General features: G+C 64.7%; 55 protein-coding genes and 2 tRNA genes (1 of these 57 only partly in view). 27 read left to right on the forward strand and 30 right to left on the reverse strand.

What is annotated here, in order from left to right; genetic code table 11:
• The first annotated feature begins 141 nt into the window (after window positions 1-141).
• A tRNA-Arg gene (locus tag HMPREF3014_RS22080) sits at window positions 142-218 on the forward strand.
• 97 nt (window positions 219-315) lie between these two features.
• On the opposite strand, the gene alpR is transcribed toward HMPREF3014_RS22080, so the two are convergent.
• Window positions 316-1,029, reverse strand: coding sequence for a transcriptional regulator AlpR (alpR, locus tag HMPREF3014_RS22085; protein ID WP_003085982.1), 714 nt, complete (start codon window positions 1,027-1,029; stop codon window positions 316-318).
• Between the two features lie 170 nt (window positions 1,030-1,199).
• Here alpR and HMPREF3014_RS22090 point away from each other — a divergent pair, with 170 nt between their 5' ends.
• From HMPREF3014_RS22090 to HMPREF3014_RS22110, 5 genes are all read left to right on the forward strand, one after another.
• On the forward strand, window positions 1,200-1,730 hold the full coding sequence (locus HMPREF3014_RS22090; RefSeq protein WP_003085984.1) for a hypothetical protein: 531 nt from the start codon (window positions 1,200-1,202) through the stop codon (window positions 1,728-1,730).
• 164 nt (window positions 1,731-1,894) lie between these two features.
• Window positions 1,895-2,269, forward strand: a complete 375-nt coding sequence (locus HMPREF3014_RS22095) for a phage holin family protein (RefSeq protein WP_003104765.1) — start codon at window positions 1,895-1,897, stop codon at window positions 2,267-2,269.
• Complete coding sequence (locus tag HMPREF3014_RS22100) at window positions 2,262-2,537, forward strand: phage holin family protein (protein WP_003085989.1); 276 nt, start codon at window positions 2,262-2,264, stop codon at window positions 2,535-2,537. The genes HMPREF3014_RS22095 and HMPREF3014_RS22100 overlap by 8 nt, the downstream gene beginning before the upstream one ends.
• Window positions 2,538-2,628: 91 nt before the next feature.
• Window positions 2,629-3,132, forward strand: coding sequence for a phage neck terminator protein (locus HMPREF3014_RS22105; RefSeq protein ID WP_003117116.1), 504 nt, complete (start codon window positions 2,629-2,631; stop codon window positions 3,130-3,132).
• A 52-nt stretch (window positions 3,133-3,184) separates the two neighbouring features.
• Window positions 3,185-3,637, forward strand: coding sequence for a hypothetical protein (locus HMPREF3014_RS22110; protein ID WP_023087739.1), 453 nt, complete (start codon window positions 3,185-3,187; stop codon window positions 3,635-3,637).
• 45 nt (window positions 3,638-3,682) lie between these two features.
• Here the strand turns inward: HMPREF3014_RS22110 and HMPREF3014_RS22115 are convergent, their stop codons facing one another.
• Window positions 3,683-4,198 carry a DUF4124 domain-containing protein gene (locus tag HMPREF3014_RS22115; RefSeq protein ID WP_003163163.1) on the reverse strand — a complete coding sequence of 172 codons (516 nt, stop codon included), beginning with the start codon at window positions 4,196-4,198 and terminating at the stop codon, window positions 3,683-3,685.
• Window positions 4,199-4,524: 326 nt separating this feature from the next.
• Here HMPREF3014_RS22115 and mgtE point away from each other — a divergent pair, with 326 nt between their 5' ends.
• A complete protein-coding gene (gene mgtE / locus HMPREF3014_RS22120) occupies window positions 4,525-5,973 on the forward strand; it encodes a magnesium transporter (protein WP_003085996.1) in 1,449 nt (482 codons plus the stop codon).
• 49 nt (window positions 5,974-6,022) lie between these two features.
• On the opposite strand, the gene HMPREF3014_RS22125 is transcribed toward mgtE, so the two are convergent.
• From HMPREF3014_RS22125 to rimO, 3 genes are all read right to left on the reverse strand, one after another.
• Window positions 6,023-6,415, reverse strand: a complete 393-nt coding sequence (locus tag HMPREF3014_RS22125) for a hypothetical protein (protein WP_003159669.1) — start codon at window positions 6,413-6,415, stop codon at window positions 6,023-6,025.
• Window positions 6,408-6,869, reverse strand: coding sequence for a YehS family protein (locus tag HMPREF3014_RS22130; RefSeq protein WP_003104756.1), 462 nt, complete (start codon window positions 6,867-6,869; stop codon window positions 6,408-6,410). Before HMPREF3014_RS22130 ends, HMPREF3014_RS22125 begins: the two co-directional genes overlap by 8 nt.
• A gap of 62 nt (window positions 6,870-6,931) precedes the next feature.
• Window positions 6,932-8,254 (reverse strand): 30S ribosomal protein S12 methylthiotransferase RimO, encoded by a 1,323-nt coding sequence (gene rimO / locus HMPREF3014_RS22135; protein WP_003086001.1) that lies wholly within the window; start codon window positions 8,252-8,254, stop codon window positions 6,932-6,934.
• Between the two features lie 246 nt (window positions 8,255-8,500).
• On the opposite strand from rimO, the gene HMPREF3014_RS22140 reads away from it, so the two are divergent.
• Window positions 8,501-10,405, forward strand: coding sequence for a potassium transporter Kup (locus HMPREF3014_RS22140; RefSeq protein ID WP_003104754.1), 1,905 nt, complete (start codon window positions 8,501-8,503; stop codon window positions 10,403-10,405).
• Window positions 10,406-10,460: 55 nt separating this feature from the next.
• Here HMPREF3014_RS22140 and HMPREF3014_RS22145 read toward each other — a convergent pair whose 3' ends face one another.
• The 3 genes from HMPREF3014_RS22145 to mprF all read right to left on the reverse strand — a co-directional run bounded on the left by HMPREF3014_RS22145 (window position 10,461) and on the right by mprF (window position 15,100).
• Window positions 10,461-11,009 carry a cytochrome b gene (locus tag HMPREF3014_RS22145; RefSeq protein ID WP_009315320.1) on the reverse strand — a complete coding sequence of 183 codons (549 nt, stop codon included), beginning with the start codon at window positions 11,007-11,009 and terminating at the stop codon, window positions 10,461-10,463.
• A gap of 160 nt (window positions 11,010-11,169) precedes the next feature.
• On the reverse strand, window positions 11,170-12,453 hold the full coding sequence (locus tag HMPREF3014_RS22150) for a virulence factor family protein (RefSeq protein ID WP_009876015.1): 1,284 nt from the start codon (window positions 12,451-12,453) through the stop codon (window positions 11,170-11,172).
• 1 nt (window position 12,454) lies between these two features.
• Entirely contained in the window at window positions 12,455-15,100 is a 2,646-nt protein-coding gene (gene mprF / locus HMPREF3014_RS22155; protein WP_009876016.1) for a bifunctional lysylphosphatidylglycerol flippase/synthetase MprF, read from the reverse strand.
• A gap of 248 nt (window positions 15,101-15,348) precedes the next feature.
• Here mprF and HMPREF3014_RS22160 point away from each other — a divergent pair, with 248 nt between their 5' ends.
• Window positions 15,349-15,708 (forward strand): PA0921 family PhoP regulated protein, encoded by a 360-nt coding sequence (locus tag HMPREF3014_RS22160; RefSeq protein ID WP_003104747.1) that lies wholly within the window; start codon window positions 15,349-15,351, stop codon window positions 15,706-15,708.
• Window positions 15,709-15,722: 14 nt separating this feature from the next.
• On the opposite strand, the gene HMPREF3014_RS22165 is transcribed toward HMPREF3014_RS22160, so the two are convergent.
• Together HMPREF3014_RS22165 and HMPREF3014_RS22170 are read right to left on the reverse strand one after the other, a co-directional pair.
• On the reverse strand, window positions 15,723-16,037 hold the full coding sequence (locus HMPREF3014_RS22165) for a hypothetical protein (protein WP_003086015.1): 315 nt from the start codon (window positions 16,035-16,037) through the stop codon (window positions 15,723-15,725).
• Between the two features lie 178 nt (window positions 16,038-16,215).
• Window positions 16,216-16,292: transfer RNA gene (locus tag HMPREF3014_RS22170), tRNA-Met, on the reverse strand.
• Window positions 16,293-16,438: 146 nt separating this feature from the next.
• Here HMPREF3014_RS22170 and dinB point away from each other — a divergent pair.
• Complete coding sequence (dinB, locus tag HMPREF3014_RS22175) at window positions 16,439-17,488, forward strand: DNA polymerase IV (protein WP_003086018.1); 1,050 nt, start codon at window positions 16,439-16,441, stop codon at window positions 17,486-17,488.
• 6 nt (window positions 17,489-17,494) lie between these two features.
• Here the strand turns inward: dinB and HMPREF3014_RS22180 are convergent, their stop codons facing one another.
• The 5 genes from HMPREF3014_RS22180 to gacS form a co-directional block, all read right to left on the reverse strand.
• Window positions 17,495-19,423 carry a sulfatase-like hydrolase/transferase gene (locus tag HMPREF3014_RS22180; RefSeq protein WP_070734475.1) on the reverse strand — a complete coding sequence of 643 codons (1,929 nt, stop codon included), beginning with the start codon at window positions 19,421-19,423 and terminating at the stop codon, window positions 17,495-17,497.
• Between the two features lie 112 nt (window positions 19,424-19,535).
• Window positions 19,536-19,943 carry an META domain-containing protein gene (locus tag HMPREF3014_RS22185; protein ID WP_003086021.1) on the reverse strand — a complete coding sequence of 136 codons (408 nt, stop codon included), beginning with the start codon at window positions 19,941-19,943 and terminating at the stop codon, window positions 19,536-19,538.
• A 67-nt stretch (window positions 19,944-20,010) separates the two neighbouring features.
• Entirely contained in the window at window positions 20,011-20,436 is a 426-nt protein-coding gene (locus HMPREF3014_RS22190; protein WP_003086023.1) for a hypothetical protein, read from the reverse strand.
• A 35-nt stretch (window positions 20,437-20,471) separates the two neighbouring features.
• Window positions 20,472-21,461 (reverse strand): 2-hydroxyacid dehydrogenase, encoded by a 990-nt coding sequence (locus tag HMPREF3014_RS22195; protein ID WP_003112591.1) that lies wholly within the window; start codon window positions 21,459-21,461, stop codon window positions 20,472-20,474.
• A gap of 2 nt (window positions 21,462-21,463) precedes the next feature.
• Complete coding sequence (gene gacS, locus HMPREF3014_RS22200) at window positions 21,464-24,241, reverse strand: two-component system sensor histidine kinase GacS (RefSeq protein ID WP_003102426.1); 2,778 nt, start codon at window positions 24,239-24,241, stop codon at window positions 21,464-21,466.
• Between the two features lie 185 nt (window positions 24,242-24,426).
• On the opposite strand from gacS, the gene pirR reads away from it, so the two are divergent.
• The 7 genes from pirR to mazG all read left to right on the forward strand — a co-directional run bounded on the left by pirR (window position 24,427) and on the right by mazG (window position 34,720).
• A complete protein-coding gene (gene pirR / locus HMPREF3014_RS22205; RefSeq protein ID WP_003102425.1) occupies window positions 24,427-25,146 on the forward strand; it encodes a response regulator transcription factor PirR in 720 nt (239 codons plus the stop codon).
• The gene (gene pirS / locus HMPREF3014_RS22210; RefSeq protein WP_010895528.1) at window positions 25,146-26,483 is read left to right on the forward strand and encodes a sensor histidine kinase PirS; all 1,338 of its coding nucleotides are present in this window, start codon (window positions 25,146-25,148) and stop codon (window positions 26,481-26,483) included. The genes pirR and pirS overlap by 1 nt, the downstream gene beginning before the upstream one ends.
• Window positions 26,484-26,718: 235 nt before the next feature.
• Entirely contained in the window at window positions 26,719-28,947 is a 2,229-nt protein-coding gene (pirA, locus tag HMPREF3014_RS22215; RefSeq protein WP_003117107.1) for a TonB-dependent siderophore receptor PirA, read from the forward strand.
• A 249-nt stretch (window positions 28,948-29,196) separates the two neighbouring features.
• Window positions 29,197-30,096, forward strand: coding sequence for a cysteine synthase B (gene cysM, locus HMPREF3014_RS22220; RefSeq protein WP_003123224.1), 900 nt, complete (start codon window positions 29,197-29,199; stop codon window positions 30,094-30,096).
• A gap of 8 nt (window positions 30,097-30,104) precedes the next feature.
• Complete coding sequence (gene rlmD / locus HMPREF3014_RS22225) at window positions 30,105-31,457, forward strand: 23S rRNA (uracil(1939)-C(5))-methyltransferase RlmD (RefSeq protein ID WP_003102417.1); 1,353 nt, start codon at window positions 30,105-30,107, stop codon at window positions 31,455-31,457.
• A gap of 84 nt (window positions 31,458-31,541) precedes the next feature.
• Complete coding sequence (gene relA, locus HMPREF3014_RS22230) at window positions 31,542-33,785, forward strand: GTP diphosphokinase (protein WP_003086042.1); 2,244 nt, start codon at window positions 31,542-31,544, stop codon at window positions 33,783-33,785.
• A 104-nt stretch (window positions 33,786-33,889) separates the two neighbouring features.
• Window positions 33,890-34,720 (forward strand): nucleoside triphosphate pyrophosphohydrolase, encoded by an 831-nt coding sequence (gene mazG, locus HMPREF3014_RS22235; protein ID WP_009876021.1) that lies wholly within the window; start codon window positions 33,890-33,892, stop codon window positions 34,718-34,720.
• Window positions 34,721-34,763: 43 nt separating this feature from the next.
• Here mazG and lpxO2 read toward each other — a convergent pair whose 3' ends face one another.
• The gene (gene lpxO2, locus HMPREF3014_RS22240; protein WP_003086047.1) at window positions 34,764-35,702 is read right to left on the reverse strand and encodes a lipid A hydroxylase LpxO2; all 939 of its coding nucleotides are present in this window, start codon (window positions 35,700-35,702) and stop codon (window positions 34,764-34,766) included.
• Window positions 35,703-35,934: 232 nt separating this feature from the next.
• On the opposite strand from lpxO2, the gene HMPREF3014_RS22245 reads away from it, so the two are divergent.
• Both HMPREF3014_RS22245 and HMPREF3014_RS22250 read left to right on the forward strand, forming a co-directional pair.
• Complete coding sequence (locus HMPREF3014_RS22245; protein ID WP_004364066.1) at window positions 35,935-36,474, forward strand: DUF2058 domain-containing protein; 540 nt, start codon at window positions 35,935-35,937, stop codon at window positions 36,472-36,474.
• A gap of 187 nt (window positions 36,475-36,661) precedes the next feature.
• Window positions 36,662-37,990: a Wzz/FepE/Etk N-terminal domain-containing protein gene (locus HMPREF3014_RS22250; RefSeq protein WP_023087700.1), complete on the forward strand. Its 1,329-nt coding sequence runs from the start codon at window positions 36,662-36,664 to the stop codon at window positions 37,988-37,990.
• A 40-nt stretch (window positions 37,991-38,030) separates the two neighbouring features.
• Here HMPREF3014_RS22250 and HMPREF3014_RS22255 read toward each other — a convergent pair whose 3' ends face one another.
• From HMPREF3014_RS22255 to HMPREF3014_RS22270, 4 genes are all read right to left on the reverse strand, one after another.
• Window positions 38,031-38,222 (reverse strand): hypothetical protein, encoded by a 192-nt coding sequence (locus HMPREF3014_RS22255; protein WP_003454532.1) that lies wholly within the window; start codon window positions 38,220-38,222, stop codon window positions 38,031-38,033.
• A gap of 93 nt (window positions 38,223-38,315) precedes the next feature.
• Window positions 38,316-38,642 (reverse strand): Rho-binding antiterminator, encoded by a 327-nt coding sequence (locus tag HMPREF3014_RS22260; RefSeq protein WP_003086055.1) that lies wholly within the window; start codon window positions 38,640-38,642, stop codon window positions 38,316-38,318.
• 5 nt (window positions 38,643-38,647) lie between these two features.
• Window positions 38,648-38,902 (reverse strand): DUF2024 family protein, encoded by a 255-nt coding sequence (locus HMPREF3014_RS22265; protein WP_003086057.1) that lies wholly within the window; start codon window positions 38,900-38,902, stop codon window positions 38,648-38,650.
• Window positions 38,903-38,913: 11 nt separating this feature from the next.
• Window positions 38,914-39,147, reverse strand: coding sequence for a glutaredoxin family protein (locus HMPREF3014_RS22270; RefSeq protein WP_009876024.1), 234 nt, complete (start codon window positions 39,145-39,147; stop codon window positions 38,914-38,916).
• A 115-nt stretch (window positions 39,148-39,262) separates the two neighbouring features.
• On the opposite strand from HMPREF3014_RS22270, the gene HMPREF3014_RS22275 reads away from it, so the two are divergent.
• A complete protein-coding gene (locus HMPREF3014_RS22275; protein WP_003086060.1) occupies window positions 39,263-39,823 on the forward strand; it encodes a MarR family winged helix-turn-helix transcriptional regulator in 561 nt (186 codons plus the stop codon).
• Window positions 39,824-39,876: 53 nt separating this feature from the next.
• On the opposite strand, the gene HMPREF3014_RS22280 is transcribed toward HMPREF3014_RS22275, so the two are convergent.
• From HMPREF3014_RS22280 to purM, 3 genes are read right to left on the reverse strand one after another with little or no spacing between them, the layout of a single operon-like run.
• Entirely contained in the window at window positions 39,877-40,593 is a 717-nt protein-coding gene (locus HMPREF3014_RS22280; protein ID WP_003086061.1) for a DUF3108 domain-containing protein, read from the reverse strand.
• Window positions 40,586-41,254, reverse strand: coding sequence for a phosphoribosylglycinamide formyltransferase (purN, locus tag HMPREF3014_RS22285; protein WP_003086063.1), 669 nt, complete (start codon window positions 41,252-41,254; stop codon window positions 40,586-40,588). The genes HMPREF3014_RS22280 and purN overlap by 8 nt, the downstream gene beginning before the upstream one ends.
• Window positions 41,254-42,315, reverse strand: a complete 1,062-nt coding sequence (gene purM / locus HMPREF3014_RS22290; RefSeq protein ID WP_003109942.1) for a phosphoribosylformylglycinamidine cyclo-ligase — start codon at window positions 42,313-42,315, stop codon at window positions 41,254-41,256. Before purM ends, purN begins: the two co-directional genes overlap by 1 nt.
• 213 nt (window positions 42,316-42,528) lie before the next feature.
• On the opposite strand from purM, the gene HMPREF3014_RS22295 reads away from it, so the two are divergent.
• Together HMPREF3014_RS22295 and hda are read left to right on the forward strand one after the other, a co-directional pair.
• Window positions 42,529-43,566, forward strand: coding sequence for a DUF2066 domain-containing protein (locus tag HMPREF3014_RS22295; RefSeq protein ID WP_003112582.1), 1,038 nt, complete (start codon window positions 42,529-42,531; stop codon window positions 43,564-43,566).
• Between the two features lie 201 nt (window positions 43,567-43,767).
• The gene (hda, locus tag HMPREF3014_RS22300) at window positions 43,768-44,472 is read left to right on the forward strand and encodes a DnaA regulatory inactivator Hda (protein WP_003102398.1); all 705 of its coding nucleotides are present in this window, start codon (window positions 43,768-43,770) and stop codon (window positions 44,470-44,472) included.
• A gap of 176 nt (window positions 44,473-44,648) precedes the next feature.
• On the opposite strand, the gene HMPREF3014_RS22305 is transcribed toward hda, so the two are convergent.
• From HMPREF3014_RS22305 to arsC, 3 genes are read right to left on the reverse strand one after another with little or no spacing between them, the layout of a single operon-like run.
• Entirely contained in the window at window positions 44,649-45,068 is a 420-nt protein-coding gene (locus HMPREF3014_RS22305; protein WP_003102396.1) for a DUF2069 domain-containing protein, read from the reverse strand.
• Between the two features lies 1 nt (window position 45,069).
• On the reverse strand, window positions 45,070-45,666 hold the full coding sequence (gene wrbA / locus HMPREF3014_RS22310) for an NAD(P)H:quinone oxidoreductase (RefSeq protein WP_003102394.1): 597 nt from the start codon (window positions 45,664-45,666) through the stop codon (window positions 45,070-45,072).
• Window positions 45,663-46,016 carry an arsenate reductase (glutaredoxin) gene (gene arsC / locus HMPREF3014_RS22315; protein ID WP_003112580.1) on the reverse strand — a complete coding sequence of 118 codons (354 nt, stop codon included), beginning with the start codon at window positions 46,014-46,016 and terminating at the stop codon, window positions 45,663-45,665. Before arsC ends, wrbA begins: the two co-directional genes overlap by 4 nt.
• A 124-nt stretch (window positions 46,017-46,140) precedes the next feature.
• Here arsC and HMPREF3014_RS22320 point away from each other — a divergent pair, with 124 nt between their 5' ends.
• Together HMPREF3014_RS22320 and HMPREF3014_RS22325 are read left to right on the forward strand one after the other, a co-directional pair.
• A complete protein-coding gene (locus HMPREF3014_RS22320; protein ID WP_003117099.1) occupies window positions 46,141-47,376 on the forward strand; it encodes a YihY family inner membrane protein in 1,236 nt (411 codons plus the stop codon).
• 158 nt (window positions 47,377-47,534) lie between these two features.
• Window positions 47,535-47,720 (forward strand): hypothetical protein, encoded by a 186-nt coding sequence (locus tag HMPREF3014_RS22325; RefSeq protein ID WP_003112577.1) that lies wholly within the window; start codon window positions 47,535-47,537, stop codon window positions 47,718-47,720.
• 10 nt (window positions 47,721-47,730) lie between these two features.
• Here HMPREF3014_RS22325 and HMPREF3014_RS22330 read toward each other — a convergent pair whose 3' ends face one another.
• Window positions 47,731-48,114, reverse strand: coding sequence for a hypothetical protein (locus HMPREF3014_RS22330; protein ID WP_003109947.1), 384 nt, complete (start codon window positions 48,112-48,114; stop codon window positions 47,731-47,733).
• 344 nt (window positions 48,115-48,458) lie between these two features.
• On the opposite strand from HMPREF3014_RS22330, the gene HMPREF3014_RS22335 reads away from it, so the two are divergent.
• Entirely contained in the window at window positions 48,459-48,923 is a 465-nt protein-coding gene (locus tag HMPREF3014_RS22335; RefSeq protein WP_003102387.1) for a TlpA disulfide reductase family protein, read from the forward strand.
• A complete protein-coding gene (locus HMPREF3014_RS22340; protein ID WP_003102385.1) occupies window positions 48,923-49,198 on the forward strand; it encodes an acylphosphatase in 276 nt (91 codons plus the stop codon). The genes HMPREF3014_RS22335 and HMPREF3014_RS22340 overlap by 1 nt, the downstream gene beginning before the upstream one ends.
• 16 nt (window positions 49,199-49,214) lie before the next feature.
• On the opposite strand, the gene HMPREF3014_RS22345 is transcribed toward HMPREF3014_RS22340, so the two are convergent.
• Both HMPREF3014_RS22345 and HMPREF3014_RS22350 read right to left on the reverse strand, forming a co-directional pair.
• Complete coding sequence (locus HMPREF3014_RS22345; RefSeq protein ID WP_003102379.1) at window positions 49,215-50,171, reverse strand: hypothetical protein; 957 nt, start codon at window positions 50,169-50,171, stop codon at window positions 49,215-49,217.
• Window positions 50,172-50,179: 8 nt separating this feature from the next.
• The gene (locus HMPREF3014_RS22350) at window positions 50,180-51,895 is read right to left on the reverse strand and encodes a proline--tRNA ligase (RefSeq protein ID WP_003102377.1); all 1,716 of its coding nucleotides are present in this window, start codon (window positions 51,893-51,895) and stop codon (window positions 50,180-50,182) included.
• Between the two features lie 107 nt (window positions 51,896-52,002).
• Between HMPREF3014_RS22350 and HMPREF3014_RS22355 the strand changes: the two genes are divergently transcribed.
• Window positions 52,003-52,410 carry a PaaI family thioesterase gene (locus HMPREF3014_RS22355; protein ID WP_003086091.1) on the forward strand — a complete coding sequence of 136 codons (408 nt, stop codon included), beginning with the start codon at window positions 52,003-52,005 and terminating at the stop codon, window positions 52,408-52,410.
• A gap of 63 nt (window positions 52,411-52,473) precedes the next feature.
• Here HMPREF3014_RS22355 and HMPREF3014_RS22360 read toward each other — a convergent pair whose 3' ends face one another.
• Window positions 52,474-53,211 carry the 3' portion of an OprD family porin gene (locus HMPREF3014_RS22360; RefSeq protein ID WP_003107743.1) on the reverse strand. Its footprint extends 588 nt past the window's final position, so only the last 738 of its 1,326 coding nucleotides appear in the window; its start codon lies beyond the right edge, outside the window — the gene reads right to left on this strand; the stop codon is at window positions 52,474-52,476.

Here is a 53,211-nt window from a genome sequence, read left to right on the forward strand (position 1 = left end):
TCGGAGGTTCGAATCCTCCTGAGTGCGCCATATTTCGAAGGGTTCCTCTCGTCAGGGGCTCGGCGAGCGAAGGATCGACAGTTGCGGTCTTTCACGGTAAAACAAGCGTTACCGGCAGGTGGCCGGAAAAAGCACCGACACGCACTCATAGCTCAGCTGGATAGAGTACTCGGCTACGAACCGAGCGGTCGGAGGTTCGAATCCTCCTGAGTGCGCCATACCGAAAGGGCCTGCAGCAATGCAGGCCCTTTTTCTTTGCCCGGGATTTTTCTTCCGCCGGAACGCGGCCCCGTCGTCAGGCGGGGCGGGAAGGGGTCAGACCAGCACCGAGTACCAGAACACCCGGCCGATCACGTTGATGTGCTCGGCGGCTTCCTGGGGCTCGTAGCGCTCGTCCGGATGCTCGTCACTGTTGAAGCTGCGAATGCGCAGGCCGCCGCCTGGAAGGCGGTAAAGCAGTTTCACGCGCAGTTGGCCGTCGTGGTCGAAGGCGTACATGTCGCCGTCCTTGATCGTCCGCGCGCTAGTGTCCACGCCTACCGTGCTGCCGTCCGGCAGCACCGGCTCCATGCTGTTGCCGCTGACCGTGACGCAGGCTGCACTGGCCGGATCGATGTTCTTCTTGCGCAGGGTGTACTTGCCGAAGCGCAGCTTGCGCCCGCCGGTCTGCAGGATCACCGTGCTGCCCTTGCCGCCGGACAGCTCGATCTCCTTGTAGAAGGGCAGTTCGATCTCGTCGGCATCCAGGGGCGTTTCGTCGTCCCATGACTCTACTGCGCCAAGCCAACTGGCATTGGGGCCTGCATTCGCCTGGCCGCGCTCGGCGAGCATCTCGCCACGACCTTCCGCCAGCCACAGGGGGTTGACGCCGCAGGCGCCGGCGATCTGCGCGACGAAGCTGGTGGCGCGGGACTTGCCGCGCTCCAGATCGGAAATGGAGGTCTGGGTCATGCCTACCGCCTGGGCAAGCTGGACCTGGCTGAGATGGGCGTGCTTGCGCGCCGCCTTGATGCGATCTTTGAGTTCCATAGGTGGAAAGACTAAGGGTGTGCCTGTGGCATTGCAAGCGTCCGTATATGGGTATTACCATAATTTCAGCGCTTTCCTACTCGCGTCGGGTAGGACGGCGGCCCAACACAGCCACTGCGGGTGGCTAATGCGAGCGGCCAGCCAGGTGGGCCGGCCAAGGAGGGAATACCATGTTTCAAAGTACCGAGCAGGCGCTGGCCGTGGCCTACTGGATGTTCGAGCACCAGCCGGGACCGAAGTCGTCGACGGCGATGGTGATCGATGGCCTGCGCGAGCGCTTCGATCGCAGCTTCATCGAACACCTGCCCAGCGGTTTGAGTCCGCACGAATGGCAGGCCCAGGCGGTGATGACCGTGCGTTTCGCCCAGCGCCAGCTGGCTGCGCACCCACTGGAGCTGGCGGTGGTGCGGGCCGAGTTCGCCCGCGGGCGGGATTTCGTCCTTGGCCTGGCGGCTTTGCGCGACTGGCTGAAGCCCGGGGCCGACCCGATCGAGCAGCGGGCAACCCTGGCCTTGCTGATGCGCATGTTCCGTCGTCCGCCGTCGAGCATCCGCGAGATCGAGCGACTCAGCGGGCTGTCGAAGAGCACCCTGCATCGCTGGGACAAGGAATGGCGCGAGCGGGTCGTCGCTTTGCTGCGCCAGGCCTTGCAGCGGCTGGAGGAGCCGATGGCGGAGGTGGGGATCGTGGGCGAGCGCTAAAAAAATTTCTGTATGAAAACGGGTTTTCCCATATTGACGCTATGGGACGATAAAGGTATAAATTCTCCACGATTGAAATTCCTCTGGCCGAAGCCCGCCGATGCGGGCTTCGGCCGTTCCGGGCCCGCCTTTTCGGCGGGCCTTTGCATTTCCGGGAGTCATCCATGTCCGAGCCAAGCTCTGCGGCCTCCGCCGCCAGCGCAATGGCTGGCGTCGGCCTGGCCATGTACCTGCCGGGCATCGATGGCAACGCCTTGCTGGGAGGCTTCGGCGGCGCCATCTTCTTTGTCGTGTTCGCCCGTGACTACAACGCCCTGACCCGCCTCGGCTACCTGCTGGTGTCCTGGGTCGGCGGCTATTACGCCGGAATCGAGGCGCTCGGCCGCGGGTTGACCCAGACCAGCGGCATGGCCGCCTTCGTCGCCGCGACCCTCTGCGTGACCGGCGGCATCGGCATGCTCGAGTGGATGCGTGGCGGCGAACTGCCCAGCTGGATGCGCGGGCTGTTGCGCCGCCGGGGAGGTAAGTCCGATGGTTGATCCGCTGTCCACCCTGACCGTTCTGGTCTGCTCGGCGATCTGCATGCGCCTGATCACCTATCGCCGCGCCGGCGCGCGTTTCCGCCCCGGCGTTTCCCTGTGCGCCTACCTGCTGGCGTTGTGCACCGGCTGCCAGGCGCTGGGAATAGTGGCCGGGTTGTATCGTGCCGAGCACCTCTCGCCGTGGATGCTCGGGGTACTGCTGGTGCTGCTGGTCCTGCTGTTGCAGGCGCGCGGCAACCTGGCGCGGGTCCTGCGCCTGCATTGAACGAACGTACTTCGCTCCGGCCTGGCCGGCGGTTGTATCCGCCGCGTCGGTGCCTGTCCGTCATCCATCCATCCTGAAAAAGGAGTTCGCCATGTCCAGTGCAACCGTGCGCCTGGATCACGCCGCCCTGCGCGAAACGTTGCGGCAGTTGTTCGGCCTGCCCGCCGGCAGCGTCATCGATGCCGATCAACTGCTGGCCCCGCCGGCCATCCCCTTCATGACCTTGCGCCTGGAGTCCTCGAGCCTGCTTGGCAAGGTGCGGCGGGAGTTTTCCGCCAGTGGCGAGCAGGAGTCCCTGCTGGCCAGTTGCGAGAGCATCTTTCGCCTGACCTGGCATGGTCCCGAGGCGCACCAGTACCTGCAGGATGCCCGCTGCCTGCTGCAGTCAGGCAATGCCGGCGAGCGCCTGCGCGTGCTGAAGGCCAGCCTGCTGCGCCTGACACCCATCGAAAACCTGTCCGTCGTGCAGGATGGCCAGGCGCTGGGGCAGGCTCGTTTCGACCTTGTTCTCGCTCACGAACACGTGCTGCTCGTCGACCTCGAGCGCACCGCTCCCGGGCAGGCCTCCGGGGGGACGGGTGGAACGGCTTCCTAGAGGTCGTTGCGATGCATCGTAGCGATGCCATCCATACATAGAGGAGAGATCCATGGTCATGTTGATCAGTCGTCGCGTCGGCATCGTTCGCCTGGATGCGGTGATTTCCGAAAACCTCGCGCAGGCTGCCGTCAGCGCGCGCGGCGACCAGCTCATCACCATCGTCGGCAGCATTGTCGACCATGCGCCCGCTGGCGAGCCGTTGCCCTCCTTGCTGCCGATGGAGGGAGGCCGCCGCGCGTTGAACGAGTGCCGTGTGCGCAAGGGCATCGCTGCCTTGACTTCACTGCAAGGCGCTTCCGAAACGGTGGACGTGCAAACGGGATTCCACCTGTATCGCGGTCTGTTCATCACGCGCGTTGTTGCCCGGCGAACCGCAGAAAGAGGATTGAGCCTGACCATAACTGCCAGCCAGAGGCGTGCGCGGCGGACAGGCGGTAGGTTGCTGAAGACTGTCGTCCGTCTTTTCCATGCAGGCAGGGCGACACCCTGCCCGGCACGCTAAGGGCGATGCCGGTCCTGCTTTCATCGGTATGAGGACGGCCCGGCCTTAGCTCCCGGGATCGACTCGCTCCACCCGGTACCTTCCCTTTCCCTTCACACATCCCTCCTGATCGAAGCTCACGCTTCTCGCTCCCCGTCGCTTGTCGGCCTTGTACTGATAACGCACCTCCGCATTGTTCCCGCTGACCCGGTCCGGCTTGCCCAGCGCCCGCTCCACATCGGAGCGGGTCATTCCCGCCATGATCCGCTGCTCCACGATCGCCTTGCGGCGTTCCTTCTCGTCCAGGCGTCTGCCGCAGCGATCTTCTCTTTCTCCGATCACCGCGAGCGGCACGCTTTTCCGGCCGATGGACGCCTTTTTCGTCTTCGTCTCGGCCCTCGGCGTGACGCTCCTGCCTCCCGGCGGCGGGTTGTCCGCCACGACGGTCTCGCCGGCCTGCCCGGCGGGGCAACCGAGTTGGGTGAAGCTGACATGGCCGCTGGCGTCTTCGCAGCGGAATACCGCAGCGGCCTCGCAGATGGACGCCAGCGAGAGGAGGAGAAGGAGGGACAGGGAACGCATGGGCGGCACTCCGGGTCGGATAAGGGTGAGTGCAGGCTAACGCGTTGCCTTTTTCCGCGGGGCCGAGTGTCCTGAGTGAAATTTCCGGCGTCGCAGTCAGGCGTCGAGTGACGATGAACTTTGTGCCGCAAGCGCTTGTTCTTGCCGCCATTTTGTAACGCGCAAAACGCAAGCGGAGTGTTATCATTATCCGTATCTGCCCCGAGAGGGCCCTTGGAACACACCCATGGACTTACCCAGTAGAAACTCGAACAGTTTCCCGTTTGACCAATCACGTTTCTGATTGACCCCTTTGGCGTGCTCCGCTACTGGGGGTGGAGCGCGCTATGACCGAAGTAGAAGCCAAGAAGCCGCAGGAAAGCCTGCAGGACCGCCTAGCGCAGGTGGTCGAGCTGCTGCATCGCCACAAGGTGGTGGAAGACCTGACCCATCGTCAGGAAGGCCAGCACCATGACCGGGTGGAAAACCTCGTCCACCGGCAGAATCTCGTAGAACTCCAGCGCAAGCTGGAGGAACTGCACCCCGCCGACATCGCCCACATCCTCGAATCGCTGCCGCTGGACGACCGCCTGACGGTCTGGCAACTGGTCAAGTCCGAGGACGACGGCGACATCCTTCTCGAAGTCTCCGACGCGGTCCGGGAAACCCTGATCGCGGACATGGACGACCACGAGATCATCGCCGCGACCAAGGACCTGGACGCCGACGAACTCGCCGACCTGGCGCCGGAACTGCCGCGCGACGTGGTCCATGAACTGATGGAAAGCCTCGACGCGCAGCAGCGCGAGCGAGTGCGTTCGGCGCTGTCCTACGAGGAGGACCAGGTCGGCGCGCTGATGGACTTCGAGATGGTCACCATCCGCGAGGACGTCAGCCTGGAAGTGGTGCTGCGCTACCTGCGCCGCCTGAAGGAACTGCCCGGGCATACCGACAAACTGTTCGTGGTCGACTACGACGGCGTGCTCAAGGGCGTGCTGCCGATCAAGCGCCTGCTGGTCAACGATCCGGACAAGCAAGTGCTGGAAGTCATGGCCACCGACCCGGTGACCTTCCACCCGGACGAGGACGGCTACGACGCCGCCCAGGCATTCGAGCGTTACGACCTGATTTCCGCGCCGGTGGTGGACAAGGGCGGCAAGCTGATCGGTCGTCTGACCATCGACGAGATGGTCGACCTGATCCGTGAGGAAAGCGAAAGCGAAGTCCTCAACATGGCCGGTCTGCGTGAAGAAGAAGATATCTTCGCCTCGGTCTGGAAGTCGGTGCGCAACCGCTGGGCCTGGCTGGCCACCAACCTGATCACCGCCTTCGTCGCCTCGCGGGTGATCGGCCTGTTCGAAGGCTCCATCGAGAAACTGGTGGCGCTGGCCGCGCTGATGCCGATCGTTGCCGGCATCGGTGGCAATTCCGGCAACCAGACCATCACCATGATCGTCCGCGCCATCGCGCTCGACCAGGTACAGCCGACCAGCAACAGTCGCAACCGCCTGCTGCGCAAGGAGCTTGGCGTCGCGCTGGTCAACGGCCTGGCGTGGGGCGGAGTGATCGGCGTGGTGGCCTTCTATCTTTACGGCAACTGGGAACTGGGCGTGGTGATGACCGCCGCGATGACCCTGAACCTGCTGCTGGCGGCGATGATGGGAGTGCTGATCCCGATGACCCTGCATCGTTTCGGACGCGATCCGGCGATGGGCTCCAGCGTGATGATCACTGCGATGACCGACAGCGGCGGTTTCTTCATCTTCCTCGGCCTGGCGACGATCTTCCTGATGTAGCCGGAGCGCCACGCGAGAAGCCGCCCACGGGCGGCTTTTTTCATGGCGGTCAGATCAGCGGGGAAACCTTCGGTGGCGACCAGGACAGCACGCTCAGGCAGCGATCGCCGCCATTGACGAAATACTCGTCGACGGCCTTGGTCTCGCGGGCGACGAAGCCCTCGCGACGGCATTCCTGGTCCAGCCAGCCGCCTTGCTCGACCCGGTACAGCCAACCCTCGGATGCCGCACAGGCTGGCCAGAATTCCAGCAGGTCGGCAGCGTCGAGCTGGCGCAGGCCTTCGACTTCGACGAACTCGACGCGCCAGGTGCGCTGGCTGGCGAGGTCGCGGACGAGGATGGTGAGGCCGGCGCGATCCTGGCGGCACTCCAGGAACCAGGGGTCGACGCAGGGCGGCGCCTGGAGCAGAACCGCCAGCAGCGGCTCCGCGCGTTCAGCCACGGACGCGCAGGGTCAGGCCCTTGAGGAAGTTGCGCAGCAACTGGTCGCCGCAGGTCCGGTAGTTGCTGTGGCCGGGCTTGCGAAACAGGGCGCTCAGCTCGGGTTTGGAGACCGGGAAGTCGACGCTGTCGAGGATGGCATGGAGGTCTTCCTCCTTGAGTTCGAAGGCGACCCGCAGCTTCTTCAGGATCATGTTGTTGCTCAACGGCAGCTCCAGCGGCGGTAGCGGACGCGACTCGTCGCGACCGCGGCGCTGGATGATCAGTCCGTCCAGGCAGCGCGCCAGGTAGCGGTCGGGGCAGGCCTGGAAGCCGTCTTCGTCTTCCTTCTTCAGGTAAGCCTCGAGCAGGTCCGCTTCGACTTGCTCGCCGAACGGGGCGGCCAGTTCGGCCAGATGTGCATCGGGAAGATCCAGCAGGTAGCGCAGGCTGCGTAGTACGTCGTTGTTGAGCATCGTGCTCTCCGGAACGGTTGGCGATGAAAAAGCCCCGCGGGGCGGGGCTCTTCAGGGGGGGCTCAGACCAGCTCGGCCCAGAGGTCGTACTCGTCGGCATCGGTGATGCGCACGCGGACCTTGTCGCCCGGCTTCAGCTCGTCGCTGTCGACGAACACGTTGCCGTCGATTTCCGGAGCGTCGGCCCAGGAGCGGCCGACCGCGCCCTGTTCGTCGACTTCGTCGATCAGCACTTCGATTTCCTTGCCCACCTTGAGCTGCAGGCGAGCGGCGGAAATCGCCTGCTGGTGGGCCATGAAGCGTTCCCAGCGGTCCTGCTTGACCTCGTCCGGCACCGGCTCCAGGCCCAGCTCGTTGGCCGGAGCGCCTTCGACGGGGGAGTACTGGAAGCAGCCGACGCGGTCGAGCTGGGCTTCCGTCAGCCAGTCGAGCAGGTACTGGAAGTCTTCTTCGGTTTCGCCCGGGAAGCCGACGATGAAGGTCGAGCGGATGGTCAGTTCCGGGCAGATCTCGCGCCACTGCTTGATCCGGGCCAGGGTCTTGTCCTCGAAGGCCGGGCGCTTCATGGCCTTGAGCACTTTCGGGCTGGCGTGCTGGAAGGGGATGTCGAGGTACGGCAGGAGTTTGCCGGCGGCCATCAGCGGGATCACGTCGTCGACGTTGGGGTACGGGTAGACGTAGTGCAGGCGAACCCACACGCCCATGCTGCTCAGCGCCTCGCAGAGTTCCTTCATGCGGGTCTTGACCGGCTGGCCGTTCCAGAAGTCGGTCTTGTACTTCAGGTCCACGCCGTAGGCGCTGGTGTCCTGGGAAATCACCAGGAGTTCCTTGACCCCGGCCTTGACCAGGCGCTCGGCCTCGCTCAGCACGTCGCCGACCGGCCGGCTGACCAGCTTGCCGCGCATGGACGGGATGATGCAGAAGCTGCAACTGTGGTTGCAGCCTTCGGAAATCTTCAGGTAGGCGTAGTGGCGCGGGGTCAGCTTGACGCCTTGCGGCGGGACCAGGTCGACCAGCGGGTTGTGTTCGGTCTTCGGCGGCACCACTTCGTGCACCGCGGTAACCACCTGCTCGTACTGTTGCGGGCCGGTGACCGCCAGCACGCTTGGATGCACGTCGCGGATCGCGTGCTCTTCCACGCCCATGCAGCCGGTGACGATGACCTTGCCGTTCTCGGCGATGGCTTCGCCGATCACTTCCAGGGACTCGGCCTTGGCGCTGTCGATGAAACCGCAGGTGTTGACCACCACGACGTCGGCGTCTTCGTAGGTCGGAACGACCTCATAGCCTTCCATGCGCAGCTGGGTGAGGATGCGCTCGGAGTCGACCAGCGCCTTGGGGCATCCAAGACTGACGAAGCCGACTTTGGGAGTGGGGGTGGACATGGCTAACCTCGGTAGGCGGGCGCGCTTGCTGGCGCCTCTGATCAAAAAGTGCGCAATTCTAGCGGCAGCGCCGCGGCTTTTCCAGTCTCCCGTGCAGCTCTTTTCCGGCCCTGGAAAAACTCACCGCGGGCGCTCGGCAATCGGCTCCCCGGCCTTCTATAGTCATAGCAGTCCGTGGCCTCGGCGCTTGCATCGCGGACGGCATGGGCGCAGCATTTGCCGAATTTTTCCGGGGGAAAGCGTTTCATGAGTGATGCAGCGACGCGTGCCGAGGAGACTTCGGAGGGGCATTCCAGCTCTGCCATCGGCCTGATGGTCGGGGCGGTTGGAGTCTGCTATGGGGATATTGGCACCAGTCCCTTGTATACCCTGAAAGAGGTCTTCATCGGCGGCTACGGGGTGCAGGCCAACCACGATGGCGTCCTTGGCGTGCTCTCGCTGATCTTCTGGTCGCTGGTCTGGGTCGTTTCCATCAAGTACGTGATCTTCGTCCTGCGTGCCGACAACCAGGGCGAGGGCGGGGTGATGGCGCTGTCGGCCCTGGCGCGCCGGGCGGCGGCGCCGTTCGGCAGGCTGCAGACTTTCGTGGTGGTTGCCGGCCTGATCGGCGCGGCGCTGTTCTACGGCGACAGCATGATCACCCCGGCGATCTCGGTACTGTCGGCGGTAGAAGGGCTGGAGATCGCCTTCGACGGCCTGGAGCACTGGACGGTACCGCTGGCGCTTATCGTGCTGATCGGCCTGTTCCTGATCCAGAAGCACGGCACCGCGCGGATCGGCATCCTGTTCGGCCCGGTCATGGTGCTCTGGTTCGGCGCCCTGGCGGCGCTGGGCGTCTACGGGGTGATCCAGCAGCCGGAAGTGCTGCAGGCGATGAACCCTGTATGGGCCGTGCGTTTCTTCAGCTCGCATCCCGGCATCGGTGTCGCCATCCTCGGCGCCACCGTACTGGCGCTGACCGGCGCCGAGGCGCTGTACGCCGACATGGGCCACTTCGGTCGCAAGCCGATCGCCCGTGCCTGGTTCCTGCTGGTGCTGCCGGCGCTGGTGCTGAACTACTTCGGCCAGGGCGCGACCATCCTTTCCAACGCCGAGGCGGCGCGCAACCCCTTCTACCTGCTGGCGCCGGGCTGGGCGCTGCTGCCGATGGTGGCGCTGTCCACCCTGGCCACAGTGATCGCCTCCCAGGCGGTGATCTCCGGCGCCTTCTCCCTGACCCGCCAGGCGATCCAGCTCGGCTACGTGCCGCGGATGACCATCCAGCACACTTCCAGCCACGAGCAGGGGCAGATCTACATCGGCGGGGTGAATTGGGCGCTGATGGTCGGCGTGGTCCTGCTGGTGCTCGGCTTCGAGTCCTCGGCGTCGCTGGCGGCTGCCTACGGCGTGGCGGTGACCGGAACCATGCTGATCACCACCCTGCTGATGGGCGTGGTGATCTGGCGCCTGTGGAAATGGCCGCTGTGGCTGGGCGTCCCGTTCTTCTGCGTGATGCTCGCGGTGGACAGCCTGTTCTTCGCCGCCAACCTGCCCAAGGTGATCCAGGGCGGCGCCTTCCCGGTCATCGCGGGTATCGTCATCTTCATCCTGATGTCCACCTGGAAGCGTGGCCGCCAACTGCTGGTGGAGCGTCTCGACGAGGGCTCGCTGCCGCTCTCGGTGTTCATTTCCAGCATGCGCGTGCAGCCGCCGCACCGGGTCCAGGGGACCGCGGTGTTCCTTACCGCGCGTACCGACGCGGTGCCTCACGCGCTGCTGCACAACCTGTTGCACAACCAGGTGCTGCACGAGCAGGTGGTGCTGCTCACCGTGGTCAACGAAGACAGCCCACGGGTTTCGCCGGATCGCCGTTTCGAGGTCGAGGCCTATGGCGACGGATTCTTCCGGGTGATCCTGCACTTCGGCTTCATGGAAGAGCCGGACATCCCGGCGGCCTTGCGCCTGTGCCATCTCAACGAACTGGACTTCAGCCCGATGCGCACCACCTACTTCCTCAGCCGGGAGACGGTGATTCCATCCAAGCGCATCGGCATGGCGCGCTGGCGCGAGGGGCTGTTCGCCTTCCTGCTGAAGAACGCCAACGGCAACCTGCGCTATTTCAACCTGCCGCTCAACCGGGTGATCGAGTTGGGAACCCAGGTCGAGATCTGATCCGTTCCGCTGCAAAAAAAGCGCGCCCGACTGGGCGCGTTTTTTTGCACGTTTCTCAGCGCCGTTGCGGCAGCATCCGTACCAGGGTGTTGTCGCGGCTGACGAAGTGATGGAAGAGCGCCGCGGCGGCGTGCAGGCCGATCAGGAAATAACCGGCGTTGCCGATGGTTTCGTGCCATTCCTTGATTTGCCCAGCGAGGTCGGGGTTCTTGTCGATCAGCGGCGGTAGCTCCAGGCCGAAGAACGGTATCGGCTTGCCGGCGGCGCTGAGGATCAGCCAGCCGGCGAAGGGCAGGCCGATCATCATCAGGTAGAGGGCGTAGTGCATCAGCCTGGCCAGCGTCGCCTGCCAGGCGGGGATGGCGGGCTCTATGCGCGGGGTAGGGGTGGCCAGGCGCACCAGCAGGCGCAACCAGACCAGCAGGAAAACGCTCAGGCCAAGCATGAAGTGCCATTGCTTGAGCAGTTCGCGGGTTTCGCTGCCCTTGGGGAAATTGCCCTTCAGTTCGATACAGGCGTAGACCCCGGCGATCAGCAGCAGGGTCAGCCAGTGCAGGGCAATGGTCAGGCTCCCATAACGGGATTCGGTGTTTTTCCAGCTCATCACGGTTCCTTCTCTTCGGCTCTCGGGAGCCCGCTCTGCGGCGGGGCGGCCGGTATTCTCGGCGGCTCCGCTGAAGCCAGCCTGAATGCCCCCGGCAGGCTCAGTCTAGCTGGCGCCGGCCGGGGACAAGAAGGGCGGAGCGGGGAGAGCTTGATCGCGATCAGGCGTCGGGAGCGTTCTCGCGGTCGCGGATGGCCTGGAGCATCTTCTTCGCTAGGGACAGGTAGTCCTCGTCGAAGTGGTGGCCGCCCGGCAGTTCGAGCTTCTCGCCGACGGCCTGGGGTTGGGTACAGCCGCTTTCGTCCTTTTCTTCGGCGCCATAGATGCAGAACACCTTGGCCGCCGGCAACCTGGCCATTTCCGGGCCGGTGGCGGCTTCCTCGCCGGCCTTGCCCAGCCAGCCTTCCACTTCGATCTCGAAGCTGCCGGTCCGCGCCAGCGCCAGCAGCAGCATGGCTTTCACTTGTTGCTGGTCCTTTCCGGGCAGGCGGTTGTAGATCGCCGGCAGGATGTCGGCGCCGAACGAGTAGCCGGCCAGGACGAAACGTTTCGCGCCCCACTTCTCGCGGTAGTGTTGCATCAGCTTGGAGAGGTCGGCGGCGCTCTGTTCCGGGCTCTTGTGTTGCCAGTAGTAGCGCAGGGTGTCGATGCCGACCACCGGGTAGCCCATGCTCGCCATATGCTCGGCAGAGTCCTTGTCCAGGTCGCGCCAGCCGCCGTCGCCGGAATAGAACAGGGTGACGATGTCCGAGGGTTTCGCCGCGGGGACCTCGAGTACCGGCAGGGCCTCGGCGTTGCCTTGCAGTTGCAGGCGCAACTGATGGGCGAGCACGTCGGACAGCGGGGTGTCGTAGTCGCTGATGCTGGTTTCCGCGCTCGACTGCTTGCGGACGAAGACCGCGGTGTCGTCGTCCGGGTTGTCGTTCCAGGCCAGCAGCCACTGGCCGTGCGACGCCTGGTGCGGCAGCGGGGCGTCGCAGTCGCGCTCGGCCAGGGCAATGTCGAAGCCGACCGAGAGCGCCTTGGCCTTGTCGTCGTCCTGGCTGGCGAGCCAGCGCCAGGCGGTGGTCGAGCCTGGGCCGATGCCGGCGACCAGGTTCGGCTTGCCGCCGAGGCGGGCAATGACCGCTTCGAGCCGGGACTGCTGCGCCCTGCAATCGCTGTTTTCCGGGGGGAAGTACTGGATCACCCGGGCGGCGCTGTCGTGAGCCAGGTTCAGCATCTGGGCGTCGTTCAGTTGCTGTTCGGGGGCGGCGATCACCACCACCCGCGAGCGCGGCTTCTCGCCGGGTTCGGCAAGGGTGGCGTGGCCGCCGTCGTCGAGGTCCAGGGCTTCCAGTTTCGCCTGGGCCGCCGGTCGGCTCCAGAGCAGCAGGGCGGCACCGACGATCAGCACCAGGGCGGCGACCAGAAAACGGCGCCAGTGACGTTTCACGACAGACATATCAGCGTTTCACCAATCCAGTCAGGCCGCCGGCGATCAGCGCGGCGGTATCGGCCAGGGCCACCAGCGGGTCGAGCCCGGCTGGCACGGCCAGGTAGCGGGGTTCCCAGTCGGGCTGGAACTTGTCCTTGAAGCGTCGCAGCCCCTGGAAATTGTAGAACTGTTCGCCCCGCCGGAAGACCAGCGCGCCCAGGCGCTGGGTCAACGGCGCGCCGCGCCTTGGCTGGAGCCCGGCCAGCGGCACCATGCCGAGGCTGAAGCGCGCGTGGCCCTGGGCCTTGTAGTGGAGGATGAGGCCGAGCATGAGGAACTCCATGGTCAGCTTCGGCGCCTCCGGGTGCACGCGCATCAGGTCGAGGCTCGCCAGTTCGCGGCTGTCGGTTTCCAGCAGGTTGGCGAAGGCCACCGGCTTGCCCTGGTGGCGGACGATGGCGATGCGGAAGAAGTTCAGGTACGCCGGGGTGAAGCGGCCCAGGGAGAAGCCTTTCTCGCGCACCTGCTTGCCGCCCAGCCAGGCGTCCGATATCGCCTTCAGCTCGTCCAGCGGAGCCTGGCCCGGTTCATGGAACTCCAGGGCCAGGCCGTCGCGCTGGCCGCGGTTCCAGGTGTAGCGCAGGTCTTTCATTTCCTTGCCCTTGTTCTCCAGGTCGAAGCGCAGCAGGTCGACTCGCGCTTCTTCGCCGAGCTTGAGGGCGGTCAGGCCGATGTCCATGTAGAACGGCAGGTTCTCGGCACGCACCTGGTAGAACACCGGGCGGGCATGGTGCAGGTCGCACAGGTCGCGGAACTGCCAGATCAGTTCGGCGCGCTGCATGGCCGGGCCGATCGGGTCGTACAGGGCGATCATGCTGCGACCGCGGCGGGCGTACATGAGGAAAGCGTCGTCGCTCTCATGGAAGAGCAGGGCCTTGTCGCCGGTCAGGGCCAGGCCGCCATCCGGCTGGTCCGAGTGGCGGATGATCCGCGCCGCGCGCTGCAGCTCTTCCGCGTTCGGCTCGCGGATCGCCGGCGGTGCCGCGCGCAGCAGCCAGCCAAGGGCCAGGGCCAGGAGCAGCAGGCAACTGCCGAGGGCGGCGCGCAGGGCGCGCGGGGCGTCGGCGTCCAGGGCGAACTGCCACCAGAGCTGGTTGCTGTAATGCACGTCCTGGTTGGCGAACAGCAGCAGCCAGACCGAGGCGCCGACCACGCAGATGCTGGCGCCTACGTAGAGCGGCGAGAAGGGTACTTCCATCAGCCGGCTGGGACGGTAGAAGGAGCGGCGGAACATGGCGAGCAGCGCGGCGGTCAGGCTCAGCAGGCTGGCTTCTTCCCAGTCGAAGCCTTTCAGCAGCGAAAGCAGGGCGCCCACCAGCAACAGCACCAGGGTCAGGGCCCAGGCGGCCGACAGCCGTCGGCGCAAACCCTGCGCGAGCAGGAGGCAGAGCACGCCGATCAGGCTGGCGACCAGGTGCGAAGCATCGATCAGGCGATGTGGAATGAGGAAACCGAGGTGCTCCAGGCGGGTGTCGATCGCCGGTGTGGCGCCGGAAAACAGCAGCACGACACCGGAGAGGAAGACCAGGATCGCCAGGATCGGTGCGGCGAAACCCGAGGCGACGCGGATCGCCTGGCGCGTCACCCACAACCGGCGCGCTTCGAGGAACAGCAACAAAAGGCAGGCCAGCAGCAGTGGCAGTACCACATAAATCAAGCGGTACAAGAGCAGGGCCGCGGCCAGCGGCGCGGCGCCCAGTTGGCCGGCGAACGCGGCCAGCAGCACCGCCTCGAACACCCCGACTCCGCCCGGTACGTGGCTGAGCACGCCGGCGGCCAGGGCGAGCAGGTAGACCAGCAGGAACGCCGCGAAGGGTGGGGTTTCCGGCAGCAACAGATAAAGGACGGTAGCGGCGGCGGCGACGTCGAGGGCGGTGATCAGCAGTTGCAGCAGCGATAGGCGCAGGCCTGGCAGGCGCAGGCTGCGGCGGCCGAGGCGGACCAGCAGGCTGTCGGGGGACGGCCGTTCTCCCGGCAGGCGGTGCCGGGCCAGGAACGCCACCAGGCCGACAGCCAGCGACAGGACGGCGATCGCGATGACGGCGACCAGGGCGCGGGGCAGGTGCAGCGCCGACGCCGCATCGTCGAGGTCGCAGAGTGCGGCGAGTGCCGCCAGCACCGGCAGTGCGCAGCCCAGGGAAAGGCTGGCAAATAGCGTCATCCGGGCTATTTCGGCAGCGCCGATGCCATGCCGGGAATACAGTCGGTAGCGTACGGAGCCGCCGGAAAGCAGCGACAGGCCTACCGCATTGCCGATGGCGAAGGCGCTGAAGCCGCCGGTGGCCAGGCTGCGCATGGGCAGCGTGACGCCAGCGAAGCGGCTGGCCGACCACTCGTAGCCGAGCAGGATGACGAAGCCGAGGGCGGTCGCGCTCAGGGCGCCGAGCAGCGCCGGCCTGGGCACGTCGGCGATGGCATCGTGGAGGGCGCCGGGATCGATCTCCCGTAGCAGGTGGTAGCAGGCCACCAGCGCCAGGCCGAACAGCAGCAAGGTGAAGACCAGGCCGATGGGCTGGCGGTAGGCGGTAATCCGATCGATCAGCCGGATGCGTTGTGGGGACGCGGGAGAGCTGGGTGGAGCGGGATGTTCTGGAACGGGAGCGTCGGTGCGCATCAGCCACCTCATGGGAATTTGCGCGACAGAGTATGGCCTCTCGGGCGAGTTCCCAAGTGGTCGCAGCAGATTTTTTCTGTGCGGGGCGGCGTCCTGTCACAGGGAGAAGACCGCCGGGTTTTGCAGGAGTTGCGTCGGCGAAGTGGCCGAAGGCCATTTGCTGGTATTCGTTCAGCGATGGTTCAGCTTGCCGTGGGCATAGTGGCGGCTTGCACTGTCCGACCATTTCCGAGGGGGGAAGGGTGACGATGATCCAGGCGGGCATTCATGTCGGCGCCGGAGTCGTGCTGGGCGTGGCCGCTGGATGGTGGCTGGGGGATTGGGAACAGTCGTTGCAGGTCAAGGACTCGGTGGCGCGGGTCGATTGCCTGTTGTACGGCGCCCTGCTGGTGGTATTGCTCCGCCACGACGGTTGGTTGCGCCGCCTGGGCCTGCTGGGCCTGGGGCTGTTCTGCGGTTCCCTGCTGGTCTATTCGGTGAATCCGGCAAGCCTGTTCGCTGCGAAAGAGTCCTGGAGCCTTGCGCGGATCTCCATGCGGGCCTTCGGTCCGCTGGTGATGCTGGTCGTGGGGATGGCCTGCGCGCGCCTGGCACACGAGTTGCGCTGACGCAGGCGTTGCGCTCACGCCGGAGTCAGGTGACGCGATTCCTCGCGGTATTCCTTCAACCAGCGCAGCACTTCCACGGCCTCCCAGCGAGAGGGGTCGTACAACGCATAGATCTCGCCCTGGTAGCCGACCACATCGAGCGGCCGGTGGAAGCCGGCGCGCTGGAACAGCGCCTCGATCTCGGCGAAGCAGGTGTTGAAGTGCACGCGGGTGAACGGCGTCTTGCCGTCGGTGACCAGGCCGTCCATCTGCAGTTCGTCCACTGCCTGGCGGATGTCGTCGAGTTCCATCCGGTTCACGCTGCGCTTCAATTGTTCGACGTTCAGCATCTGTCTGTCCTTTCCGTATCCGTTACCGAGCATTCATCGAAGGCTGAGCTGGCTGTACGAATATACAGTTAAATGTGCGATGATGCGAGCGAACGGAGGGCGAGGCGATGCAGTGGAACAGGAGGGGCGGAATGCAAAAAGCCCCGGCGCTATCGCTAGTGCCGGGGCTTTTCGAATGTGGTTGCGGGAGCTGGATTTGAACCAACGACCTTCGGGTTATGAGCCCGACGAGCTACCAGACTGCTCCATCCCGCGTCTGTGTGGGCGCATTCTACGGACTCTCGTCGGGCTGTCAATCGATTTTTCGAAAAAAGTGTTTTTTCTTCAAATGCTTAGCGCTTGCCCAATGTTAGAATTCAGCGCTCCGGGGCAGGCCCGGCGGGGCTTGTAGCGAGATTCCGGTGCGGAAAATCATCCATATAGACTGCGACTGTTTCTACGCCGCCCTCGAGATGCGCGACGACCCCAGCCTGCGCGGCAAGGCGCTGGCGGTTGGCGGTTCGCCGGACAAGCGCGGAGTGGTCGCCACTTGCAGCTACGAGGCGCGAGCCTATGGCGTGCGCTCGGCGATGGCCATGCGCACGGCGCTCAAGCTGTGTCCCGATCTGCTGGTGGTGCGCCCGCGTTTCGATGTCTACCGGGCGGTGTCGAAGCAGATCCATGCGATCTTCCGCGATTATACCGATCTGATCGAGCCGCTTTCGCTGGACGAGGCCTACCTGGACGTCAGCGCTTCGCCGCATTTCGCCGGTAGCGCCACGCGGATTGCCCAGGACATCCGCCGCCGGGTGGCCGAGGAGCTGCACATCACCGTTTCGGCGGGCGTCGCGCCGAACAAGTTCCTGGCCAAGATCGCCAGCGACTGGCGCAAGCCGGACGGGCTGTTCGTGATTACCCCGGAGCAGGTCGACGGGTTCGTCGCCGAGTTGCCGGTGGCCAAGTTGCATGGCGTTGGCAAGGTCACGGCGGAGCGCCTGGCGCGGATGGGCATCCGCACCTGCGCCGACCTGCGCCAGGGCAGCAAGCTGAGCCTGGTGCGCGAGTTCGGCAGCTTCGGCGAACGCCTGTGGGGACTGGCCCATGGTATCGACGAGCGACCGGTGGAAGTCGACAGCCGGCGCCAGTCGGTGAGCGTCGAATGTACCTTCGATCGCGACCTGCCGGACCTGGCGGCTTGCCTGGAGGAACTGCCGACCCTGCTCGAGGAGCTGGACGGACGCCTGCAACGCCTGGATGGCAGTTATCGGCCGGACAAGCCGTTCGTGAAACTGAAGTTTCACGATTTCACCCAGACCACAGTGGAACAGTCCGGCGCCGGGCGCGACCTGGAGAGCTACCGGCAATTGCTCGGCCAGGCCTTTGCCCGTGGCAATCGTCCGGTGCGCCTGATCGGCGTCGGCGTGCGCCTGCTCGACCTGCAGGGCGCCCACGAACAACTCAGGCTGTTCTGATGCTCCTCATGGCCTCAACGAAGTCGCGAGGCTCCGCGGCGACGGCTCTTCCCCTACCGGCAAGGCGCTGAAGCGGCCGAGATCCTGCAGCAGTTCCAGGCGTGCTGCACGGAGTGGGCCGCGTATGGCTTCCTGTTGTTCCACGTCGAGCGGGCGGTCGTCGCCATCGCTCACCGGACCGTGGTGACGGTCCGCGCCACGCAGTGGGAAGCTCACCTTGAAGCCTTCGCCCAGGTAGGCGATGCGCGTGGTATCGGCGCTCACCGCATAGTCGCGATGGTAGTCCGCTGCGAGCAGGTCCTGTCCCAGCGAGTAGTCGCGGGGCGGATTGCGTACGCCCAGCAGCGGCAGGAGCGTTGCGGGCAGGTCGATGTGGCTGGTGATGCTGCGGACGGCACGGGGCGCCTGTCCGGGAATGCTCAGCACGGCGACGGTGCCGGTCTGGTAGCGATTGAACTCGGTATTGTGGCCCCAGCGCGAGCGTTCCATGAACTCTTCCCCATGGTCGCCGAGCACCACTACCGCGGTGTTTTCCAGCAGGTGCTGGTTTTCCAGGTGCTGCAGCAGGCGGCCGATCTGTGTATCGACTTCGCGCACGGCATTCAGGTAGCGGTTCTTGATCAGCGGCATCTGCGCCTGGAAATCGGTGGTCAGGTAGTTGAAGTTGACCAGATAGGGGCGGATTTTCGCGGTCTCGTCGCGGAAGCTGTAGTTGGCGTGGCTCGACTCGAGGAACAGGCAGGCGAAGAACGGCCGGTCGGGTAGTCGGCGATCGACGAAGCGCAGCAGGTCGTCGGTGTTCCGGGCGTCGCGCTGCCAGGCAGGCTCCGGGCTATCCAGCACGTGCAGGTCCTGCGGGCGCAGGTTGACGAACACGCTGCGGTCGAAGGGCGGATAGCTGAAACGTTGCGCGGCATTGATCCGGAACTGGTAGTTCTGCTGCCTGAGTACCTCCATGAGCACCGGCGGCTGGCCGGCCTTCAGCACGGCGTCCCAGTAGCCGCCGTGCAGCCCGTAGAACATGCCGAAGACGCCCATCTGGGTCAGGTTGCCGCTGCTGTAGTGGTTGGCCAGGCGGATCGCCCGGTTGGAGAAGTCCCACAGCCTGGGCATGTAGCGCGGATCGAGCATGTCCCCGCGGAGCGACTCGGCGACGATCCAGACGATGTTCAATGGGTTCGCCGGGGCGCTGATCTCCAGCGGCCGGAGCGGATAGTGCAGGTCGCTCTGCTGCTGGAGCAGCTCGCGCTGGGTGGGCGTCGGCTGGATGCCCAGGCTTCGCGCCAGGCTGCGGACGGTCAATGGCAGGTACAGCGGATAGCGTTCGCTGGCCAGCAGGATCGGCCGGTAGTCGCGCAGGGAGCTGAACGCATAGGCCAGGCGTTCGCCCAGGGCCAGGCAGAGGAAGGCCGCCAACAGGTAGCGCCAGGCGCGCCGAGGGAGCGCGGGAAGGCGTTCGCGGCTGACCTGGCAGGCGCTGTACAGCAGCACCTGCAGACAGAGCAGGGCCAGGGCCGCCAGGCTTGCGCTGAGCAGGGTGCCGTCGCCGCTGCCGAGGCTGGAGAGGCCGCCGGGCGAGACCAGCAGGCCGATGCTGAAACCGTTGAGGTGGAATCCGTACAGGTCGTAGAGGGTGCGGTCGGCGTAGAGCAGTATCTGTACCGCTGCGCTGCCGACGATGGCCAGCACGCCTGCCAGCCACGGACTGAGGCGCACGGGAAGGCGATCATGGAAATGCAGGAGCAGTCGGCAGGCGAGGTACACCGGGACTATATAAAGGAAGGCGTAGCTCAGGCTGGCAGCGACGCTCCAGAGCGGCAGCCAGGCGTCGTCGAAGACGATCCCGTCCTGCAGGCGCAGCACCTGCCAGAGCACCACCAGCCACGACAACAGAAAGAAGCGGTTGAGTGTCTCGGTGCTGGGTGGGGCGAACATCAAGCGTCTCCGGGCGGGGATGCGGAAGCCTAGGGACGTGGTGGTCAAGCGGGAATGAAATGGATGTCAAAAAAATGTAAACGGGCGGCGCCGGGTAGCGCCGCTTCAGGCTTCAGTCGTGCTCGGGGACCAGGCGCAGCGGCTTGCCTTCGGCCGGCCACAGGCGCAGCTCGTCGGACGGCGAAATGTCCCAGTGCTGGACGCTCTGCAGCAGGGCCAGGAAGCGCCGTTCCTGCTCCATGATCTCCGCCGCGCACAGGCGGCGGGTGCTGCCGATGGCGCCGAACTGAAGGAGGTCGTCCTGCAAGGTGTAGCTGGCGAACCAGTGGTTGCAGCCGCCGTTGCCGAAGGCACGGCCCTGGCCGTCGAAGGTCAGGCTGATGTGGCTGTAGTCCATCGTCGGTTGTGCGCCGACCCAGTCGACCTGGTAGGCCTGCTCGGTTTCCAGGGTGGTCTCCTGGCTGGCGCAACCGCCCAGTACCAGGGCGGTGGAGGCGAAGAGGGCGAGAGAGGGTTTCATGGCGTTTCCTTTGCGCATTTCGTACGGGCGATAGTTCACAGACCGTCGGTCGGACGGAGCGTTCGCCCTACTGGCATTTCGGGCACAGGTGCTTGCCTTCGCGGCTGCTCCAGCCCAGTTCGTGAATGCGCTCTTCGGCGGCCGGCGCCAGGGCCTTGCGACCGAGACTGGCGTCCACGGCGAACTCGAAGTCGAGACGAGCCTGGCACTGGTCGCAGTCGACCTGCCAGGTATGGATCGCCAGTTCGCGGAATGCCGGGCCGCGGGCGACAGCCAGCCACTGGCCGGGCGGGTTGATCAGGTGGCGGACCTTTTCCACGGTCAGGCGCATGCTCAGGGTCTTGCTGCCCTTGAGGCTGACCAGCAGCACGTCGTCGGCCTTGATCGAGCCGCCGGTGCCGGTGACCTGGTAGCGCCCCGGGGAGAGCGCGCGGCATTCGTTGAGGGTGTATTGCGGGTTGAGCAGGGTGTAACGGAAATCGTGTTCAGCCATGGAGCCTCCAATCAGCCGCGCATGCTAACACGCCATCAGGCCCGGACCCGATTGCGTGGCGTCCCGTCCTGCCAGGCGGCGATGTTGTCCAGGGTGGTGTCGGCGATCGCCGCCAGCGCCTCGCGGGTAAGGAAGGCCTGGTGGGCAGTCACCACCACGTTGGGGAAGCTCAGCAGGCGTGCCAGCACGTCATCCTGCAGGGGCTGGTCGGAGCGATCCTCGAAGAAGATATCCGCTTCCTCTTCATAGACGTCCAGGCCGAGGTAGCCCAGTTGTCCGCTCTTCAGCGCCTCGATCAGCGCCGCTGCGTTCACCAGGGCGCCACGGCCGGTATTGATCAGCATCGCGCCGGGTTTCATCGTCGCCAGGCGCTGCGCGTCGATGAGGTGGCGGGTGTCGGCGGTCAGCGGGCAATGCAGGCTGACGATGTCGGACTCGGCGAGCAGGGCGTCGAGCGCCAGGTAGCGGCCGCCGAGTGCTTGGATGCGCGGATTGGGATAGGGATCGTAGGCCAGCAGCTCGCAGCCGAAGCCGGCCATGATGCGGGCGAAGGTCTCGCCGATCTGTCCGGTGCCGATCACTCCGACGCGTTTGCCGTGGAGGTCGAAGCCGGTCAGCCCATGCAGCGAGAAATCGCCCTCGCGGGTCCGGTTGTAGGCGCGGTGCAGGCGCCGGTTGAGCGTCAGGATCAGGCCGACCGCGTGCTCGGCGACAGCGTGCGGCGAATAGGCGGGGACGTGCACCACCGGCAGGCCGAGCGCTTCGGCGGCGGCCAGGTCGACGTGGTTGTAGCCGGCCGAGCGCAGGGCGACCAGGCGCGTGCCGCCGGCCGCCAGGCGTTCCAGCACCGGCCGCGAGAGGTCGTCGTTGACGAAGGCGCAGACTACTTCGAAGCCTTGGGCGAGGACCGCCGTGTCCGCCTGCAGGTGGGCCTGCTGGAAGTGCAGTTCGAAGCCGTGCCGGTGGTTGCTGGCCTGGAAGCTCTCGCTGTCGTAGGCCTGGCTGCTGAAGAACAGGATGCGCATGGTCAGAGTTCGCTGGAGTCGAGGCTGGTGGAGGACAGGTGGGTGGTGGCCGAGGCAGTGTCGGCCAGGGCCTCGATGGCCTTGTCCAGCTCGTCCAGGGCCGCGGCCGCCGCCGGATCGTTCTGCTTGAGCAGGGTTTCGCTGGTCTGGCAGGCCGCGCGCAACTGCGGCACGCCACAGTAGCGGGTGGCGCCATGCAGCCGGTGGACCCTCTCGAGCAAAGCGGTGCGGTCGTCGTTGTCGCGGGCCTGGCGAATCGCCTGGCGGTCCGCCGCCAGCGAGGCCAGCAGCATCGCCAGCATGTCGGCGGCGAGGTCGGCCTTGCCGGCGGCCAGGCGCAGCCCTTCCTCGGGGTCGAGCACGCTCAACTGGCCGAGCTGCGGCGCACGGCTCATGCTGGCCAGCGACTGGCCCAGGCTCAGTCCGGTCCACTTCAGCACTACCTGGGCCAATTGCTGCTCGTCGATCGGCTTGGTCAGGTAGTCGTCCATGCCGGCCTGCAGCAATGCGCGCTTCTCGTTGGAAAGCGCATGTGCGGTGAGCGCGATCACCGGCACCGGGCTGACTTCCCGCTCGGCCTCCCAGCGGCGGATCGCCTCGGTGGCCTGGCGGCCGTCCATGCCGGGCATCTGCACGTCCATGAAGACCAGGTCGAAGCGCTCGCGCTGCACTACCTCGAGGGCCGCGTAGCCGCTGTCCACCGCGGTGACCTGGGCGCCGAGGTCGCTGAGCAGGGTCTGCACCAGCAGCAGGTTGGCCGGGTTGTCGTCGACGCATAGCAGCCGTGGCGGCCGTCCGGAAACCATGGCGTGGGGCTTGTCGCTGCGCGTCGGGCGGACTTGAAGCAACTCCTGCAGCTTGCGTTGCAGCTTGCGGGTGCAGGCGGGCTTGGCCTCGACCTGTTCGTCGGGCAGGGTCGCGTGGTATTGCGCCTGCTCGGTGGTCGGGCAGAGCACCAGGGTTTTGCAGCCGAGCCGTTCGAATTCCCAGAACGACTGGCTCAGCTCTTCCGGCGGATGGATCGCGGCCGAGACGCCGAGCACCGCCAGGCTGATCGGCAACTGGCCGGGCGGCGGGTTGCGCAGGCTTTCCTGGAGGCTGTCGAGGTCGGCGAATTCGCTCACTTCCAGGCCGAAGTCGGTGAGCTGGTGGTGCAGCGAGCGGCGCGTCAGTTCCTGCGGTTCGAGCAGCGCCACGCGTTGGCCCGCGGCCCAGGAGGCGCCCGGCTCCTCGTTGTCGTCGCGACTTTTCGGCAGACTCAGGCTGATCCAGAACTCGGCGCCTTCCCCAGGCGTACTGTCGACGCCGATCTCGCCGCCCATCTGCTCGATCAGGCGCTTGGAGATCACCAGGCCCAGGCCGGTGCCACCGGCTTGCCGCGACAGTGAGTTGTCGGCCTGGCTGAAGGCCTTGAACAAGGCCTGCTGGTCCTCCTCGGAGAGGCCGATACCGGTATCCTGTACGCTGATCCGCAGCTGCGCGCGGTCGTCGCTTTCGTCTTCGAGCATGGCGCGCACGGCGACGGTGCCGCCCTGGGTGAACTTGATGGCGTTGCCGACCAGGTTGGTGAGGATCTGCTTCAGCCGCTGCGGGTCGCCCTGCAATTGGATCGGGGTATCCCGGTAGACCAGGCTGACCAGTTCCAGTTGCTTCTCGTGGGCGGCCGGAGCCAGCATGGTCAGGGCGTCCTGGATCAGGTCGCGGAGATTGAAAGGGAGGTTTTCCAGAACCAGCTTGCCGGCCTCGATCTTCGAGAAATCGAGGATCTCGTTGATGATCCCCAGCAGGCTTTCCGCCGATTTCTGGATGGTCGTGAGGTAGTCCTGCTGGCGCGGGCTGAGCTCGCTCTTCTGCAGCAGGTTGGTGAAACCGAGGATGCCGTTGAGCGGGGTGCGGATCTCGTGGCTCATGTTGGCGAGGAACTCGGACTTGATCCTGCTCGCCTCCAGGGCCTCCTTGCGCGCCAGGTCCAGCTCGATGTTCTGGATCTCGATGGTTTCCAGGTTCTGCCGTACGTCCTCGGTGGCCTGGTCGATGTTGTGCTGCATTTCCTCCTGGGCGCTCTGCAGCGTTTCCGCCATGCGGTTGATGCCAGAGGCCAGTTCGTCCAGCTCGTTGCTGCCCATCGGTGGCAGGCGGGTTTCCATGCGGCCTTCCTTGAGCTGGGCGACGCCCTGGCTGATCAGTTCCAGCGGCGCGTTGATCGCGCGGCTCATGCGCAGGGCGAGGAGGGCGGTGACGCCGAGGCCGGCGGCGATCAGCAAGAGGCTGGTGAACAGGCTGCGATATCCGCGCAGCAGAGTCCCGTGGTGCGACAGTTCCAGTTCGACCCAGCCGAGTACGCGCTCGTCGTCAGGCTCGGTGGCGCCGGACAGGCTGTGGTGGCGGCCAAGAACCGGTAGCAGGAAGTGCGTGGTGTCCAGTTCGGTGGACATGCTCAGATGGCTGGCGTCGCCGGCCGGGGCGACGGTGAGCATGCTTGGCCCGGCATGGGCGAGGCGTTCCTGGCGGGCGTCGAGGAAGGTCACCGCGCGCACGTCCGGTTGGTCCAGCGCCTCGTTGGCGATGCGGTTGAGCACGGCGGTATCCTTTCGCGCCAGCGCGGTGGCGGCCAGCGGCGCCAGTTGTTCGGCGATCAGTTGCCCGCGCTCGATCAACTGGGCGCGCATGTCGGACAGCTGGACCCAGGTGAAGTAACCGCCAAGCACCATCGCCAGCAGGCTGGTGGGGAGCAGGGTGAGCAGCAGTACGCGCCCCTTGATGCCGAGATCCTTGAACACACGTCTCTCCGTCGAGCCAGATCGGGATGGCCGACGCTCCCCGGCCATACGTTTACCCCGCGCAGTTTAGCGGGTCGCGGAAGGGGAATCTGCACCGATGTGCGCAGCCCGGCGGATTCGGCTTGCGACGAAGCGGAAAGATCGTGAATACTGGCACGATTGCTAATCAATCTTATTTGGCTGCCATGTTCCCATCCCTGACGCCCGACCCCCGACTGCTGGCCATCGAGGACGATCCGACACTGGGCGCACATCTGTTCCAGCACCTCAATGGCAGCGGTTTCGAGGTGACCTGGTGCCGAGACGGGGAAGAGGGGTTGGCGGCTGCGCGCAGCGGCGGCTATGACCTGATCCTGATGGACATCATGCTGCCCGGGCGCGATGGCCTCGAGATTCTTCGCCAACTCCGCCAGGAGCAGGCGCTGCCGGTGATCCTGATGTCAGCCCTGGGCGCCGAGCAGGACCGCATCGCCGGGTTCAGCCAGGGCGCCGACGATTATCTGCCGAAGCCTTTCAGCCTGGCCGAGCTGCGGGTACGCATCGATGCCATCCTGCGTCGGATCGCCCTGGAGCGGGGGGGCGCGCCGGGCCGCTGCGCCGAACCGCTGGCGCGGCCCTCGCTGCAATTCTCTGCCGATGTCTGCGATGTCAGCCTTGGCGAGCGGTTCGCCGGCCTGACGCCGACCGAATACCGCCTGCTGGAAACCTTCCTCGCTGCGGAAGGCGAGACCCTGACCAAGGCCTTCCTTTACCAGCATGTCCTGCACCGCGGTCATACCCAGCATGATCGCAGCCTGGACATGCACGTCAGTCACCTGCGGCGCAAGCTGCAACGCCTCGGTTACGCCGGTCACCAGTTGCATACCGTCTGGGGCAAGGGTTACGTCCTGACACCGGCGCCATGATGCCCAACCGTCATTCGCTGTTCTGGCGCCTGGCCCTGGTGCTGGTGGCGTTCTTCCTGCTATCGGTATGGCTGTCCTGGACCTGGGGACGCAGTGCCGAACTGAAGGGTTACTACCTGTCCGCCGAAGCCCGCTCCGCCTTGGCGGATTATGCGCGGCGAGCCGAACGTGCCTGGCTCGACGATGGCCGCGAGGGCATCGACCGTTGGCTGGCCGAGCCGCGCCAGCGGGCGCTGGACTGGGTGGTCGTGCTCGACGGACGGCTGCAATCGCTGGGCAGTCGTCCGCTCACCACGGAGGAAGCCGAGCGCCTGACTTTCCTGCGGGGCGTCGACTGGCCGATGAGCTCCCGCTCGTTGTCGCGGCCGTTCATCAGCCTGCGCTTCCCCGAACATCCGGAGCAAGGCCGGGTGGTCCTGCGTCTTCCCGCCGAGTTCGTCCCTCCCGGCTTGTCGCCGGCCAAGCGCCTGGTCACCCATGGCCTGGTGCCGGCCGGGCTGGCCCTGCTGCTGGGAGTGTTGCTGTATCGGCGCTGGATAGTGCCGCTGGGACGCCTGCGAGCGCAGGCCAATGCCCTGCGCGGCAACGACCTGACGGCGCGTACGCAGGCAGAGATCAGCCGGCGCAGCGACGAGCTGGGCGATCTGGGGCGGGCGTTCGACCATATGGCCGAGCGACTCGACGAGCACATGGTGTTGCAGCGCCAACTGCTCCGCGATCTCTCCCACGAGCTGCGCACGCCGCTGGCGCGCCTGCAGGTGGCGGCAGAGGGCACGCTGTCCGCGCAGCTCCTGCGCGAGCGCCTGGAGCAGGAGGTACAGGGCATGCAGCAACTGGTGGACAACACCCTGGAGCTGGCCTGGATGGACACCGAACGCCCGGTATTGGCGCTGGAGGACATTTCCATCCCGGCGTTATGGGACCTGCTGGTGGAGAACGCACGCTTCGAAAGCGGCTGGGCCGCCGAGCGGTTCCGCAGCGCTCTGCCCGAGGATTGTGTCGTGCGTGGCAACCTCAATGCACTTGCCCAGGCCCTGGAGAACCTGCTGCGCAACGCCATCCGGCATTCGCCGGAAGGCGGCGTGATCCGCCTGCATGGTCGGCGCGAAGGAAGTTGCTGGTGGCTTTGCCTGGAAGACCAGGGCGAGGGTGTGGCCGAGCACCAGTTGGAGACCATCTTCCGCCCGTTCACCCGGCTGTCTTCGGCACGTACCGGCAAGGGCTTCGGCCTGGGACTGAGCATTGCCCGTCGCGCCGTGGTGCTCCAGGGCGGCCGCCTATGGGCGGAAGCCGCCGATCCGGGGCTGCGCCTGTGCCTGGTGCTGCCTTCTGCCTAGCGAGGCGCAGGTGCCTTTACATTTGGCCTGGATGTAAATGATCTTTACTCTCTTTTGTGAATGATTATCATCTGTGCCGATCTCCTCGGCCGGCCTTGTTCCGGGTCTGCGCCCTGTCCTACCCGTGCCGAGACGTCACCCGCGCAACGCCGGCGACCCAGGCTTCAGAAAAAACGTCAACGTATCCCTCGTGGCTCGCCTGCTACCCGTTTTCCCTCGACAGGAGTAGTCACGCATGTACCCCCAATTCCGTCGCGGCCATCTCGCCGCTGCCGTCCTTTTCGCTTCATCGAGCCTGCTGGGCGGGCAGGCCCTGGCCGAGGACGAGCGCCTGGAAGAACTGGACGAACGTGCCGAATCGGTGGTCCAGCTGGGTGACGAGGTGGTGCTGGGCACCGCCGAACAGGAGCTCAAGCAGGCACCGGGGGTATCCATCATCACCGCCGAGGACATCAGGAAGCGCCCGCCGGTGAACGATCTCTCCGAGATCATCCGCACCATGCCCGGGGTCAACCTCACCGGCAACAGTTCCAGCGGCCAGCGCGGCAACAACCGGCAGATCGACATCCGCGGCATGGGGCCGGAGAACACCCTGATCCTGGTCGACGGCAAACCGGTCAGCTCGCGCAACTCGGTGCGCTACGGCTGGCGCGGCGAACGCGACACCCGCGGCGACAGCAACTGGGTGCCGCCGGAGGAGGTCGAGCGCATCGAGGTCCTCCGTGGGCCCGCGGCGGCACGCTACGGTTCCGGCGCGGCGGGCGGGGTAGTCAACATCATCACCAAGCGCCCGACCGATCGTTTGCGTGGTTCCATGACGGTGTTCACCAACATTCCGGAAAGCTCCAAGGATGGCGCCACGCGCCGCGCCAACTTCAGCCTTAGCGGGCCGCTGACCGAAGCCTTGAGCTTCCGCGCGTACGGCAGCGCGAACAAGACCGATTCGGACGATACCGACATCAACCTCGGACATACCGTCAACCCGAGCCGTACCGTGGCCGGACGCGAAGGGGTACGCAATCGCGATCTCAGCGGGATGCTGTCGTGGCAGGTGACCCCCGACCAGGTCGTCGATTTCGAAGCGGGCTTCAGCCGACAGGGCAATATCTATGCCGGCGATACCCAGAACAACAACGGCACCGCCAATACCCAGGGACTCGCCGACGACGGTGCGGAGACCAACCGCATGTATCGCGAGAACTACGCCATCACCCACAACGGGACCTGGTCGTTCGGTACTTCCAGGTTCGTCGCCCAGTACGACTCCACCCGCAACAACCGTCTGGAGGAGGGGCTGGCCGGTTCCGTCGAGGGGCAGATCGGCGCCGACCGTTCGTTCAGCACCAGCAAGCTGGAGAACTATCGCCTCAGCGGCGAACTCAACCTTCCGTTGCATGCGTTGTTCGAGCAGGTGCTGACGGTGGGCGCGGAGTGGAACAAGGAAACCCTCAACGACCCGTCCTCGCTCAAGCAGGGCTTCGTGGGAAGCGATAGCTTGCCGGGGACCCCCGCGGCCGGCTCGCGAAGCCCGAAAAGCAAGGCGGAGATCCGCGCGCTGTACGTGGAGGACAATATCGAACTGCGCCCCGGCACCATGCTCACCCCCGGGCTGCGCCTGGACGATCACAGCGACTTCGGCCTGAACTGGAGCCCGAGCCTGAACGCTTCCCAGACGCTCGGCGAATACTTCACGGTCAAGGCCGGTATCGCACGGGCCTTCAAGGCGCCCAACCTGTACCAGAGCAACCCGAACTACCTGCTCTATACCCGTGGCAACGGCTGCCCGATCCAGACCAGCAGCGGCGGCTGCTACCTGGTCGGCAACGAGAACCTGGACGCCGAGACCAGCGTAAACAAGGAACTGGGCATCGAGTTCCGGCGCGACGGCTGGGTCGCCGGGCTCACCTACTTCCGCAACGACTACAAGAACAAGATCGTCGCGCCGCTGGATGTCATGGGACAGACCGGGACCGGTAACAACATCCTGCAATGGAGCAACGCGAAGAAAGCAGTGGTCGAGGGCCTGGAAGGCAACCTGCTGGTCCCCCTGCACGAGGACCTGAGCTGGAGCACCAACCTGACCTATATGCTGCAATCCAAGGACAAGGACACTGGCAACCCGCTTTCGGTGATCCCTGAGTACACCCTGAACTCGACCCTGGACTGGCAGGCCAGCGAGCGTCTTTCCACCCAACTGACCAGCACCATCTACGGCCGCCAGGAGCCGCCGAAGCATGGCACCAGCCGCAACACGCCGGTGGTCTCGCGAAAAGAGGTGGGTACCTATGGCATCTGGGGCGTCAGCGCCGGCTACACCTTCAGCGAGAACCTGAGCGTACGGGGCGGGGTAAGCAACCTCTTCGACAAGCGCCTGTACCGCCAGGGCAACTCCTTCGACGCCGGCGCGGCAACCTACAACGAGCCGGGTCGCGCCTACTACGTTTCGATGACCACCTCGTTCTGATCGCCGTGGCCAACGCGCTTTCACCGGCAGGCGCAACGCCTGTCGGACCTTTCTTTGGCGTTGGTCAGGCATCGGCTGTCCAACGCCAGGTTTTCTCTTCGGACGCCTCTGGTCATCGCATCGCATGCCGTTTCGGGCGGTCTTTCGGCTGAATCGGCATGCATGACCGGATATTGCGGTGCTAGGGTCCGGCCCCAGTTTCCCGGTATCATGCTCAGCCTTTACCGTCAGTGCCGAACGAGTGCCTCCATGACCGTGCAGTACCCGACTATCGCCGACTGCGTTGGCAATACCCCTCTGGTGCGTCTGCAGCGCCTTCCCGGGGAAACCTCCAATACCCTGCTGGTGAAGCTCGAAGGCAACAACCCGGCGGGATCGGTGAAGGACCGCCCGGCCCTGTCGATGATCACTCGTGCCGAACTGCGCGGCGACATCCGCCCCGGCGATACGCTGATCGAGGCTACTTCCGGCAACACCGGCATCGCCCTGGCCATGGCGGCGGCGATCAAGGGTTACAAGATGATCCTGATCATGCCGGACAACTCCACGGCCGAACGCAAGGCGGCGATGACCGCCTATGGCGCCGAGCTCATTCTGGTCAGCAAGGAAGAGGGCATGGAGGGCGCGCGCGATCTGGCCGACAAGCTGCAGCGCGAAGGCCGCGGCAAGGTCCTCGACCAGTTCGCCAATGGCGACAACCCGGAAGCCCATTACCACAGCACCGGCCCGGAAATCTGGCAGCAGACCGGCGGCAGCATCACCCATTTCGTCAGCTCCATGGGCACCACCGGGACCATCATGGGCGTCTCGCGCTACCTCAAGGAGCAGAACTCGGCGGTGCAGATCGTCGGCCTGCAACCCATGGAGGGCTCGGCCATCCCGGGAATCCGACGCTGGCCGCAGGAATACCTGCCGAAGATCTATGACGCCAGTCGCGTCGACCGGGTCGTCGACATGCACCAGGACGAAGCCGAGGACATCATGCGCCGGCTGGCCCGCGAGGAAGGCATCTTCTGCGGCGTGTCCTCCGGTGGGGCGGTGGCGGCGATGCTGCGCCTGTCCCGCGAACTGGAGAATGCCGTGCTGGTGGCGATCATCTGCGACCGCGGCGACCGCTACCTGTCTTCCGGCGTCTATGACCCGCGCTGAGCATGTCCATGGCCAGAAATAAGGGCGGGCTGCGCTTCCAGCCCAGCGGTGGTGCGCGCGGTCCCGCGATACCGGTAGGCAAGAAGCAGCGCCTGACCATCGAGCGCCTGGCCCATGACGGCCGAGGTATCGCCCACGAGGCGGGGATGACCTGGTTCGTCAGCGGAGGGCTGCCTGGCGAGGAACTTGAGGCCCGGGTGCTGGGCGCACGAAGCAAGGTGGTCGACGCGCGCAGCGAGCGCCTGTTCAGCAGTAGCGACCTGCGTCGCCGCGAGCCCTGCACTGTAGCGGGTCGCTGCGGCGGCTGCACCCTGCAGCACCTGGAACACGGCGAGCAGTTGGCCCTGAAGCAGCGTACCTTGCAGGAGCAGTTGCAGCGTTTCGCCGGGATCGAGCCGGAAGAATGGGCCGCCCCTCTGGTCGGGCCCGAATTCGGCTATCGGCGCCGCGCTCGGATCGCCGTGCGCTGGGATGCCAGGGCGCGGCGTCTGGATGTCGGCTTCCGTGCCTCGGCCAGCCAGGAGATCGTCGCCTTCGATGAGTGCCTGGTCCTGGTGCCGCCTTTGCAAACGATTGCCCGTGCCCTGCCTGCTCTTCTGCAGGACTTCCGCAAGCCGGAAAGCATCGGCCACGTGGAGCTCTTCCATGGCACGGCCAGTGCATTGCTGTTGCGGCATACGACTGCCCTGGTCGACGAGGATCGCCAGCGCCTGGCCGCTTTCTGCTCCGCACACCAGGCCCAGCTCTGGCTGCAAGGTGCGGAACAGCCCTTGCCGGTGGAGCCGGCCGCCGAACTGGGCTACTCCTTGGGTGACTGGCAACTGACTCTGGCGTACCGACCCGGAGACTTCGTCCAGGTCAATGCGCCGGTGAACGAGTCGATGATCCGCCAGGCCCTTGACTGGCTGGCGCCGACCGCCGACGAGCGGGTCCTCGACCTGTTCTGCGGGCTGGGCAATTTCTCCCTGCCGCTGGCGCGCCGGGTGGCGCGGGTAGTCGGGGTGGAGGGCGTGGCGGCGATGGTCGAGCGGGCAGGCGCCAACGCGCTGGCCAATGGCCTTGGCAACGCGCACTTTTTCCAGGCCGACCTGTCCAAAGCGCTTGCCGAAGCGCCCTGGGCGGAGCAAGGTTTTACCGCTGTGCTGCTCGATCCGCCGCGCGACGGCGCGTTCGAGGCGGTACGCGAAATGAGTTCTCTGGGTGCCCGGAGGGTAGTCTATGTATCCTGCAATCCGGCGACCCTGGCGCGCGATGCTGGCGAAATGGCCAGGCAGGGCTATCGTCTGAAGCGCGCCGGAATCCTCGATATGTTTCCGCAGACCGCACATGTCGAGGCCATGGCTTTGTTCGAGGCAGGCTAGGATGCCTGCGTAATCCGACCAGCCCGTTCGAAGGCTGGCGCAGTCATCGGTGGGCTACGCGCACCGTGGTAAAGGGTAGGCAAGATGGTACAGGTGAGAGCGCACCAGCCGGTCAACACCGACGGCAGTATCAACCTCGAGGCCTGGCTGGACCACGTCCAGAACCTCGTCCCCGGGCTCGATCGTCAGGGCTTGCTGGAGGCTTGCGAGTTCGCTCGCGAATCCGAGCAGCGAGCGATCGCCGCACAGAACTCCTGGGCAGAAGGCACGTCCAGCTTCCAGACCGGACTGGAAATCGCCGAGATCCTCGCGGACCTCAAGCTGGATCAGGAGTCCCTGGTCGCCGCGGTCATCTATCGAGGCGTGCGGGAAGGCAAGATCACCCTGGAAGCGGTCAACAAGCATTTCGGGCCGGTGGTGGCCAAGCTGATCGAGGGTGTGCTGCGCATGGCCGCGATCAGCGCCAGCCTCAATCCGCGCCATTCCATGGTGCTGGGTACCCAGGCGCAGGTGGAGAACCTGCGCAAGATGTTGGTGGCGATGGTCGACGACGTTCGCGTCGCCCTGATCAAGCTGGCCGAGCGCACCTGCGCCATTCGCGCGGTGAAGAACGCCGACGAGGAAAAGCGCCACCGCGTCGCCCGGGAAGTCTTCGATATCTACGCGCCGCTGGCCCACCGCCTGGGCATCGGACATATCAAATGGGAGCTGGAGGACCTGTCCTTCCGCTACCTCGAGCCCGACCAGTACAAGCAGATCGCCAAGCTGCTGCACGAGCGCCGGCTGGATCGCGAGCAGTACATCGCCAACGTGATGAGCCAGTTGAAGGAAGCTCTCGCGGCCACCGGCGTACAGGCCGATCTCAGCGGGCGGGCGAAACACATCTATTCGATCTGGCGCAAGATGCAGCGCAAGGGCCTGGACTTCAGCCAGATCTACGACGTTCGCGCCGTGCGCGTGCTCGTTCCGGAGATGCGCGACTGCTACACCGCGCTGGGCATCGTGCATACCCTCTGGCGGCACATTCCCAAGGAATTCGACGACTACATCGCCAACCCCAAGGAAAACGGCTATCGCTCGCTGCATACCGCAGTGATCGGCCCCGAGGGGAAGGTGCTGGAAGTACAGATCCGTACCCACTCCATGCACGAAGAGGCGGAGCTCGGGGTCTGCGCGCACTGGCGCTACAAGGGGACCGACGTCAAGGCCAGCTCCAACCATTACGAGGAAAAGATCTCCTGGCTGCGCCAGGTGCTCGAATGGCACGAGGAACTGGGCGACATCGGTGGCCTGGCGGAGCAACTGCGGGTCGATATCGAGCCGGACAGGGTCTACGTCTTCACTCCCGACGGCCACGCCATCGACCTGCCCAAGGGCGCGACCCCGCTGGATTTCGCCTATCGGGTCCACACTGAGGTCGGGCACAACTGCCGCGGGGCGAAGATCAATGGACGCATCGTGCCGCTGAACTACAGCCTGCAGACCGGCGAGCAGGTCGAGATCATCACCGGCAAGCACAGCGGTCCGAGCCGTGACTGGCTGAACAGCAACCTGGGCTACGTCACCACCTCCCGGGCGCGGGCGAAGATCGTCCACTGGTTCAAGCTGCAGGCGCGGGACCAGAACGTCGCTGCCGGCAAGGCCCTGATCGAACGCGAGCTGTCGCGCCTGGCGCTGCCGCCGGTGGATTTCGACCGGCTGGCGGAGAAGGCCAACGTGCGTACCGCCGAGGATATGTTCGCCGCTCTCGGCGCCGGCGACCTGCGCTTGGCGCACCTGGTCAACTATGCCCAGCAACTGGTCGAGCCGGACCGCGACAGCGAGCAACTCGAACTGATCCCGCGCAAGCCGAGCAAGATCGGCCACGGCAAGCGCGGCGACGTGCAGATCCAGGGCGTCGGCAACCTCCTGACGCAGATGGCCGGCTGCTGCCAGCCGCTGCCGGGAGATCCCATCGTCGGCTACATCACGCTGGGCCGTGGGGTCACCATCCACCGCCAGGATTGCGCCACCGCGCTGCAACTGGCGGGACGCGAACCGGAGCGGATGATCCAGGTCAGCTGGGGGCCGGAGCCGGTTCGCACCTATCCGGTGGATATCGCGATCCGTGCCTATGATCGTTCCGGCCTGTTGCGCGACGTGTCCCAGGTGCTGCTCAATGAGCGGATCAACGTTCTGGCGGTGAATACCCGTTCGAACAAGGAAGACAACACCGCGACCATGCAACTGACCATCGAGATTCCCGGTCTGGACGCTCTTGGACGCCTTCTGGCGCGCGTTTCGCAACTGCCCAACATCATCGAGGCGCGGCGCAACCGTACGCCTTGAGGCGAGGCGGAAACAGGCCACGGGCGCTCGCAGGCTGCCCGTGGCCTTTTCGTTTCCGGAAAGGGCAGAATGCCCGGACCGTTCACTGAAGACCCGAGATACCCATGTACCGACTCGACGACCTGCTCCACCTCATGGCGCGCCTGCGCGATCCCGAATTCGGCTGCCCCTGGGATCTCAAGCAGAGCTACGCGACCATCGTCCCGCACACCCTGGAAGAAGCCTACGAAGTAGCGGACGCCATAGAGCAGGGGGATTTCCCGCAATTGCGCGAGGAACTGGGCGACCTGCTGTTCCAGGTGGTTTATTACAGCCAGTTGGCTCGCGAAGAGGATCGCTTCGCTTTCGACGAGGTGGTGGACGGCATCACCCGCAAGCTGATCCGTCGACATCCCCACGTATTCCTCGATGGCGATCTCTATGGCAAGCCCGATGCGGCGAAGCTCGCCGAAGCGGCGGTCAAGCAGCGCTGGGAAGAACTGAAGGCCGAGGAGCGTGCCGCCAAGGCCAAGGAGCCGCAGCAGTTGTCGCTGCTGGATGACGTTCCTGTCGCCCTGCCGGCGTTGTCACGGGCGGCGAAGCTGCAGAAGCGCGCGGCGCAGGTCGGTTTCGACTGGCCGGAAGCGCTGCCGGTGGTGGACAAGGTTCGCGAGGAGCTGGACGAAGTCCTCGAGGCGATGGCAGAGGGTGACGAGGGTGCCGTGGGCGAGGAGGTTGGCGACCTGCTGTTCGTCGTGGTCAACCTGGCCCGGCATCTCAAGGTCGATCCGGAGGCTGCTCTGCGCCAGGCCAATGGCAAGTTCGAGCGGCGCTTCCGATTCATCGAGCGGAACCTGCGCGAAGCCGGCCGGAAAGCCGAAGAATGTTCGCTGGAGGAACTGGACAGCCTCTGGGGCGAGGCCAAGAAAGCGGAGAGGAGCGCGCCTGGCTGTTGATGGGGAAAATTACCGTGGCAGCCGGGCTGCCACGGCATCTGAATCAGCCGAAGATCCAACGATAGAGGATGACCAGCAGGATCACCGCCAGCACCGGGCGGAGGATTCGGTAGGCCTTCGGGTAGGCGCGTTTGAAGCGCTTCACCTGGGCGCCGATGGCATTGCCGCCGCGAATGGCGACCGAGTAGGCCTGGTTGATGCTGCCGACGCGTTCGCCTTCGACGTTCTGCGGTGCGGTCGCACGCCCGAGAATGCCGCTGATCCAGCGATTGAGCCGGGTCAGCAGGCGGGAGCGGAGCGGCCGCTCGATATCGCAGAAGAGAATCACCCGGGTCTGCTCGGTCTCGTTCTTCACCCAGTGGACGAAGGTTTCGTCGAACATCACGTCTTCGCCATCACGCCACGCGTAGGGCTGGCCGTCGACGTAGATGCGGCAGTTGTCCGAATTCGGCGTGGACAGGCCGAGGTGATAGCGCAGCGAGCCGCCGAAGGGGTCGCGGTGCGGATTCAGGTGGCTGCCGCCGGGAAGCAGGGTGAACATCGCGCCCTTGACGTTGGGGATGCGGCTCACCAGCTCTACGGTCTTCGGGCAGAGCTGCTGGGCGGAGGGCAGCGGGCCGTCGTACCAGGTCAGGTAGAAGCGCTTCCAGCCTTTCTTGAAGAACGAGCCGAAGCCGGCTTCGTTGTTGTTCAGGGCAGCCCGGATATAACCCTCGTCGAACAGGTTGAGGGCTTCTTCGCGGATGGTTTGCCAATTGTTCTTCAGTTCGTCCAGCTCCGGAAAACGGCTGCGATCCAGATAGGGCTTCGAGGGGACGCTGGAGAACAGGTACATCAGCGAGTTGTAGGGGGCGAACCAGGCGGAGTGGTTGACCAGTTGACGCAGGAAGGGCAAGCGCGCGCGCCCACGGAAATGGACGAACAGGACGCTGGCGACGAACAGGCCCACCAGAGTGACTTTTACCAGGAGAGAAACGCTCATGCCTTGCTTTCCATGCCTTCGATATCAGGGGCCGGGAGGAGTGCCTGCGGGTGCTCGGGACGGTAGGGAGGGGTCTCCAGGGCATGCGTGGCAGTTTGCGAGCCGCCGAGACTTGCGTTGAGGCGGCTGAGGCTGGAGGATTATACCCCCTGCGAGGGCCGGCTGAACCCCAGTCGGCTGGAAGATTATGCCGCACCCCACCGGGCGTGCCACGCGAGCGAGTCGTTGACGAATGAGCATGTCATTGCGTGACCAGTTGCTGAAAGCCGGGCTGGTCAATGAGAAACAGGCCAAGCAGGCCACCAAGCAGAAACAGAAACAGCAGCGCCTGGAGCACAAGAACCAGGTCGACAAGGACGACTCCCAGCGCCAGGCGGCGGAGCAGGCCAAGGCGGAAAAGCTGGCGCGCGACCAGGAATTGAACCGCCAGCAGCAGGAAAAAGCCGAGAAGAAGGCCAAGGCCGCGCAGATCAAGCAACTTATCGAAGGGACGCGCCTGCCCAAGCTGGAAAGCGACGACTACTACAATTTCGTCGACGCCAAGAAGGTCAAGCGGATCGCGGTCAACGACCTGATCCGCGACAAGCTGAGCCGAGGCAGCCTGGCTATCGTCAGCTATGACGGACGCTACGAGATCGTGCCCCGGGATGCGGCGGTGAAGATCCAGGAGCGCGATCCGCGGCGGGTGGTGCTGCTCAACATACAGAGCCAGGAGCCGGACGAAGACGATCCCTACAAGGACTATGTGGTGCCCGACGATCTCATGTGGTGAGGTCCGCATCCGGAGTGTCGCTTGACCGGTACGGATGCCGGTCAACTACCAATTCTGGAATGCGAAGCAGTTCTAAAATAACTACCGATGATTTCGTTTCGATAGCATAATGCTTTTCCTCAGAAATCTCCTACGGCTGCCTTTGCGTGCATCTGTGGGCTAGCCGCCTATCGAAAAGGACGTTGGTATGCCTTCCTCACAGCTTCCGGGGGCTTCGCCCTCGGAGATCGATATCGTTCAGCTGTTCCAGCAATTGTGGGCGTCGAAGTGGCTGATAGCGCTGATCGCGGCCTTGGCGACCGCCGCTGCGCTCGCCTACGCGCTGTTGGCCGTTCCGACCTACCAGGTGGATGTCCTGTTGCGGCCGATCCAGACCAAGGCCCTGGAGGCTGTCAATGTCAAGGGGCTGTATGCCCTGACTCCGCGGGAAGCGCTGGATCGCGTCGGCAACGAGCTGGCAGCCTACTCCGGCAGGCTGGAGTATTTCGAAGCCCATCCAGAGCTATTCCAGCAATTGAACGCCGAGGGCCTGTCCCCCGAGCAGGCTTTCTGGAAGTTCAACCAGGATGCCTTCAGCATGCAGCAGACGGACTTGAAGAAGGACCCCCAGGCGGCGCCTTTCTTCCGCTTGTCCATGCAGTATCCCCAGGGCATGGATGGTGCCGCCATTCTCAACGGCATGCTCGCGTCGACCATCGAGAACGAGCGTCAGCGAATCCTGGACGACCTCCAGGCGCGTATCGACGGTCGCCTGCAATTCCTCGAGCAGGATATCGAAGGCAAGCGTGCCAGTTACCAGGCTACCAAGGAGGGCAAGATCGCCCGGTTGCTGGAAGCGGACAGCATCCGGCGGGCCGGCCTGGAGGATGAGCTCAAGGCGTTGCGCGGGCGGCTGAAGATGGTGCGCGATTCGCGTATCCAGCAGCTCAACGAGGCTATCCAGATCGCCACCCGGCTGGGGATCGTCAAGCCGACGACCCCGGGCGCACTGGGAGAGGTCGGGCAGGATGGCTCGCGCAGCGTTTTCCGCACCGAGGTGAATAACCAGCAGATACCCCTGTATTTCATGGGTGTCGATGCCTTGACCGCCGAGCGCGATACCTTGCTCAAACGCAAGGGCGATGACTTCACCGAGCCCCGCGTGGCGAAGATCCAGCAGGAGCTGAAGCAGTTGGAAAACAACCGTGAAGTGCAATACCTGCAGGCTCGAAAGGGCGAGGAGCGTTTCTTCGAAAACATCGACAAGCTGCGTGGAGAGCAGGCGCGTCTACAGACCTTGAGGGCAAGTGACCTTAAGATCGAACTGGTACGGGTCGACCAGAAAGCTGCAACGCCTCTGAGGCCGATCAAGCCACGCAAGGCTCTAGTGGTGGCCTTGGGCCTCCTGGGTGGGCTGGCGCTCGGCGTGCTGGTGGCTCTGGTTCGGGCGATGTTGCGTGCCCCACGGCAACGGGTACAGGAAGATAGCCTGCCGCCGGGAGTCGTCAGCCTCGACCGGAGCCTTTCCGGGACCTGAGACCAAAGGTGCGCCCCCGAAGTACGCGGGGGCGCATGGTTCAGGCCGATTTACCTATCTGCCGCAGTTCTTCTTCTTTCTCCAGTTTGATCCGATAGGCGTGGGCGTCATCCTCGTTATGGAAGACGCCAACCAGCAGTCCCTGCTGATGCACGTCCCAGCAGCGGCGGCCAAGCGCACGCAGCTCGCGGGATTTGTGGTCATCGTCACGCTCGGTCACTGTCACACTCATCTTTTCTGCTCCAGGGTTGATCTGCATCAAGGCAAATCCAGCCTATTTCAATAGCAGGCTAATCAAATAGTCCTGGAATTGAGAAAAACCTTTTCAGTTTCCAAGGTGTGAAGGTGGCATGCCGGATGCTCTGGAACAGGCCTCTTCCCTCAGGCGTATGCGGCCGAACAAGGCCGCTTCCGTGAGGGCGGTAATCGCCAACAGGCGATCCAGGCGCAGCAGCAGAGTCGCTCCTTCGACGGCCACCTCAAGGTATTCCTCCTTGCCGCCGCCTGGCCGAACGGCCCGGGTATGCGTCGTGCGCGCCTCGGCTTCGAAGCGAACACCATCCTCGAGTTCGAGGAGCAACCGGTAGCGGTAGAGGCAGGCGATCTCCAGGTAGTCGTGGAGATCGCAGGCGATCGGGTGGTAGCTGTCCATTGGCCTCAACAGCCTTCCAGGGGAAGGATGTAATGGCCATGGAGCCGAATGGCTTCGGCAACCTCTGCTGTCGCAATCTCGCTATGGCAGTAGCTGCAATGCCCCTGGCTGATATCGGCCTCGTCTATGCCTCTTCCGGCGAGCCAGCGTCGAGCGAACTCGCCGGCGCGAGCCCCCAGCTCCTCCGTGACCAGGACATCGAAGTGCAGGTAGCGGCCGTCGCGGGTTCGCACATGGGTGTCGAAGATCTTCACCTCCATGGCCGTTCTCCTTATTTCAGATCGCTGAGCGCCGCACCGAAGTTAAGGTGCAGTACCTGTCCGTCGACAACCAGGGCAGGAACCGACTTGACCCCGACCTTTTCCGCCTCGGCGATGCGTGCCGATTGTTCGGCGAGATGGACCACTTCGATGTCCACCTGCTTGCGATCGAGCAATGGCAGCAAGGAACGTTCGGCTTCGACACAGATTGCGCAGCCGGCGTGGTAGTAGATGGCTTTGGTCATGCTGATTCTCCTGTAGGAATTTAGTATCGATACGATACTTTTTCAGCCTAAACAAGAGGTAGTCTCTTTGTCAAACATGTTTTTAGTCGATACTATATTGGCAAGGAGGTATCCCATGTCCGCCATCGCCCTTTACGATTACCTGGAAAGGCTGACCAGCCTGATGCGTGCCTGGTCCCGCGAGCAGCCGCTGGTGGCTGAGCTGCAGCCGGTGCAGTTGAGCGCCTTGCATTACCTGGCGCGTTGTAATCGCTATTCGGATACTCCGCTGGGCGTGACCGAATACCTCGGCTTGACCAAGGGCACAGTGTCGCAATCGCTCAAGGTGCTGGAAGGGCGGGGGCTGATCAGCAAGCTGCCGGATGCGCGGGATCGGCGCAGCGTTCATCTGCGGCTGACCGATGCGGGGCGCGCGCTGATCGAGGCGGTGATTCCGCCGCAGTTCCTCGAGCAGGCCGTCACGGCACTGGGCGAGAAGGGCGAACACTTGCAAGGCTTGTTGCGTGATCTTCTGGTCGTCATCCAGCGTCAGGAGGATGTGCCTGGTTTCGGCCTTTGTCGGTCCTGCCGGTTCCATCAACGGCGTGCGGGTTCGCCCTTCTGCGGTCTAACCGGGGAGCCGTTGAGCGCTGTCGATGCCGAGCTGATCTGCCGCGAGCACCAGGCCTGCGGCTGACCCGCGGGCAATAAAAAACCGGGCAATGGCCCGGCTTTTCGTGGGAGAGGGGGTCAGCTCTTTTCGCCAGTGACGGTCTTGCCGTCGATGGTGCCTTCCTTGAGCATGATCTGGTATTCCTTGCCGTCGGTTTCCATCTGGTACAGGCGGACCAGCAGGTAGTCCCAGTCCTTGGCGAACCAGAGGATGGTCTTGCGGTTGCTCTTGCCCGGATCACGCACGCGCTCGACCTTGATCGCGTTGATCAGGCCGGCCTGGGTGCGTACCTTTTCCTCGCCGAGAACCCGGAAGTCGTAGGTATCGACATCCTCGCCCTCGATGATCTGGTAGCTCATGCTCTTCTTGCCGTCGGCAACGTCATGCTGCAGGACCAGTTGATAGGTGGACTTGTCCAGTTGACCGCGATTCAGGGGTTGCCGCACCGCATCGCCGCGGTCGCTGCCGAGCACCTGCTTCTGCGACCAGTCGAAGTCCAGTTCGATCTGCTTGCCTTTGCCCAGACCTTGGCGGGCGAAGCGGTAGGTCTGTGGCAGGAAGGTGTCGTTCTCGACCTTGAAGGTGCTGACTTCGTTGAGACTGGCCAGCAGCATGGAGGCCTCGAAGTCCAGTTGCCAGCGGCCGTCGCCGAGAGCCTTCAGGCTGCGGGAGGCATTGCCGCTGATGGGCATCTGTTTCCAGTCGGCGGTATAGCTGGCGGTAAACGGCTTCAGCTCGAAGGCATAGGCCGGCAGGGTCAGCAGCGTCAGCAGGAACAGCATGGCTTTACGCATTGCGAATCTCCTTGGTGCGAATCTGATGGCCGGTGGCAGGCAGGGCCTGGCCATCCAGCAGGGCGCCCTGTTCGCCCAGGCGCAAGCGGCCCTCGGCGAACCAGCGCATGGCCAGCGGGTAGATCCGGTGTTCTTCCTCGTGAACCCGTCTGGCCAGGCGTTCCGGCGTATCTTGCGACTCTACCGGGATTACTGCCTGTACGACCAGTGGCCCCCCATCGAGTTCCTCCGTCACGAAGTGCACGCTGCAACCGTGCTCGCGGTCGCCGGCTTCGAGGGCGCGTTGATGGGTATGCAGCCCTTTGTGGCGCGGCAGCAACGAGGGATGGATATTCAGCAGTCGCCCCTGGTAATGGCGAACGAAATCGGCGCTGAGGATGCGCATGAACCCGGCAAGGATCACCAGGTGCGGTTCATGGGCATCGATCCGTTGTGCCAGGGCCTGGTCGAAGCTTTCGCGATCGGCATAGGCCTTGTGATCGAGCACCTCGGTCTGGATGCCGGCCTGGCGCGCGCGTTCCAGGCCATAGGCGTCCGCGCGGTTGGAGATCACCGCGCGGATCCGGGCCGGCGTGGCGCCCTCCCGGAGGCTGTCGATCAGCGCCTGCAGGTTGCTGCCGGAGCCGGAAATCAGCACCACGACATTGCAGAGTTTCGGCATCAGTGGTTTTTCAGATTGTTCAGGACCACGCGCTCGGCGTCCGCGCCGCAGGTTTCGATGCGACCGATCTGCCAGGGTTGCTCGCCGGCGGCACGCAGGACTTCCAGGGCTTTCTCGGCGTCGCTCTGGGCCACGCAGATGACCATGCCGACGCCGCAGTTGAGTACGCGATGCATCTCGGTCTCGTCGACGTTGCCCTGTTCCTGCAGCCAGTCGAATACCGCCGGACGGTTCCAGCTGGCGACATCGATCACGGCCTGGGCGTTGTCCGGCAGGACGCGCGGGATGTTGTCCAGCAGGCCGCCGCCGGTAATGTGAGCCATGGCCTTGACCGCGCCGGTCTGCTTGATCAGTTGCAGCAGCGGCTTGACGTAGATGCGGGTCGGCGCCATCAGCAGGTCGGCCAGCGGCTTGCCGTCGAGTTGGACCTGCTCGATGTCGGCGCCGGAAACCTCGATGATCTTGCGGATCAGGGAGTAGCCGTTGGAGTGCGGGCCGGAGGAGGGCAGGGCGATAAGCGCGTCGCCGGCCTGGACCCTGGAGCCGTCGATGATCTCGGCCTTTTCCACGACGCCGACGCAGAAGCCGGCCAGGTCATAGTCTTCGCCTTCGTACATGCCGGGCATTTCGGCGGTCTCGCCGCCGACCAGGGAACAGCCCGCCAGTTCGCAACCGGCACCGATGCCGGTGACTACGGTGGCGGCGACGTCGACGTTGAGCTTGCCGGTGGCGTAGTAGTCGAGAAAGAACAGCGGCTCGGCGCCGCAGACCACCAGGTCGTTGACGCACATCGCCACCAGGTCCTGGCCGATGCTGTCGTGCTTGTTCAGGTTGAGCGCCAGGCGCAGCTTGGTGCCCACCCCGTCGGTGCCGGATACCAGCACCGGCTGCTTGTAGCCGGCCGGGATTTCGCAGAGGGCGCCGAAGCCGCCGAGGCCGCCCATCACTTCCGGGCGTGCGGTGCGCTTGGCCACGCCTTTGATGCGTTCCACCAGGGCTTCGCCGGCGTCGATGTCCACACCAGCGTCCTTGTAGCTCAACGAGGGTTGCTTGCTGCTCATAAATCCAGGCCTATAGGGGTAATTCGGAGATCGGCCGGCCGCCCAGGCGTGCAACGCTGTTTGCCGGTTTTGAAGGCGCGCGATTTTATCAGGCTTGCCACGCAGCGGCCATCTCGGTTGCCGCTGGACGGACTGCTGTTTAAGGTATAGGTCCACTTGCGCGGCCTTCACAGCTCGTCGCCGCCGTTCCCATCCGTTCGTCGAGAGCCCTCCATGCGCATAGCCCGACTCTTCGTTCTCTGTTTTTCCCTGCTAGGCTTGCCCGTCTTCGCGGCAACGGTCCCCAATCTCTACCAGGTCCACGAGCCGGTTTCGTCGCAGCAGCCCGGGGAGCGCGATGCCGGACTGGTGCGAGCCCTGCAGACCCTGCTGGTGCGCCTGACCGGCAATCCGCAGGCGCCGCAGAATCCGGCATTGGCGGGGTACCTGAAGGATCCGCAGCAACTGATCAGCCAGTACGCCTTCGAAAATGGTCCGCCGCTGGCGCTGGTGGTCGATTTCGATCCGACCGCCACCGGTAATGCGCTGCGGGCCGCCGGCCTGCCGAGCTGGGGCGCCAACCGGCCGGCGGTGCTGGCCTGGTGGCTGAACGAAAGCGCCGATGGCAGCTCCCTGGTCGGTGACAACCAGGCCTCGGCCGAACCGCTCAAGCGTGCGGCGCAGAACCGCGGCTTGCCGTTGCGCCTGCCTCTGGCGGATCTCGACGAACAGATCGTCGGTACCCCGGAAAACCTCACCGCCGCCCAACCCGATGCCCTGCGCGCAGCCTCCGAGCGTTATGCCGCCGATGCCTTGCTGGCAGTGGACGCCAAGGAGGCGGACGGCAAATGGCAGGCGCAATGGCGGCTGTGGATGGGCGATTCGCGAGAGCAAGGCCAGGCTGAAGGCGCTACGCCCGACGCGTTGGCAGACAGCGTGATGCTGGCCGTCGGCAACCGCCTGTCCACTCGTTTCGTTGCCACGCCGGAAGCGGCGACCGGCCTGACCCTCCAGGTCCAGGGCGCGACACTGGCACGCTATGCCGAGTTGCAACGCCTGCTCGATCCGTTCGGCGCGCGTCTGGTAGGCGTGCGGGGCGATCGTCTCGACTATTCCGTGAAGGCCAGTCCCGAGCAATTGCGTGCCCAGCTGGGCCTGGCGCAGTTGCAGGAAATCCCGGCCGACAGCGTACCGCTGGATGCCTCCGGCCAGCCCGCAGCGCCCAGCGCGGCGGTGCCGTCGTCGACCCAACTGAATTTCCGCTGGCAGTGAGTCGGCGCGCCGATCCGCTTCTATGCAACGGAGCGGGCCGGCGCGCGACCGGCCGATGCTCTGGGCAAGGAGCCTCGGCTATCGGCAAACCTTTGATTTTACTTGCCTAGTTGCTCATTGTGCGGCCTTGCCGAGGCGTATAAACTTTGCAGCCTTTACGGTGACTCCTGCGGCGTTTTCGGATTGTCCGCCCAGCCTGGCATGAAACCTATTCAGCTTCCCCTCAGTGTGCGTCTGCGCGACGACGCCACCTTCGCCAACTACTATCCCGGTGCCAATGCCGCGGCACTGGGATATGTCGAGCGTTTGTGCGAAGCCGAGGCTGGCTGGGCGGAAAGCCTCATCTACCTCTGGGGACACGACGGCGTCGGCCGCAGCCACCTGTTGCAGGCGGCCTGCTTGCGTTTCGAGCAGTTCGAAGAGCGAACCATCTACCTGCCGATGGCCGATCTGGTGCAGTACGGCCCGGAAATCTTCGACGATCTCGAGCAGTGCGAGCTGGTCTGCATCGACGACCTGGATGTGCTGGTTGGCAAGCGAGAATGGGAAGAGGGGCTGTTCCACCTGTTCAATCGACTGCGCGATACCGGTCGGCGCCTGCTGCTGGCGGCATCGAAGTCGCCCCGGGAGCTGCAGGTCAAGCTGCCGGACCTGAAGTCCCGCCTCACCATGGCGCTGATCTTCCAGTTGCACGGTCTTTCCGACGAGGACAAGCTTCGTGCCCTGCAACTGCGGGCATCCCGTCGTGGCCTGCATCTGACCGATGAAGTCGGTCGTTTCATCCTCAACCGCGGTTCGCGCAGCATGAACTCTCTGTTCGATCTGCTGGAGCAACTGGATCGCGCTTCGCTCCAGGCTCAGCGCAAGCTGACCATTCCTTTCCTCAAGGAAACCCTCGGCTGGTAAGCGTCGACAGTCCGTCGGCGAACTCCCGCATGGCCGTGCCGCAGTCCTTGGGTTTCGCTTGCGGCAGGAAGTGACCGCCTTCTATCCGTCTCTCCATCCATGCGCCGGCAATACTGGAGCGCTGTCCGCAGGCTTCCCGGCGGTCGGCAGGGCAGGAGGGGGCTCCTGCCTTACCATCAGCGTTCCCCGGCGACCCGTCGGTCGTACTGGAATCGCCAGCGCGTATAGAGCAGCGCGGCGCAGAACAAGGTCACGCTGAGTAGCACTTCGGCCCAGCCGAACAGGCGCTGCGTGGGATCGAAGGCGGCGAGTACGCCGAGGATGAAATACAGGTTGACCACGTAGCAGGCCCAGGCATGCCCGCGTGCGCTGCCCATGAGCAGTCCGGGGGCCACCACCAGCAGCGGCAGCAGCTTGAAGGCGAGGACCAGCCAGGGCACCCAGCTCGCCGCACCATGGGCGTCCGCGTAGATCAGGTCGCGAATGAGGATGAGCAGGACCAGGCCGACGAAGCTTCCCAGGCTGATGGCGCGGCTGAGCGCCAGGCGCGGCTGCAGCCACACTACTTCGGGCAGCGGTTTGTTCTTGCGGGCCATTTCAACTCCCCAGCTTGCCGGCGGTTTCCGCCAGGCGTTTGCCCAGCGCGCGACACAGGGTCAGTTCGTGCTCATCGAGGCTGCGCTTGCCATCGGCGCCGGCGAAGTGGCTGGCGCCGTAAGGCGTGCCGCCGCCGCGGGTTTCCAGCAGGGCGGGTTCGCTGTAGGGAATGCCCAGGACCAGCATGCCGTGGTGCAGCAACGGCAACAGCATCGATAACTGAGTGGTCTCCTGGCCGCCGTGCAGGCTGGCGGTGGAGGTGAAGACCGCTGCCGGCTTGCCGACCAGGCCGCCGGTCAGCCACAGGCTACTGGTACCGTCGAGGAAGTATTTCAGCGGGGAAGCCATGTTACCGAAGCGGGTCGGGCTGCCGAGGGCCAGGCCCGCGCAGTTCTTCAGGTCCTCCAGGGTTGCGTACAGCGCCCCCTCCGCGGGGATGTCCGGGGCGACCGCTTCGCATTCGGTGGATACCGCGGGAACCGTGCGTACGCGCGCCTCGAAGCCGCCCTGTTCGACGCCACGGGCGATCTGCCGGGCCATTTCCGCGGTAGCGCCATGGCGACTGTAGTACAGCACCAGGATGTAGGGACTGCTCAAGCGAGGATCTCCAGGACTCTTTCCGGAGGCCGGCCAACCACCGCCTTGTCACCCGCGACCAGCACCGGGCGCTCGATCAGCTTCGGATGCCTGGCCATTGCCTCGATGATGGCCTCTTCGCCAAGACTGGGCTCATCCAGGCCGAGGGCCTTGTATTCGTCCTCCCCGGTCCGCAGCAACTGGCGGGCGGGAATGCCGAGCTTGGCCAGGATCGCTTTCAGCTCGGCGGCGCTCGGCGGGGTTTCCAGATAGCGCACCACCTGCGGTTGCAGGCCGCGGGCTTCGAGCAGTTCGAGCGCTGCGCGGGATTTCGAGCAGCGCGGATTGTGCAACAGGATCAGTTCGCTCATGTCAGGGGTCGCATGGCCGGTGAAGTGACGGCTATTCTAACCGCCTCGTCGACCAGGACTGAACCCGTCGGCGCGAAGTACCGCCCCGAGAGGCGAAGAACCGGCGCGACTTCAAGGAGAGGGCATGCGCGAACATTTCAACGATGGGGTCGAGTTCGCTCGCTTCCTCGCTCATCGCTTCGTCACCGACAAGGCTCCCAACAGCGCGGCGGCGCTGACCTACACCACGTTGTTCGCGGTAGTGCCGATGATGACGGTGATGTTTTCCATGCTTTCGCTGATTCCGGCATTCCATGGCATGGGCGAGTCGATCCAGACTTTCATCTTTCGCAATTTCGTGCCTTCCGCTGGAGAAGCGGTGGAAACCTACCTGAAGAGTTTCACCACCCAGGCCCGGCACCTGACCTGGGTCGGGGTGGTCTTTCTGGCAGTCACCGCCTTCACCATGCTGGTGACCATCGAGAAAGCCTTCAACGAGATCTGGCGGGTTCGCCAGCCACGCCGCGGTGTCGGGCGGTTCCTCCTCTACTGGGCGATCCTCAGCCTGGGCCCATTGTTGCTGGGGGCCGGCTTCGCCGTGACCACCTACATCACTTCGCTGTCGCTGCTCCATGGCCCGGACGCGTTGCCGGGCGCGGAGACGCTGCTGGGGCTGATGCCGCTGGCGTTCAGCGTGGCGGCCTTCACCCTGCTCTATTCGGCGGTCCCGAACGCCCGGGTCCCGGTGCGCCATGCCCTGATGGGCGGCGTGTTCACCGCGGTACTGTTCGAAGCCGCGAAAACCCTGTTCGGGCTGTACGTAAGCCTGTTTCCCGGCTACCAGTTGATCTACGGTGCCTTCGCCACCGTGCCTATCTTCCTGCTGTGGATCTATCTTTCCTGGATGATCGTTCTGTTCGGCGCGGTGCTGGTCTGCAATCTCTCTTCTTCCCGTCTCTGGCGGCGGCGCTCGCTGCCCAAGCTGATCGTCCTGCTCGGCGTGCTGAGGGTGTTCCACCAGCGCCAGCAGCTTGGACAGTCGCTGCGCCTGACCCACTTGCATCGTGCGGGTTGGCTGTTGCCCGAGGATGAGTGGGAGGAACTGCTGGACTTTCTCGAGAAGGAGCAGTTCGTCTGTCGCGCCGGCGGAGGCGAGTGGGTGCTGTGCCGGGATCTTGGCGCCTACAGTCTGCATCGCTTGCTGAATCGCTGCCCCTGGCCCATGCCTAGCCGAGAGCGCATGCCTGCGAATCTGGACGAGGCGTGGTATCCGCCGTTCCAGCAGGCCATGGAGCGCTTGCAGGTGGAGCAGGAGGCGCTGTTCGGAGAAAGCCTGGCCCACTGGCTGGCGGACGGAACCTCGGGAGCGAAGGTGACGTAAAGTGTCAGTTTGCGGCGAACGATGTGCATGAGGCGCTGCATGCTGCCGGAGGAACCCCAGCAAGCGCAGGGAAAGCGCTGTTGGCACGCTTCTGGCAAACCCTCGTGTGACAGTCGTTTCACTCCGTAGTTCCGCCGAGGTTCCCGTTCATGCTCCCAATGTCGAACAAGGTCGTCCATTTGCATCACAAGGATGAGCAGGCAGCGCTTGAGCGTTTGAACCGGATTACCGGGCTGCAGTTCAGCAGTTGGCCGGAGTCGCTGGTGCCGGCGCGCAGCGTCAGCGAACCGTCGCCTGAGAAAGCGCGGGACGAACCCCTGCTCGATCAGGTGCGCCAGGGCTGAGCGATCCGGCTCAAGCTTCGGACACCTGCTGTGACCTGTTTTCCTGCTCCACCGCTTGTACGAAGAACTCCTCCACGACCAGTCGGGAAAAGGCCGTCGCCGACTTCAGGCGTACCTGCATGTTCTCCACTTTCTGCCGTACGGGCAGGCGGGCAATGCCGGAAAGCAGGATGCGTTGCTGGCGGTCGATTCGTCCGTGATCCACCGCCACTTCGCGCTGGCGCCCGCCATCCAGATAGCTGACCACCAGTGACACCAGCAGGTCGCAGGCATCCGGAAGATGTAGCCAGGCGGCAATGTTGTAGTCCGCGACCAGGCCCTCGTGGGCTGTCAGGGTCGGGCGTGCGGCATCCACCAGGTGTGCGGGGACGCTTCCGATCAGATGGTCTTTCATAAGCAGCAGTGTGTCCGTTTAAAAGGGCTTCGGACTCGTCGCTCTCGACTTCTCCCCAAGTCGATCCTGCCGATGCCTGGGCATACGGCCGGTTGAGTCGTCGTGTCGTGTGTGGCACGCGGATTATAGGGGTGGTCCTTTGCGTCAAACTGTGCGGTTCGACGGCGATCGTCGTGACTCTTCTCGCACTTTGTGCCTTGTAGGAAGTATCGGGGCTTCTTCTTCCCATATTCGTCTCCACTCGGTTTTGCAGAGGTGGATGGCTTCCAGTAAGGTCTCGCCATAGTGCCGCGCCGGGTTGCCCTGGTCCGGCCGAAGTTTTCCTGACTCGAGAGGTTCCTGACATGGGGAGTTGGCTACGCCCGCTGGGCGCTGCTGCGGTGTTGTTTCTCGCGGGCTGTTCGGCGGATTACGGAGTCGACCAGGACGGGCGTCCTGTCGCTGCGGAGCAGTTGGACGGGCATTGGCTGGTGGTCAATTACTGGGCTGACTGGTGCGCGCCCTGCCGGACCGAGATTCCGGAGATGAATCGCCTTGCGCAGGTGCTGGAAGGGCAGGGCGGGCGCGTCATTGGCGTGAATTTCGATGGCCTGCGCGATGCCGAGTTGAAGAAGTCGGCCGATGGCATGGGGATTCGCTTCACCGTGCTGGCCGATGATCCGGCGCCTCGCTTCAAGCTCCCTCGCAGCGAAGCGTTGCCCGTCACCTATATCGTCGATGCTCGGGGGGAAATGCGTCAGCGTCTGCTGGGCGAGCAGACGGCCGATGGCATATTGAAACAGCTCGAGGCTTTGCGGGAGGGACGCTGATGGCGAGGATCTGCTTGCATGCCTATGTCGGCGGCCGGGTACAGGGCGTCGGTTTCCGTCAGGCGACCCGGGAAGAGGCTGATCGCCTCGAACTCGACGGTTGGGTGCGAAACCTGGATGACGGGCGTGTCGAAGTCGTCTGGGAGGGCGAGGAGGACCGGGCGAAAGCCCTGGAGCGATGGCTGGGGCGGGGCCCGCGGCACGCGGAGGTCTCTGCGGTCGAGGTCGAGCAAATGCCGCTGCAGGGGATCGCTGGCTTCGTCGTCCGTCGCTGACGAGTCGAGTTCGCCGTCAGGGCGTCTCGCCAGGGTCCGCGGCCAGGCGACCGGCATCCCGGAGCAGGGCATGCATGAACTGCTGCTGCAGTTCGGGGTCGTTGCGCGTGAGCTCGATCAGGCTCTGTTCCAGTTCGCTGGCTTCTTCTTCCAGGCCCAGCTCCGCGAGGCGTTTCACCCGATGGACCCAGTGGTGGACGTCATCGCCTTCCAGGTCGTCATAGATCAGGGCGTGAGCTTCCAGGAGCTTGCCGCGCAGGCTGCGGCTGACGCGGAGGCTGGCATCGGCGCGGGTACCATCCTGTGGGTCGCTCACCGAAAGGTGTATCTGCGAGATGCGGCTGATGTCCTGTTCGGCGAAGGGGCTGTCGAGCAGGTTGAGGCGCAGCACGCCATGACGGTCGGTAAGCAGTTCGTTGAGTTCCTTGCCGGAACTGACCAGGACCGGACGCTCCGCCCAGGGCAGGCTGGAGTATTCCAGGCGCTTGTCGCGCTGTTTCTCGTCGATGCTCGCGAGATTCTGTTCGGCGCGACCGTTGGATTCCACGTTCATGAACGGATTCACCCCGGCCAGTCCGTAGTTGATCCAGCCGTGGGTGATGTTGTCCGGTACGCTGCCGAAGGTCACCACGTTGACGATGTTCGCTCCGACGCCGGCCACCAGCGCCACCGCGCCCAACGGGATCTCGTAGATCTCCCGCCAGGCCTGGTACGGCGTATAGCGGTCGTAACGGCGCGTCACCTCGAACTCGGTGACCTCGAAGGACTTCTGGTCGTTGATCCGGACCCGGCGCTGCGGCAGTTCGAGCACATCGGGCTGGCCGACATCGACTTGCAGGGTGTGTTCGAGCAGCTTCCGCTCGACGCGCTCCTCATGCTCGCTACGCTGCGGCAACTGGTTGGCGCAGCCGCTCAGCAGAAGGCCGCCGCACAGGGCGGCGGCGAATAGGCGCAGGGGTCTTCCGGTGGGCATCGTTACGCTCAGCGGCTGAGTTTTTCGGTGATGAACGACATCAGTTCGCCGATCGGCAGGTTCTGCGACTCGCTGTCGCGGCGGCCCTTGTATTCCAGGACGCCTTCGCTGAGGCCGCGGTCGCTGATCACGATGCGGTGGGGAATGCCGATCAGCTCCATGTCGGCGAACTTCACCCCGGGGCTGGTCTTCTTGTCGCGATCGTCCAGCAGCACTTCGAAACCGGCTGCGGTCAGCTCGGCATAGAGCTTGTCGGTCGCCTGCTTGACGCTCTCGGTTTCGTACTTCAGCGGTACCAGGGCGATCTGGAACGGCGCCAGTGCGCTTGGCCAGAGAATGCCGCGCTCGTCATGGTTCTGCTCGATGGCGGCGGCGACCACGCGGGATACGCCGATGCCGTAGCAGCCCATGATCAGGTTGACCGGCTTGCCCTGTTCGCTCAGGACGCTCAGCTTCATCGCTTCGCTGTACTTGGTGCCAAGCTGGAAGATATGACCGACCTCGATGCCGCGCTTGATCACCAGGGTGCCCTTGCCGTCCGGGCTGGGGTCGCCTTCGACGACATTGCGCAGGTCGGCGACCTCGGGCAGCGGCAGGTCGCGCTCCCAGTTCACGCCGAAGTAGTGCTTGTCCTCGATGTTGGCGCCAGCGGCGAAATCGCTCATCAGGGCGACGGAGCGGTCGACGATGCAGGCGATCGGCAGGTTGACCGGGCCCAGCGAGCCGGGGCCGGCGCCGATGGCGGCACGGATCTCGGCCTCCGAAGCGAATACCAGCGGGCTGGCGACCAGCGGCTGGTTGGCGGCCTTGATTTCGTTGAGCTCGTGATCACCGCGGACGATCAGGGCGACCAGGGTGCCTTCTTCGGCGCCATGCACCACCAGGGTCTTGATGGTTTTCTCGATCGGTAGCTGGAAGCCGTCCACCAGGGCCGCGATGGTCTTGGTGTTGGGCGTGTCGACCAGGCGCATGTCCTCGGTGGCGCTGCCGCGGGCGCTCTCGCGCGGCACGGCTTCGGCCTTCTCGATGTTCGCGGCGTAGTCGGAGCTGTCGCTGAAGACGATATCGTCCTCGCCGGAGTTGGCCAGCACGTGGAACTCATGGGAGCCGCTGCCGCCGATGGAGCCGTTGTCGGCTTGCACGGGACGGAAATCCAGGCCGAGGCGGGAGAAGATCTTGCTGTACGCCTGGTACATCCCGTCGTAGGTCTGCTGCAGCGAGTCCTGGCTCAGGTGGAAGGAATAGGCGTCCTTCATGATGAATTCGCGTCCGCGCATCAGGCCGAAGCGCGGGCGGATCTCATCGCGGAACTTGGTCTGGATCTGATAGAAGTTGATCGGCAGTTGCTTGTAGCTGTTCAGCTCGTTGCGCGCGAGGTCGGTGATCACTTCTTCGTGGGTCGGGCCTACGCAGAATTCGCGCTCGTGGCGGTCCTTCAGGCGCAGCAGCTCAGGGCCGTATTGCTCCCAGCGCCCCGACTCCTGCCACAGCTCGGCCGGCTGCACCGCCGGCATCAGCACTTCCAGGGCGCCGGCAGCGTTCATTTCCTCGCGGACGATGGTCTCGACCTTGCGCAGTACCCGCAGGCCCATTGGCAGCCAGGTGTAGAGACCCGAGGCCAGGCGACGGATCATGCCGGCGCGAAGCAGCAGTTGATGGCTGATTACCACCGCGTCGGCGGGGGTTTCTTTGAGCGTGGAAAGCAGATACTGACTGGTACGCATCTTTGGCCGTTATGTCGGTTGTATCGGGAGGAATGGCTGGGCATTGTACGGTGCCGGTCTGGCTGCGTACAGGGCGCCGGCCATCGATGATGAGGAGTCAGCAGGCAATGAACGCGGCGCAGGTACAGGCGTTGATCCGCATGGGGCTGCCCATGGCCGAGGACATCGATTTTCGTGTCGAGCGTCTCGACGAACGACATGCGCTGGCGCGCATACCTTTTCACGGCAAGCTGGTGCGTCCCGGTGGAACGCTGTCCGGCCCGACCATCATGGCGCTGGCCGACGCGGCGATGTACGCGGTCATTCTCGGGCGTCTCGGGGCGGTCGAGATGGCCGTGACCTCGAACCTGAACATCAACTTCCTCAGCAAGCCCAGGCCCGAGGACCTGTTGGCCGAGGCGAGCATCCTCAAGCTGGGGCGGCGCCAGGTCGTCTGCGAGGTCGGGGTGTTTTCGCAGAGTAATGAGGAAGACCTGGTGGCCCATGTCACCGGTACCTACGCCCTTCCTTTATAGGCGCGTTGCCGCCAAGAAGAAAAAACCCGGCGATGCCGGGTTTTTTCGTTGCCTGTCGGTCGATTACAGGATCGACAGCGGATAGTCGACGATCAGGCGGAACTCGTTCTGGTCGCCTTCGCCCTGGTCGGCGTTGGCACGGTGCCAGGCCTGGCGGATGCGGAACGACAGGTCCTTGGCCGGACCGGACTGGACCACGTACTTGGCTTCGAGGTTGGTTTCGTGGTGCTTGCCATCCTCGCCGTACAGGCCTGCATAGGAGGAGCTGGAATCGACCTTGGTACCGTCGATGTCCTTACCATTGATGTAACGCAGCATGAAGGTCAGGCCAGGAACGCCGTAGGAGGCCAGGTTCAGGTCGTAGCGGGCCTGCCAGGATTTCTCGCCAGGACCGTTGAAGTCGGAGTACTGGACGGAGTTGGCGAGGAAGATCGAGTCGCCGCCGGCGCCGGAACCGTTGCCGCCGAAGCCGATGTAGTCGAACGGCTCGTCGCCATGCACCTGCTGGTAGGCCAGGGTGAAGGTGTGGGCGTCCAGGGTATACGCGCCCGCCAGGGACCAGGTGGTGTTGCTGATGTCGCCGGCCTTGGACTTGCCTTCGTCGGTGGTGCGGTAGATGTTGAAGTCGAAGCCCAGCGATTGATCGGAGGCCAGCGGGATGGTGTAGTTGGTGTTCAGGTAGTACTGGCGATAGATGTCTTTCAGCTCTGCGCCATAGAGGGAGGCGCTGAGGTTGTCGGTGATCGCGTAGCGGCCGCCAGCGAAGTCGGCGCTCTTGGCTGTCTGGCCGGCGTAGGTGGC

It is taken from the genome of Pseudomonas sp. HMSC065H01, assembly GCF_001815235.1.
GTDB lineage: Bacteria > Pseudomonadota > Gammaproteobacteria > Pseudomonadales > Pseudomonadaceae > Pseudomonas > Pseudomonas aeruginosa.

What these genes read in the sequence shown, in the direction of transcription:
- HMPREF3014_RS22180 (WP_070734475.1), bottom strand. Translation starts at nt 19,423, where the DNA reads ATGTTCGCCCCACCCAGCACCGAGACACTCAACCGCTTCTTTCTGTTG.
- HMPREF3014_RS22330 (WP_003109947.1), bottom strand. Translation starts at nt 48,114, where the DNA reads ATGAAAGACCATCTGATCGGAAGCGTCCCCGCACACCTGGTGGATGCC.
- HMPREF3014_RS22105 (WP_003117116.1), top strand. Translation starts at nt 2,629, where the DNA reads ATGTCCAGTGCAACCGTGCGCCTGGATCACGCCGCCCTGCGCGAAACG.
- HMPREF3014_RS22295 (WP_003112582.1), top strand. Translation starts at nt 42,529, where the DNA reads ATGCGCATAGCCCGACTCTTCGTTCTCTGTTTTTCCCTGCTAGGCTTG.
- HMPREF3014_RS22245 (WP_004364066.1), top strand. Translation starts at nt 35,935, where the DNA reads ATGAGCATGTCATTGCGTGACCAGTTGCTGAAAGCCGGGCTGGTCAAT.
- HMPREF3014_RS22265 (WP_003086057.1), bottom strand. Translation starts at nt 38,902, where the DNA reads ATGGAGGTGAAGATCTTCGACACCCATGTGCGAACCCGCGACGGCCGC.
- lpxO2 (WP_003086047.1), bottom strand. Translation starts at nt 35,702, where the DNA reads ATGAGCGTTTCTCTCCTGGTAAAAGTCACTCTGGTGGGCCTGTTCGTC.
- relA (WP_003086042.1), top strand. Translation starts at nt 31,542, where the DNA reads ATGGTACAGGTGAGAGCGCACCAGCCGGTCAACACCGACGGCAGTATC.
- rimO (WP_003086001.1), bottom strand. Translation starts at nt 8,254, where the DNA reads ATGTCCACCCCCACTCCCAAAGTCGGCTTCGTCAGTCTTGGATGCCCC.
- alpR (WP_003085982.1), bottom strand. Translation starts at nt 1,029, where the DNA reads ATGGAACTCAAAGATCGCATCAAGGCGGCGCGCAAGCACGCCCATCTC.
- HMPREF3014_RS22150 (WP_009876015.1), bottom strand. Translation starts at nt 12,453, where the DNA reads ATGTCTGTCGTGAAACGTCACTGGCGCCGTTTTCTGGTCGCCGCCCTG.
- pirS (WP_010895528.1), top strand. Translation starts at nt 25,146, where the DNA reads ATGCCCAACCGTCATTCGCTGTTCTGGCGCCTGGCCCTGGTGCTGGTG.
- HMPREF3014_RS22140 (WP_003104754.1), top strand. Translation starts at nt 8,501, where the DNA reads ATGAGTGATGCAGCGACGCGTGCCGAGGAGACTTCGGAGGGGCATTCC.
- HMPREF3014_RS22325 (WP_003112577.1), top strand. Translation starts at nt 47,535, where the DNA reads ATGTCGAACAAGGTCGTCCATTTGCATCACAAGGATGAGCAGGCAGCG.
- HMPREF3014_RS22280 (WP_003086061.1), bottom strand. Translation starts at nt 40,593, where the DNA reads ATGCGTAAAGCCATGCTGTTCCTGCTGACGCTGCTGACCCTGCCGGCC.
- purN (WP_003086063.1), bottom strand. Translation starts at nt 41,254, where the DNA reads ATGCCGAAACTCTGCAATGTCGTGGTGCTGATTTCCGGCTCCGGCAGC.
- HMPREF3014_RS22190 (WP_003086023.1), bottom strand. Translation starts at nt 20,436, where the DNA reads ATGGCTGAACACGATTTCCGTTACACCCTGCTCAACCCGCAATACACC.
- HMPREF3014_RS22260 (WP_003086055.1), bottom strand. Translation starts at nt 38,642, where the DNA reads ATGGACAGCTACCACCCGATCGCCTGCGATCTCCACGACTACCTGGAG.
- HMPREF3014_RS22165 (WP_003086015.1), bottom strand. Translation starts at nt 16,037, where the DNA reads ATGCTGAACGTCGAACAATTGAAGCGCAGCGTGAACCGGATGGAACTC.
- HMPREF3014_RS22145 (WP_009315320.1), bottom strand. Translation starts at nt 11,009, where the DNA reads ATGAGCTGGAAAAACACCGAATCCCGTTATGGGAGCCTGACCATTGCC.
- HMPREF3014_RS22340 (WP_003102385.1), top strand. Translation starts at nt 48,923, where the DNA reads ATGGCGAGGATCTGCTTGCATGCCTATGTCGGCGGCCGGGTACAGGGC.
- HMPREF3014_RS22115 (WP_003163163.1), bottom strand. Translation starts at nt 4,198, where the DNA reads ATGCGTTCCCTGTCCCTCCTTCTCCTCCTCTCGCTGGCGTCCATCTGC.
- HMPREF3014_RS22195 (WP_003112591.1), bottom strand. Translation starts at nt 21,461, where the DNA reads ATGCGCATCCTGTTCTTCAGCAGCCAGGCCTACGACAGCGAGAGCTTC.
- pirR (WP_003102425.1), top strand. Translation starts at nt 24,427, where the DNA reads ATGTTCCCATCCCTGACGCCCGACCCCCGACTGCTGGCCATCGAGGAC.
- HMPREF3014_RS22185 (WP_003086021.1), bottom strand. Translation starts at nt 19,943, where the DNA reads ATGAAACCCTCTCTCGCCCTCTTCGCCTCCACCGCCCTGGTACTGGGC.
- mgtE (WP_003085996.1), top strand. Translation starts at nt 4,525, where the DNA reads ATGACCGAAGTAGAAGCCAAGAAGCCGCAGGAAAGCCTGCAGGACCGC.
- rlmD (WP_003102417.1), top strand. Translation starts at nt 30,105, where the DNA reads ATGGCCAGAAATAAGGGCGGGCTGCGCTTCCAGCCCAGCGGTGGTGCG.
- HMPREF3014_RS22320 (WP_003117099.1), top strand. Translation starts at nt 46,141, where the DNA reads ATGCGCGAACATTTCAACGATGGGGTCGAGTTCGCTCGCTTCCTCGCT.
- HMPREF3014_RS22355 (WP_003086091.1), top strand. Translation starts at nt 52,003, where the DNA reads ATGAACGCGGCGCAGGTACAGGCGTTGATCCGCATGGGGCTGCCCATG.
- HMPREF3014_RS22335 (WP_003102387.1), top strand. Translation starts at nt 48,459, where the DNA reads ATGGGGAGTTGGCTACGCCCGCTGGGCGCTGCTGCGGTGTTGTTTCTC.
- HMPREF3014_RS22350 (WP_003102377.1), bottom strand. Translation starts at nt 51,895, where the DNA reads ATGCGTACCAGTCAGTATCTGCTTTCCACGCTCAAAGAAACCCCCGCC.
- HMPREF3014_RS22345 (WP_003102379.1), bottom strand. Translation starts at nt 50,171, where the DNA reads ATGCCCACCGGAAGACCCCTGCGCCTATTCGCCGCCGCCCTGTGCGGC.
- HMPREF3014_RS22255 (WP_003454532.1), bottom strand. Translation starts at nt 38,222, where the DNA reads ATGAGTGTGACAGTGACCGAGCGTGACGATGACCACAAATCCCGCGAG.
- HMPREF3014_RS22250 (WP_023087700.1), top strand. Translation starts at nt 36,662, where the DNA reads ATGCCTTCCTCACAGCTTCCGGGGGCTTCGCCCTCGGAGATCGATATC.
- HMPREF3014_RS22110 (WP_023087739.1), top strand. Translation starts at nt 3,185, where the DNA reads ATGGTCATGTTGATCAGTCGTCGCGTCGGCATCGTTCGCCTGGATGCG.
- cysM (WP_003123224.1), top strand. Translation starts at nt 29,197, where the DNA reads ATGACCGTGCAGTACCCGACTATCGCCGACTGCGTTGGCAATACCCCT.
- pirA (WP_003117107.1), top strand. Translation starts at nt 26,719, where the DNA reads ATGTACCCCCAATTCCGTCGCGGCCATCTCGCCGCTGCCGTCCTTTTC.
- HMPREF3014_RS22275 (WP_003086060.1), top strand. Translation starts at nt 39,263, where the DNA reads ATGTCCGCCATCGCCCTTTACGATTACCTGGAAAGGCTGACCAGCCTG.
- HMPREF3014_RS22100 (WP_003085989.1), top strand. Translation starts at nt 2,262, where the DNA reads ATGGTTGATCCGCTGTCCACCCTGACCGTTCTGGTCTGCTCGGCGATC.
- hda (WP_003102398.1), top strand. Translation starts at nt 43,768, where the DNA reads ATGAAACCTATTCAGCTTCCCCTCAGTGTGCGTCTGCGCGACGACGCC.
- HMPREF3014_RS22305 (WP_003102396.1), bottom strand. Translation starts at nt 45,068, where the DNA reads ATGGCCCGCAAGAACAAACCGCTGCCCGAAGTAGTGTGGCTGCAGCCG.
- purM (WP_003109942.1), bottom strand. Translation starts at nt 42,315, where the DNA reads ATGAGCAGCAAGCAACCCTCGTTGAGCTACAAGGACGCTGGTGTGGAC.
- HMPREF3014_RS22095 (WP_003104765.1), top strand. Translation starts at nt 1,895, where the DNA reads ATGTCCGAGCCAAGCTCTGCGGCCTCCGCCGCCAGCGCAATGGCTGGC.
- mprF (WP_009876016.1), bottom strand. Translation starts at nt 15,100, where the DNA reads ATGCGCACCGACGCTCCCGTTCCAGAACATCCCGCTCCACCCAGCTCT.
- HMPREF3014_RS22130 (WP_003104756.1), bottom strand. Translation starts at nt 6,869, where the DNA reads ATGCTCAACAACGACGTACTACGCAGCCTGCGCTACCTGCTGGATCTT.
- HMPREF3014_RS22160 (WP_003104747.1), top strand. Translation starts at nt 15,349, where the DNA reads ATGATCCAGGCGGGCATTCATGTCGGCGCCGGAGTCGTGCTGGGCGTG.
- mazG (WP_009876021.1), top strand. Translation starts at nt 33,890, where the DNA reads ATGTACCGACTCGACGACCTGCTCCACCTCATGGCGCGCCTGCGCGAT.
- HMPREF3014_RS22270 (WP_009876024.1), bottom strand. Translation starts at nt 39,147, where the DNA reads ATGACCAAAGCCATCTACTACCACGCCGGCTGCGCAATCTGTGTCGAA.
- HMPREF3014_RS22090 (WP_003085984.1), top strand. Translation starts at nt 1,200, where the DNA reads ATGTTTCAAAGTACCGAGCAGGCGCTGGCCGTGGCCTACTGGATGTTC.
- arsC (WP_003112580.1), bottom strand. Translation starts at nt 46,016, where the DNA reads ATGAGCGAACTGATCCTGTTGCACAATCCGCGCTGCTCGAAATCCCGC.